The sequence below is a fragment of the Kitasatospora purpeofusca genome, from assembly GCF_036010405.1.
Taxonomy (GTDB): Bacteria; Actinomycetota; Actinomycetes; order Streptomycetales; family Streptomycetaceae; genus Kitasatospora; species Kitasatospora purpeofusca.
The window spans coordinates 4,056,178-4,110,759 of sequence record NZ_CP108561.1 but is presented as its reverse complement, the minus strand read 5'-3'; the positions used below and the strand labels follow the sequence as shown (position 1 = coordinate 4,110,759).

At 73.4% G+C, this 54,582-nt stretch carries 58 protein-coding genes and 1 pseudogene (2 of these 59 cut by a window edge); 21 read left to right on the top strand and 38 right to left on the bottom strand.

The annotated features are described in order from the left end of the window. The 3 genes from OG715_RS18065 to OG715_RS18055 all read right to left on the bottom strand — a co-directional run. Nucleotides 1-276, bottom strand: the beginning of a protein-coding gene (locus OG715_RS18065; protein ID WP_266269822.1) for an alpha/beta fold hydrolase. It extends 402 nt beyond the left edge of the window; only the first 276 of its 678 coding nucleotides appear in the window; it begins with the start codon at nt 274-276; its stop codon lies off the left edge, out of view. 182 nt (nt 277-458) lie between these two features. Next, nucleotides 459-746 (bottom strand): hypothetical protein, encoded by a 288-nt coding sequence (locus tag OG715_RS18060; RefSeq protein WP_266269821.1) that lies wholly within the window; start codon nt 744-746, stop codon nt 459-461. 9 nt (nt 747-755) lie between these two features. Further along, nucleotides 756-2,102 carry an MFS transporter gene (locus OG715_RS18055; protein ID WP_266269820.1) on the bottom strand — a complete coding sequence of 449 codons (1,347 nt, stop codon included), beginning with the start codon at nt 2,100-2,102 and terminating at the stop codon, nt 756-758. A gap of 143 nt (nt 2,103-2,245) precedes the next feature. Between OG715_RS18055 and OG715_RS18050 the strand changes: the two genes are divergently transcribed. The 3 genes from OG715_RS18050 to OG715_RS18040 all read left to right on the top strand — a co-directional run bounded on the left by OG715_RS18050 (nt 2,246) and on the right by OG715_RS18040 (nt 5,037). Then, complete coding sequence (locus tag OG715_RS18050) at nt 2,246-3,163, top strand: LysR family transcriptional regulator (protein WP_266271721.1); 918 nt, start codon at nt 2,246-2,248, stop codon at nt 3,161-3,163. Nucleotides 3,164-3,326: 163 nt separating this feature from the next. After that, on the top strand, nt 3,327-4,475 hold the full coding sequence (locus OG715_RS18045; protein ID WP_266269819.1) for an adenosine deaminase: 1,149 nt from the start codon (nt 3,327-3,329) through the stop codon (nt 4,473-4,475). A 211-nt stretch (nt 4,476-4,686) separates the two neighbouring features. After that, nucleotides 4,687-5,037: an ATP-binding protein gene (locus tag OG715_RS18040; RefSeq protein WP_266269818.1), complete on the top strand. Its 351-nt coding sequence runs from the start codon at nt 4,687-4,689 to the stop codon at nt 5,035-5,037. A gap of 141 nt (nt 5,038-5,178) precedes the next feature. On the opposite strand, the gene OG715_RS18035 is transcribed toward OG715_RS18040, so the two are convergent. The 4 genes from OG715_RS18035 to OG715_RS18020 form a co-directional block, all read right to left on the bottom strand. After that, nucleotides 5,179-5,361, bottom strand: coding sequence for a PspC domain-containing protein (locus OG715_RS18035; RefSeq protein WP_030393399.1), 183 nt, complete (start codon nt 5,359-5,361; stop codon nt 5,179-5,181). Between the two features lie 216 nt (nt 5,362-5,577). Next, nucleotides 5,578-6,402, bottom strand: coding sequence for a MerR family transcriptional regulator (locus tag OG715_RS18030; protein ID WP_266269817.1), 825 nt, complete (start codon nt 6,400-6,402; stop codon nt 5,578-5,580). 119 nt (nt 6,403-6,521) lie between these two features. Next, nucleotides 6,522-6,953, bottom strand: a complete 432-nt coding sequence (locus tag OG715_RS18025) for a nucleoside deaminase (protein WP_266269816.1) — start codon at nt 6,951-6,953, stop codon at nt 6,522-6,524. Continuing rightward, nucleotides 6,950-7,816, bottom strand: a complete 867-nt coding sequence (locus OG715_RS18020) for an LLM class flavin-dependent oxidoreductase (RefSeq protein ID WP_266269815.1) — start codon at nt 7,814-7,816, stop codon at nt 6,950-6,952. Before OG715_RS18020 ends, OG715_RS18025 begins: the two co-directional genes overlap by 4 nt. A 94-nt stretch (nt 7,817-7,910) precedes the next feature. Between OG715_RS18020 and OG715_RS18015 the strand changes: the two genes are divergently transcribed. Continuing rightward, nucleotides 7,911-8,384, top strand: a complete 474-nt coding sequence (locus OG715_RS18015; protein WP_266269814.1) for an Lrp/AsnC family transcriptional regulator — start codon at nt 7,911-7,913, stop codon at nt 8,382-8,384. Nucleotides 8,385-8,407: 23 nt separating this feature from the next. Here the strand turns inward: OG715_RS18015 and OG715_RS18010 are convergent, their stop codons facing one another. The 3 genes from OG715_RS18010 to OG715_RS18000 are packed head-to-tail and all read right to left on the bottom strand — an operon-like array spanning nt 8,408 to nt 9,128. Further along, complete coding sequence (locus tag OG715_RS18010; protein ID WP_266269813.1) at nt 8,408-8,533, bottom strand: hypothetical protein; 126 nt, start codon at nt 8,531-8,533, stop codon at nt 8,408-8,410. Further along, nucleotides 8,530-8,766 carry a hypothetical protein gene (locus OG715_RS18005; protein ID WP_266269812.1) on the bottom strand — a complete coding sequence of 79 codons (237 nt, stop codon included), beginning with the start codon at nt 8,764-8,766 and terminating at the stop codon, nt 8,530-8,532. Before OG715_RS18005 ends, OG715_RS18010 begins: the two co-directional genes overlap by 4 nt. Continuing rightward, nucleotides 8,763-9,128, bottom strand: a complete 366-nt coding sequence (locus OG715_RS18000; protein WP_266269811.1) for an ATP-binding protein — start codon at nt 9,126-9,128, stop codon at nt 8,763-8,765. Before OG715_RS18000 ends, OG715_RS18005 begins: the two co-directional genes overlap by 4 nt. A gap of 221 nt (nt 9,129-9,349) precedes the next feature. On the opposite strand from OG715_RS18000, the gene OG715_RS17995 reads away from it, so the two are divergent. Together OG715_RS17995 and OG715_RS17990 are read left to right on the top strand one after the other, a co-directional pair. Then, entirely contained in the window at nt 9,350-10,243 is an 894-nt protein-coding gene (locus OG715_RS17995; RefSeq protein WP_266269810.1) for a helix-turn-helix domain-containing protein, read from the top strand. A gap of 10 nt (nt 10,244-10,253) precedes the next feature. After that, a complete protein-coding gene (locus tag OG715_RS17990) occupies nt 10,254-10,454 on the top strand; it encodes a DUF397 domain-containing protein (protein WP_266269809.1) in 201 nt (66 codons plus the stop codon). Between the two features lie 83 nt (nt 10,455-10,537). Here OG715_RS17990 and OG715_RS17985 read toward each other — a convergent pair whose 3' ends face one another. The 6 genes from OG715_RS17985 to OG715_RS17960 all read right to left on the bottom strand — a co-directional run bounded on the left by OG715_RS17985 (nt 10,538) and on the right by OG715_RS17960 (nt 15,264). Then, nucleotides 10,538-11,680 carry a methyltransferase domain-containing protein gene (locus OG715_RS17985; RefSeq protein WP_327064150.1) on the bottom strand — a complete coding sequence of 381 codons (1,143 nt, stop codon included), beginning with the start codon at nt 11,678-11,680 and terminating at the stop codon, nt 10,538-10,540. A gap of 313 nt (nt 11,681-11,993) precedes the next feature. Continuing rightward, nucleotides 11,994-12,833 carry a helix-turn-helix domain-containing protein gene (locus tag OG715_RS17980; RefSeq protein WP_266269807.1) on the bottom strand — a complete coding sequence of 280 codons (840 nt, stop codon included), beginning with the start codon at nt 12,831-12,833 and terminating at the stop codon, nt 11,994-11,996. After that, nucleotides 12,834-13,349, bottom strand: coding sequence for a DUF6879 family protein (locus tag OG715_RS17975; protein ID WP_266269806.1), 516 nt, complete (start codon nt 13,347-13,349; stop codon nt 12,834-12,836). Continuing rightward, nucleotides 13,333-13,554 (bottom strand): hypothetical protein, encoded by a 222-nt coding sequence (locus OG715_RS17970; protein ID WP_266269805.1) that lies wholly within the window; start codon nt 13,552-13,554, stop codon nt 13,333-13,335. Before OG715_RS17970 ends, OG715_RS17975 begins: the two co-directional genes overlap by 17 nt. Before the next feature lie 169 nt (nt 13,555-13,723). Further along, on the bottom strand, nt 13,724-14,599 hold the full coding sequence (locus OG715_RS17965) for an FAD-dependent oxidoreductase (protein ID WP_266269804.1): 876 nt from the start codon (nt 14,597-14,599) through the stop codon (nt 13,724-13,726). A 164-nt stretch (nt 14,600-14,763) separates the two neighbouring features. Then, the gene (locus OG715_RS17960; protein ID WP_266269803.1) at nt 14,764-15,264 is read right to left on the bottom strand and encodes a hypothetical protein; all 501 of its coding nucleotides are present in this window, start codon (nt 15,262-15,264) and stop codon (nt 14,764-14,766) included. A gap of 326 nt (nt 15,265-15,590) precedes the next feature. On the opposite strand from OG715_RS17960, the gene OG715_RS17955 reads away from it, so the two are divergent. Beyond that, entirely contained in the window at nt 15,591-17,276 is a 1,686-nt protein-coding gene (locus OG715_RS17955) for a hypothetical protein (protein ID WP_266269802.1), read from the top strand. Nucleotides 17,277-17,392: 116 nt separating this feature from the next. Further along, entirely contained in the window at nt 17,393-18,040 is a 648-nt protein-coding gene (locus OG715_RS17950; protein WP_266269800.1) for a PhzF family phenazine biosynthesis protein, read from the top strand. A gap of 56 nt (nt 18,041-18,096) precedes the next feature. Here OG715_RS17950 and OG715_RS17945 read toward each other — a convergent pair whose 3' ends face one another. The 4 genes from OG715_RS17945 to OG715_RS17930 form a co-directional block, all read right to left on the bottom strand. Then, nucleotides 18,097-18,756 carry a VanZ family protein gene (locus tag OG715_RS17945; RefSeq protein ID WP_266269799.1) on the bottom strand — a complete coding sequence of 220 codons (660 nt, stop codon included), beginning with the start codon at nt 18,754-18,756 and terminating at the stop codon, nt 18,097-18,099. Between the two features lie 165 nt (nt 18,757-18,921). Next, nucleotides 18,922-19,374: a hypothetical protein gene (locus OG715_RS17940; RefSeq protein ID WP_266269798.1), complete on the bottom strand. Its 453-nt coding sequence runs from the start codon at nt 19,372-19,374 to the stop codon at nt 18,922-18,924. Next, entirely contained in the window at nt 19,371-20,879 is a 1,509-nt protein-coding gene (locus tag OG715_RS17935; protein ID WP_266269797.1) for a sensor histidine kinase, read from the bottom strand. Before OG715_RS17935 ends, OG715_RS17940 begins: the two co-directional genes overlap by 4 nt. A gap of 89 nt (nt 20,880-20,968) precedes the next feature. After that, entirely contained in the window at nt 20,969-21,646 is a 678-nt protein-coding gene (locus OG715_RS17930; protein WP_045938110.1) for a response regulator transcription factor, read from the bottom strand. 601 nt (nt 21,647-22,247) lie between these two features. Here OG715_RS17930 and OG715_RS17925 point away from each other — a divergent pair. Continuing rightward, nucleotides 22,248-22,940 carry a SigE family RNA polymerase sigma factor gene (locus OG715_RS17925; RefSeq protein ID WP_407661117.1) on the top strand — a complete coding sequence of 231 codons (693 nt, stop codon included), beginning with the start codon at nt 22,248-22,250 and terminating at the stop codon, nt 22,938-22,940. 256 nt (nt 22,941-23,196) lie between these two features. On the opposite strand, the gene OG715_RS17920 is transcribed toward OG715_RS17925, so the two are convergent. The 4 genes from OG715_RS17920 to deoC all read right to left on the bottom strand — a co-directional run bounded on the left by OG715_RS17920 (nt 23,197) and on the right by deoC (nt 27,532). Beyond that, nucleotides 23,197-23,835, bottom strand: coding sequence for an ATP-binding protein (locus OG715_RS17920; RefSeq protein WP_266269796.1), 639 nt, complete (start codon nt 23,833-23,835; stop codon nt 23,197-23,199). A 295-nt stretch (nt 23,836-24,130) separates the two neighbouring features. Further along, nucleotides 24,131-25,033 carry an aldehyde dehydrogenase family protein gene (locus tag OG715_RS17915; RefSeq protein WP_266269794.1) on the bottom strand — a complete coding sequence of 301 codons (903 nt, stop codon included), beginning with the start codon at nt 25,031-25,033 and terminating at the stop codon, nt 24,131-24,133. Beyond that, on the bottom strand, nt 25,026-26,540 hold the full coding sequence (locus OG715_RS17910; protein ID WP_030393420.1) for an aldehyde dehydrogenase family protein: 1,515 nt from the start codon (nt 26,538-26,540) through the stop codon (nt 25,026-25,028). Before OG715_RS17910 ends, OG715_RS17915 begins: the two co-directional genes overlap by 8 nt. A gap of 5 nt (nt 26,541-26,545) precedes the next feature. Then, nucleotides 26,546-27,532 carry a deoxyribose-phosphate aldolase gene (gene deoC, locus OG715_RS17905; protein WP_266269793.1) on the bottom strand — a complete coding sequence of 329 codons (987 nt, stop codon included), beginning with the start codon at nt 27,530-27,532 and terminating at the stop codon, nt 26,546-26,548. A 151-nt stretch (nt 27,533-27,683) separates the two neighbouring features. Between deoC and OG715_RS17900 the strand changes: the two genes are divergently transcribed. After that, nucleotides 27,684-28,367, top strand: coding sequence for a PH domain-containing protein (locus tag OG715_RS17900; protein ID WP_266269792.1), 684 nt, complete (start codon nt 27,684-27,686; stop codon nt 28,365-28,367). A gap of 67 nt (nt 28,368-28,434) precedes the next feature. On the opposite strand, the gene OG715_RS17895 is transcribed toward OG715_RS17900, so the two are convergent. The 3 genes from OG715_RS17895 to OG715_RS17885 all read right to left on the bottom strand — a co-directional run bounded on the left by OG715_RS17895 (nt 28,435) and on the right by OG715_RS17885 (nt 31,850). After that, entirely contained in the window at nt 28,435-30,135 is a 1,701-nt protein-coding gene (locus OG715_RS17895; RefSeq protein WP_266269791.1) for a phospho-sugar mutase, read from the bottom strand. A gap of 315 nt (nt 30,136-30,450) precedes the next feature. After that, nucleotides 30,451-31,272 (bottom strand): purine-nucleoside phosphorylase, encoded by an 822-nt coding sequence (locus OG715_RS17890; RefSeq protein ID WP_266269790.1) that lies wholly within the window; start codon nt 31,270-31,272, stop codon nt 30,451-30,453. 140 nt (nt 31,273-31,412) lie between these two features. Continuing rightward, nucleotides 31,413-31,850, bottom strand: a complete 438-nt coding sequence (locus tag OG715_RS17885) for a gamma-glutamylcyclotransferase (protein ID WP_030393425.1) — start codon at nt 31,848-31,850, stop codon at nt 31,413-31,415. A gap of 78 nt (nt 31,851-31,928) precedes the next feature. Between OG715_RS17885 and OG715_RS17880 the strand changes: the two genes are divergently transcribed. Further along, nucleotides 31,929-33,383: an NAD(P)H-quinone dehydrogenase gene (locus OG715_RS17880; protein WP_266269789.1), complete on the top strand. Its 1,455-nt coding sequence runs from the start codon at nt 31,929-31,931 to the stop codon at nt 33,381-33,383. Nucleotides 33,384-33,619: 236 nt separating this feature from the next. Further along, complete coding sequence (locus OG715_RS17875) at nt 33,620-34,588, top strand: DeoR/GlpR family DNA-binding transcription regulator (protein ID WP_407661116.1); 969 nt, start codon at nt 33,620-33,622, stop codon at nt 34,586-34,588. Nucleotides 34,589-34,724: 136 nt separating this feature from the next. On the opposite strand, the gene OG715_RS17870 is transcribed toward OG715_RS17875, so the two are convergent. From OG715_RS17870 to OG715_RS17845, 6 genes are all read right to left on the bottom strand, one after another. Continuing rightward, a complete protein-coding gene (locus tag OG715_RS17870) occupies nt 34,725-36,497 on the bottom strand; it encodes an acetyl/propionyl/methylcrotonyl-CoA carboxylase subunit alpha (RefSeq protein ID WP_266269786.1) in 1,773 nt (590 codons plus the stop codon). 251 nt (nt 36,498-36,748) lie between these two features. After that, nucleotides 36,749-37,600 (bottom strand): hypothetical protein, encoded by an 852-nt coding sequence (locus tag OG715_RS17865; RefSeq protein ID WP_266269785.1) that lies wholly within the window; start codon nt 37,598-37,600, stop codon nt 36,749-36,751. A 276-nt stretch (nt 37,601-37,876) separates the two neighbouring features. After that, the gene (locus tag OG715_RS17860) at nt 37,877-38,476 is read right to left on the bottom strand and encodes a nucleoside triphosphate pyrophosphatase (RefSeq protein ID WP_266269784.1); all 600 of its coding nucleotides are present in this window, start codon (nt 38,474-38,476) and stop codon (nt 37,877-37,879) included. 44 nt (nt 38,477-38,520) lie between these two features. Then, nucleotides 38,521-38,646 carry a morphogenic membrane protein MmpB gene (mmpB, locus tag OG715_RS17855; RefSeq protein WP_255360215.1) on the bottom strand — a complete coding sequence of 42 codons (126 nt, stop codon included), beginning with the start codon at nt 38,644-38,646 and terminating at the stop codon, nt 38,521-38,523. A gap of 152 nt (nt 38,647-38,798) precedes the next feature. After that, on the bottom strand, nt 38,799-39,020 hold the full coding sequence (locus OG715_RS17850; RefSeq protein ID WP_030393431.1) for an acyl-CoA carboxylase subunit epsilon: 222 nt from the start codon (nt 39,018-39,020) through the stop codon (nt 38,799-38,801). Between the two features lie 35 nt (nt 39,021-39,055). Then, on the bottom strand, nt 39,056-40,645 hold the full coding sequence (locus OG715_RS17845) for an acyl-CoA carboxylase subunit beta (protein ID WP_266269783.1): 1,590 nt from the start codon (nt 40,643-40,645) through the stop codon (nt 39,056-39,058). Between the two features lie 240 nt (nt 40,646-40,885). On the opposite strand from OG715_RS17845, the gene OG715_RS17840 reads away from it, so the two are divergent. The 4 genes and pseudogenes from OG715_RS17840 to OG715_RS17825 all read left to right on the top strand — a co-directional run bounded on the left by OG715_RS17840 (nt 40,886) and on the right by OG715_RS17825 (nt 46,136). Continuing rightward, nucleotides 40,886-41,785, top strand: coding sequence for a biotin--[acetyl-CoA-carboxylase] ligase (locus OG715_RS17840; RefSeq protein ID WP_266269782.1), 900 nt, complete (start codon nt 40,886-40,888; stop codon nt 41,783-41,785). A 277-nt stretch (nt 41,786-42,062) separates the two neighbouring features. Next, complete coding sequence (locus OG715_RS17835; protein ID WP_266269781.1) at nt 42,063-43,214, top strand: adenylate/guanylate cyclase domain-containing protein; 1,152 nt, start codon at nt 42,063-42,065, stop codon at nt 43,212-43,214. Between the two features lie 641 nt (nt 43,215-43,855). After that, nucleotides 43,856-44,992: pseudogene (locus OG715_RS17830) on the top strand (diguanylate cyclase domain-containing protein); the annotation flags it as partial. A 766-nt stretch (nt 44,993-45,758) separates the two neighbouring features. Next, the gene (locus OG715_RS17825; protein ID WP_266269780.1) at nt 45,759-46,136 is read left to right on the top strand and encodes a hypothetical protein; all 378 of its coding nucleotides are present in this window, start codon (nt 45,759-45,761) and stop codon (nt 46,134-46,136) included. A gap of 24 nt (nt 46,137-46,160) precedes the next feature. Here the strand turns inward: OG715_RS17825 and OG715_RS17820 are convergent, their stop codons facing one another. After that, on the bottom strand, nt 46,161-46,769 hold the full coding sequence (locus OG715_RS17820; RefSeq protein ID WP_266269779.1) for a TetR/AcrR family transcriptional regulator: 609 nt from the start codon (nt 46,767-46,769) through the stop codon (nt 46,161-46,163). A gap of 141 nt (nt 46,770-46,910) precedes the next feature. Between OG715_RS17820 and OG715_RS17815 the strand changes: the two genes are divergently transcribed. Continuing rightward, the gene (locus OG715_RS17815) at nt 46,911-48,110 is read left to right on the top strand and encodes a macrolide family glycosyltransferase (RefSeq protein WP_266269778.1); all 1,200 of its coding nucleotides are present in this window, start codon (nt 46,911-46,913) and stop codon (nt 48,108-48,110) included. Nucleotides 48,111-48,150: 40 nt separating this feature from the next. Here the strand turns inward: OG715_RS17815 and fdhD are convergent, their stop codons facing one another. After that, nucleotides 48,151-48,975: a formate dehydrogenase accessory sulfurtransferase FdhD gene (gene fdhD / locus OG715_RS17810; protein ID WP_266269777.1), complete on the bottom strand. Its 825-nt coding sequence runs from the start codon at nt 48,973-48,975 to the stop codon at nt 48,151-48,153. A 180-nt stretch (nt 48,976-49,155) separates the two neighbouring features. Here fdhD and hutH point away from each other — a divergent pair, with 180 nt between their 5' ends. Next, nucleotides 49,156-50,733 (top strand): histidine ammonia-lyase, encoded by a 1,578-nt coding sequence (gene hutH / locus OG715_RS17805; RefSeq protein WP_266269776.1) that lies wholly within the window; start codon nt 49,156-49,158, stop codon nt 50,731-50,733. Nucleotides 50,734-50,799: 66 nt separating this feature from the next. Here the strand turns inward: hutH and OG715_RS17800 are convergent, their stop codons facing one another. Continuing rightward, entirely contained in the window at nt 50,800-51,231 is a 432-nt protein-coding gene (locus OG715_RS17800; protein ID WP_266269775.1) for a hypothetical protein, read from the bottom strand. 253 nt (nt 51,232-51,484) lie between these two features. On the opposite strand from OG715_RS17800, the gene OG715_RS17795 reads away from it, so the two are divergent. Then, nucleotides 51,485-52,354, top strand: coding sequence for a MurR/RpiR family transcriptional regulator (locus tag OG715_RS17795; protein ID WP_266269774.1), 870 nt, complete (start codon nt 51,485-51,487; stop codon nt 52,352-52,354). A 24-nt stretch (nt 52,355-52,378) separates the two neighbouring features. Here OG715_RS17795 and OG715_RS17790 read toward each other — a convergent pair whose 3' ends face one another. Beyond that, nucleotides 52,379-52,858: an SRPBCC family protein gene (locus OG715_RS17790; RefSeq protein WP_266269773.1), complete on the bottom strand. Its 480-nt coding sequence runs from the start codon at nt 52,856-52,858 to the stop codon at nt 52,379-52,381. A 109-nt stretch (nt 52,859-52,967) separates the two neighbouring features. On the opposite strand from OG715_RS17790, the gene OG715_RS17785 reads away from it, so the two are divergent. After that, the gene (locus tag OG715_RS17785) at nt 52,968-53,324 is read left to right on the top strand and encodes a hypothetical protein (RefSeq protein ID WP_266269771.1); all 357 of its coding nucleotides are present in this window, start codon (nt 52,968-52,970) and stop codon (nt 53,322-53,324) included. A gap of 8 nt (nt 53,325-53,332) precedes the next feature. Here OG715_RS17785 and OG715_RS17780 read toward each other — a convergent pair whose 3' ends face one another. Beyond that, nucleotides 53,333-53,896, bottom strand: coding sequence for a Uma2 family endonuclease (locus tag OG715_RS17780; RefSeq protein WP_266269770.1), 564 nt, complete (start codon nt 53,894-53,896; stop codon nt 53,333-53,335). Between the two features lie 180 nt (nt 53,897-54,076). Between OG715_RS17780 and hutU the strand changes: the two genes are divergently transcribed. Then, nucleotides 54,077-54,582, top strand: the beginning of a protein-coding gene (gene hutU / locus OG715_RS17775) for a urocanate hydratase (RefSeq protein WP_266269769.1). Its footprint extends 1,180 nt past the window's final position; 506 of the gene's 1,686 nt are visible here — the first part of the coding sequence; its start codon is at nt 54,077-54,079; its stop codon lies beyond the right edge, outside the window.

Genomic DNA, 54,582 nt, shown 5'->3' with positions numbered 1-54,582 from the left:
CTCCGGGGCCCGGTCGGCGACACCGGAGGCGACCATGCCGCCGTAGCTGTGCGAGACGAGGACGGCGTCGGTGACCTGCTCGGCCTCCAGCAGGCCGAGCACGTCCTGGATGTGCGTCTCCAGGTCGACGGCCGCGGTGTTGAGGTGGCCGCGCTCGCTCACCCCGGTCAGCGTCACCGGGTGCACCTCGTGCCCGGCGGCCCGCAGCCCCTCGGTGAGCGGCCGGTACCACCAACCGCCGTGCAGGGCACCGGGGATGAGGACGAAGGTGGCCATGGTGGTTCCTTTGCTCGCGCTGTGCCGGGTGGGACGTGGACAAAGCTACGGCGGATACCTGACAACGAGTGTCAGGTATCCGCCGGTCCTGTGACGGGAGTGGCAGGTGTCAGGTCCAGTCCCGCAGGGAGTCGGCCAGGGACTCATGCGTCGGCACGGCGCTTGATCTCCCTCAAGTCCAGTCACGCCTCGTCGGCAAGGGACTGCAGAAACGCCTCGCCGCCGTGGAACACCTCGCCGCGTTCGCCCTCCGCGAGGGCCTCATCGACCTCGTTCTCCTTTGCCTGCCAGGCCGGAGTCCAGAACCAGGCCTGGTCGTCCGGGACGACGGAGGCCGGGGGCAGGAGGATGCGGTCGCCCTCCTGGAGGTCCGGCTGCGCGCTTGTCTCCTGAGGGACGGTGTCCACGCCCTTCTTCCGTACGGGCGTGGACACCAGGTGGGGGCGACGGCGGCGCGTCGGATCTGCCATGCGGAAAGGCTATTGGGCGGAGAGCCTGCCTCGCGGACCTCCGGTGCGGCTGCCGGCGTGGGCCCGGTGGGTGGCGTAGAGGGTGACGGCTGCGGCGAGGGCCATCGCGGCGAGGCCGATGGTGGCGGCGCCGGGCCAGCCGGTCGCGTGGTAGGCGTCGGCGCCGATCGTGCCGCCGAGGCTGTTCCCCAGGTAGTAGGCGATCAGGTAGAGCGCGGAGGCCTGGGCGCGGCCCTCGGTCGCGGTGCGGCCGACCGCCGAGGAGGCGGTGGCGTGGCCGGCGAAGAAGCCGGCCGTGATCAGGACCAGGCCGAGAAGCGCGAGGGCCAGCGAGTCGGCGAGGGAGAGCAGCAGCCCGAGGGCGGTGGTGCCGATCGCGACGTACAGCGCGCCGCGGCGGCCGAGCCGGCCGGCCAGGCGTCCCGCCGCGGCCGAGGTGGCGGTGCCGACCAGGTAGACCACGAAGATCGAGGCGGCGACGGACTCCGGCAGGTGGAAGGGCGCGGCGATCAGCCGGTAGCCGATGGTGTTGTAGACGGCGCCGAAGACGGCCATGAACAGCAGCCCCAGCGCGTACAGCCGCAGCAGCAGCGGGTTGCGCAGGTGGCGGCCGACGGTGCGGGCCAGGGCGCGGGCGTCCACCGGGGCCGGGGTGAAGTGCCGGGCGGCGGGGATCAGCAGCCGGAACGCCAGCACGGCCAGCAGGGCGAGGGCGGCGGAGGCGGCGAGGCCCCAGCGCCAGCCGAATCCGGCCGCGACCCAGCCGGAGAGCAGCCGTCCGCCCATGCCGCCGATGCTGTTGCCCGCCACGTACAGGCCCATCGCCGACGCCAGCGCGGAGGGGTGGACCTCCTCGGCGAGGTAGGCCATCGCGGTGGCCGGCAGTCCGGCGAGCGCGGCGCCCTGGAGGGCGCGCAGCACGACCAGGGTGGTGAGGTCCGGCGCGAACGGCAGGGCGAGGGCGAGGGCGGCGGCGGCCAGGGTGGAGGCCGTCATCACGGCGGTGCGGCCGTAGCGGTCGGCGAGCGCGCTCGCGGGGAGCAGGCCGAGGGCGAGGCCGAGGGTGGCGGCGGAGGCCGTCCAGCTGGCCTGCCCGGGGGTGAGGCCGAGGTCGTCGGAGAGGACCGGCAGCAGGCCCTGGGTGGAGTAGAGGAGGACGAAGGTCGCGATGCCGGCCGCGAACAGGGCGAGGTTGGCCCGGCGGAAGGAGCGCTGGCCGGGGCGGTGCCGGTCGTCCGCGAGCAGGGGGGCGTCCGGGAAGCGGCGGCCGTCCGCGTGGGGGCTGTCCGGGTGGAGGGTCGGCTGGGCGAGGGCGTCCGAGGTGGCCACGGACGCCCCGGTACTGGAGGGCTGCATGACGTCGAAGGTAGAACTGTCGTACTGATGCGTCCAATGCATGAGCAGGCAATAATCCATACCTGGACGCATGAGCGGAGCGTACGGACCAGGGACGGGGTGCTGTGACGACCGGTGGTAGTGAGCCGACCCTCCCGGCGGAGCTGGGGCCCGAGCTCCCGGCCGTTCAACTGGCCCCGAGACTCGCCCAGTTCGCGGCCGTCGCGCGACTGGAGCACGTGACGCAGGCGGCGGAGCTGCTGGGCATGCCGCAGCCCACGCTGTCCCGGGCGGTGGCCCGGCTGGAGGCCGAGCTGGGTGTCGACCTGCTGGCCCGTCAGGGTCGGACGGTCCGGCTGACCAGGGCGGGCCGGCTGCTGCTGGCCTCGGTGGAGCGGGCGCTGGCCGAGGTCGAGCGCGGTGCGGAGGCGGCGCGGGCGGAGGCCGACCCGCAGACCGGGCGGGTGGCCTTCGGCTTCCTGCACACCATGGGGACGGACACGGTGCCGGCCCTGCTGCGGGACTTCCGGCGGGCGTATCCGCAGGTCAGGTTCCAGCTGGTGCAGGACTACGTGGGCGCGATGCTGGACCGGCTGCGCGCGGGGGAGCTGGACCTCTGCCTGGTCTCGCCGCTGCCGGACGGCGACCCGGCGCTGGCGGCCCGCCGACTGGACGAGCAGCGGCTGTACCTGGCCGTCCCGGCGGACCACCGGCTGGCCGGGCGGCGCCGGATCCGGCTGGCGGAGGTGGCGGAGGAGCCGTTCGTCGGGCTGGAGCGCGGGTACGGGATGCGGGCGATCACCGACGGGTTCTGCGCGGAGGCCGGGTTCGTGCCGAGGCTCGCCTTCGAGGGGGAGGAGACCGAGACCCTGCGCGGGCTGGTCGCGGCCGGGCTGGGCGTGGCGCTGCTGCCGCCGGCGCTGGTGCCCCGGCCGGGGGTGGTGGAGCTGGAGGTGACGGCGCCGCGCACCCGGCGGGCGATCGGGCTGGCCTGGGCGCCGGGCCGTCCGGTGACCCCGCCGGTGGCGGCGTTCCGGGACTTCGTGCTGTCGCGGCGCGGGCGGCTGCTGGCGCACGACTGAGGGCGGCGGCACGGCGTTCGGTCGAGGGGGCGGGCCGGTCGGGGCGGGCGTCCTGCGGGCAGATGACCCGAATAGTCCGTTCGGGGGAATTCCCGGTGGACATTGGACGATTCGGCCCTGTGAACGGTGGCCTGTCTACGCGCGTAGGAGCTACACTCCCGCAATGGAGAAGCAGATCCCCGTCACCACCGCGGGCACCGGCCCCCGGATTCCCACCCCCGACCAGATCGCCCGCGCCCCGAAGGTGCTCCTGCACGACCACCTCGACGGCGGCCTGCGCCCCGAGACCGTGGTCGAGCTGGCCGCCGCCGTCGGCTACGAGGGCCTCCCCACCACCGACGCCAAGGAGCTCGGCGAGTGGTTCCGCGAGGCCGCGGACTCCGGCTCGCTGGTCCGCTACCTGGAGACCTTCGCCCACACCTGCGCCGTGATGCAGACCCGTGAGGCGCTGATCAAGGTCGCCGCCGACTGCGCCGAGGACCTCGCCGCCGACGGCGTGGTCTACGCCGAGGTGCGCTACGCCCCCGAGCAGCACCTGGAGCGCGGCCTGACCCTCGACGAGGTCGTCGAGGCCGTCCAGGAGGGCTTCCGCCTCGGCGAGGCCAACGCCCGCGCGGCCGGCCACCGGATCCGGATCGGCACCCTGATCACCGCGATGCGGCACGCCGCCCGCTCGCAGGAGATCGCCGAGCTGGCCAACCGCCACCGCGAGGGCGGCGTCGTCGGCTTCGACATCGCCGGTGCCGAGGCGGGCTACCCCCCCACCCGCCACCAGGCCGCCTTCGACTACCTCAAGGGCGAGAACAACCACTTCACCATCCACGCGGGCGAGGCCTTCGGCCTGCCGTCGATCTGGGAGGCCCTGCAGTGCTGCGGCGCCGACCGCCTCGGCCACGGCGTGCGGATCGTCGACGACATCACCGTCGAGGAGGACGGCACCGTCAAGCTGGGCCGCCTCGCCGCGTACGTGCGCGACAAGCGGATCCCGCTGGAGATGTGCCCCACCTCCAACCTCCAGACGGCCGCCGCCGCCTCGTACGCCGAGCACCCGATCGGGCTGCTCAGCCGGCTGAAGTTCCGGGTCACCGTGAACACCGACAACCGGCTGATGAGCGGCACCAGCATGAGCCGCGAGTTCGAGCACCTGGTGGAGGCCTTCGGCTACACGCTGGGCGACATGGAGTGGTTCTCCGTGAACGCGATGAAGTCGGCGTTCCTGCCGTTCGACGAGCGGCTCGCGATGATCAACGACGTGATCAAGCCGGGCTACGCCGAGCTCAAGGCGGAGTGGCTGTTCAGCAACGGCGCCTGAACCGCTTCTCGGTGGTCGGATGAATGCCCTTTTCTGTCAAGGGAATTGGCGTTCATCCGACTACTCCCTCGGGTGGGTGAACCGCCGTTGATCCTCGTGCGATCCAATCACTACGGTGTGCCAGTCATTGCTGACCGGCTGTGGTGGACGGGTCCCCGTTGCGCCAGTCGCGCGGGTCGGCCACCGACGAGGACCCAAGGGGACTAACCAGATGAAGCAGGCCACTCTCAAGGCCGCCGGCACCGCCGCGCTCGGCATCGCCATCGCCGCGGTCGGCGCCGGCGCCGCCTCCGCCGCCCCCGCGGCCGCCACCGGTGGCCTCGGGCTCCCGACCTCCCTGCTGACCAACCCGGCGGCCACCAACGCCGTCACCGACGCCGCGGGCAAGCTGCCGGTCGCCGACAAGGTCAGCGGCACGCTCGGCACCCTCGCGCCCAGCGCGGGCCAGGCCGCCGCCCCGGCCGCGGGCAACCGGGCCGGTGTGCCCAGCGTCCCGGGCCTCGACAAGACCCCGCTGGGCGGTCTCACCCAGACCCTCCCGCTCCCGGGCCTCGGCGGCTGATCCCGCCCCGGCTCCGCACGGCCGAAGGGGCCGCCCACTCCTCGACGGGAGTGGGCGGCCCCTTCCGGCCGTTCCGCGGGTGCTCCGGTGCGGTGTCCCGGGGCTTCCGGTGTGGTGTCCCGGTGCTTCCGGGCTCCGGCGTCACGCCTCCTGGGGGAGCAGCAGCCAGAGCGCCAGGTAGATCAGGAACTGCGGGCCGGGCAGCAGGCAGGACACCAGGAAGATGATCCGGACGGTCCACGGGGTGAGTCCGAAGCGCTCCGCGATCCCGGCGCAGACGCCGGCGATGACGCGGTTGTGGCGGGGGCGGGCGAGGCGGCTCATGGTGAACTCCGTTGCTCTGGTGGCGCCGGTGACCGGTCCCTCCGGCTGGCGTACCTCCATGCTCCGCCCTGGCGCCGCCCGATTCCTCCGCCCGCAAGGCGATCCTGTCCCTGACCTGCGTCGTCGGTGGGCAGTAGTCGCTCTCGGGGTTCCGCTCAGGGTCGCCCCGGAGATTGACGGGGGCGGGGAACGGGAACCGGCGGCGCGGGGCGGCCGCTACCCGCGGGGACGGAACGGGACGGTGACGTCAGAGGTGTGCTCGTGCGGCTCGGCGGTCATGAAGTTCGGGTAGTACACCTCCCGGTTGCCGGCGCTGCGCTCGTACCCCTGCTCGGCGACCCAGGCACCGACGGCGTCGTGGATGGTCGCCATCGCCGCGAAGTCCCTTTTCTCCGCAGTCAGTTCGGTGTATGCCTCACGGTGTGCGGGGTGGATCCGCACCGCGATCCGGCCGGCCGGTTCGACGGTGTTCAGCGTCGGCGCGCACACCTCGACCGGGCCGTCGGACTCCTCGCTCACATGGCCGTGGAAGACGGTGAAGATCGGCCCGGACAGGCAGGCGCCCGTCGACCCGAGGTGGGCGAGGAGTGACTCGCTGGCCCCGCCGATGAACTCGACGAGACCGGCGGCCGTCACATGGCCGCGCAGGCACAGCACCTTCTGCTCCGGCACCTCGCGCTCCGCGATCCGGTACATGGTGGAAGCCCTTCCGGTCAGTACTGCTCGGGCGTAGCCCACCGCCTCCCGGCGGGCCAGGTGCGAGGACTCCTGCTCCCGCCAGTAGGCGTCCAGGAGCTGCGGGGAGGTGTCGGCGTCCGCGTCGAGCACCGCCGCGATCCGCGCCAGCGGCATGCCGACGGCGCGCAGCAGCGCGATCCGGCGCGCCCGTTCGACCTGGGTGAGGCCGTAGCGGCGGACCCCGGTGGCCGGGTCGACCCGGGCGGGCGCCAGCAGCCCCCGGTCGCCGTACAGGCGCAGCGCCTTGGGGCTGAGCCTGGTCCGGGCCGACAGCTCCCCGATGGTGATCAAGTCCTCGTGCACGGCCCCACTCTGGGGCCTGCCCCTGGGGCAGGGGCAAGCGGTGGGGGCAGGGGGCGGGACAGGAGGCGGGCCGCGGGGGCCGAGACCGGGCAGCGGCCCCGGCCCCGCGGCCCGCCGGCTCAGCGGTAGTACGGCTCGACGGCGGCCCGGACCTCGTCGAACAGCGCCGGTCCCTCCTGCGGCACGGGCGGGAGGCCGCTCGCCGGCCGGATCCCCAGCAACTGCTCACCGGAGAGGGCGAAAACGATCCGGCCGAGGCCGGCCTGCCGGAGCGCGGCCGCGCACATCGGGCAGGGCTCGCAGCTGGTGTAGAGGGTGGTCCGGGAGGCCGTGGCGAGGTCCAACTCCCTTCCGGCCCAGCGGGCGAGCTTCAGTTCGGGGTGCGCGGTGAGGTCCCGGTCGGTGCGGGTGGTGTTGCGCTCCTCGGCCAGCACGGTGCTGTCCGGGGCGGCCAGCAGCGAGCCGAACGGCGGGTCGCCGTGGGTGCGGGCCTCGGCGGCGAGGGCGATGGCGCGGCGGAGCATGGCGCGGTCGGCGGGGGTGAGCGTCATGAGGGCTGTTCCGTTCGGGTCGGCGCGAGGTGCGGCAGCTCGGCCACGGCGGCGAGAGCCTCGAAGGCCGGTCCCGGGTCGCGGGTCTGCTCCGGGTCGCCGTGGTAGGGGTCGAGGACGACGGTGTCGGCGCCCAGCAGCCGGAGCCGGGCGAGGTCGGCGCTGATCTGCTCGATGCTGCCCTCGCCCGCGAGGCGCTGCGGTCCGGCGACCGGCTCGGGCGTGAGCCTGAGGGCGATCCGGGGCGCGAACGCCGGGACGGGGAGCGCCTGTTCCTCCGCGTACGCCCGCAACCGGGGCGCCGCCTCGCACAGCCACGGCGTGGTCGGGCGCAGCGGGTGCCAGGCGTCGCCGAGGCGGACGGCGCGGCGCAGGCCCGCGTCGCTGTTGCCGCCGATCCAGAGCGGGATGCGCCGGGTGCCGTAGTCGGCGGTGTCCGCCCAGGTGGCGCGCAGGCGGCGCAGGTGGTCGTCGGTGAGGCGGCCGCGTTGCTCGAACGGGACGTCGAGGGCGGCGAACTCCTGCTGCGCCCAGCCGATTCCGACGCCGAGGACGAGGCGGTGCCCGCTCAGCGCGTCGAGGTTGGCGGCCATCCGGGCGGTGAGGAGCGGGTGCCGGTAGGGGGCGATGAGGACGGTGGTGCCGAGCCTGACCCGCTCGGTGTGGGCGGCGAGCCAGGCGAGGGTGGTGAACGGTTCGTAGAACGGGCCGGGGTAGCGCACGGCGACGTCGGGGGTGATGGCGACGTGGTCCGAGACCATCAGCAGGTCGAAGCCCAGGCCCTCGACGGTCCCGGCCCAGGTGAGCAGGGCCGCCGGGTCGGTGCCGGGGCCGAAGTTGGGGACGTTGACTCCGATCTTCACACCCGAAAGCCTAGGGACGGAAGGTGGATTGACTGAAGGGGCATCCCCCGGTTGAGGGGTTGTTCCGCCGTGGAATCACCGGCAATCTGGGCTCATGACCGAGATTCTTGACGCGACGGACTGGGCGATCCTGGCCGAGCTCCAGGAGGACGGGCGGATCGCGTTCGCCGAGCTGGCGCGGAGGGTGAACCTCAGCGCGTCGGCCACGACGGAGCGGGTGCGACGGCTGGAGACGGCGGGGGTGATAACCGGGTACCGGGCCGAGGTGGACCTGGAGCGGACCGGGTACCCCGTGATGGCGGTCGTCCGGCTGAAGTACCCCGGGCCGGCGGCACGGCACGAGCCACTGCGGCGGCTGCTGGAGGAACGCGCGGAGATCCTGGAGTGCCTGCGCACGACCGGGGACGACTGCTACTCGCTGAAGATCGCGACCACCTCGATGGGGCATCTGGAGGAGATCGTCGACGAGCTCGCGCAGTTCGGGAGCACGACGACGAACCTGGTCCTGAGCCGCCCCCTGGCCTTCCGCGGCCCGGCGGTGCCCCGGGCGGGGGCGGCGGAGCAGTAGCAAGGATGCAATCGTCGGGGTAGTCAGTGGCCGGGCTGGTCCTCCTTGTCCTCGCTGTGCACCTTCAGAGCGGTGATGACACCCGTGACGACGGTGGCGAAGGCGAGGGCGAGGAGGACGGCGAAGGCGGCGCCGACGAGGAAGTTCACGCGGGCCGGCCCGTTTCGCGGAGGAGCGTGAGGAGGTTGAGGAGGGTGGCGACGGAGGTGTCGCCGAAGTCGACGAGGAGGCGGCCGTCGATGGTGCTGCCGTTGACCTCGGCGGAACCCCACTGGATGCCGAAGGGCTTGCCCCGCTCGTGGAGTTCGCAGAGGAGGGCGGAGACCTCGGGCCCGGTGTAGGTGCGCAGGTAGGGGTCGTGCGATTCGAGCGGCGTGTTCACGCGGCGACCTCCAGTTCGAACCAGACGACCTTGCCGTGCTTGTTGCTGGTGGCGCCGAAGCGGTCGGTGAGCGCCTCGACCAGGTGGAGGCCCCGACCGGAAACGGCGTAGGGATCGGTGGGAGTGCGGGGCTCGGGGAGCACCGGACTGTCGTCGCACACGGAGACGCGCAGAGTGCGGGGACAGAGGGACACGATGACGTGCGGCGCCGGAGTGTCAGCGTGTTTCCAGGCATTCACGAACAGCTCATGCAGGGCGAGTTCGGCGGTGTGGACGGTGTCCGGCGGCCAGTCGGCCGAGGTGAGGAGCCTGCGCAGCTCGTGGCGGACGACGGACCAGTCGGGCGGAACGAGAGCGCACATGGGGACCTCCAGAGCGTGGGGAGGGAAGGACGGAGCGCGTCTACATGCCTGAAAACATGTGACATTGACGCTCCGTCATGTGATCGGTGCAACACTGAGGCTAGGTTGCTGGGTCATATCGTTGCAACCAAAAGCGCAATGTTGACCCGTGTGGGTGACGCCTGGCCGGTAGTAGCGACGCCGGCCGATGCGGAACACTGTGGGGAGAGGGAAGGAACGTCGTGGGGCTCAGGGGAGAGATCAGTCAGCGGCAGCGCCGCTTCGGCGAGGAGTTGCAACGTCTCCGAATGGCGGCGGGCCTGTCGGCCCCGGAGGCGGGCGCGCTGGTGGGCATGAGAAGCCCGGCCGTCAGCCATACGGAGGCGGGGCGAACCGGCCTCAATCAGGAGCGGCTGGCGATCTGGCTCGATGCCTACGGCTGCGAGGATCCTGTCTACCGGGCCAAGCTCGCCGACATGGGGCGGCGTACGGGCAAGGGATGGTGGTCGGAGTTCGCCGACCGAGTGCCGTTGCTCGCGCTCGACCTGGCCGAGGCGGAGGACAGCGCGGCGCTGATCGACAACTACGAGACGTTCTACCTGCCCGGCCTCCTGCAGTTGCCCGCATATGCCGAAGCGATCTACGAAGGCGCTCATCGAGACGGGAAGTTCGATGCGGAGGCCGAGATCGACTTCCGCATGAATCGGCAGCGCATCCTGAACGATCTGCCCCGGCGGCAGTTCCGATTCGTCATTCACGAAACGGCGCTCCGCCTGCGCTTTCCCGGGGACGCGGTGATGAGGGCGCAGCTGACGCACCTGCTGGAGGCGGCCGAGCTGCCCAATGTGACCATCCAGGTCCTGCCGTTCGCGGCATTGAAGAAGCCTCCGCACACAGGCCAATTCCTGCTACTGGACCCCGGGTCGGAGGACCTCTCCACCGTTGTTGTGGATCACCCGAGCCGGGCCGAGTATCTTGGCGACCGGTACTCGATCGCGACGTACCGCAGGACGTTCGATCAGCTGAGCGACCTTGCGTTGCCTCCGGTGGACACCGGCCGTTCGCCCCTCGCGCTCTCGTCCTCGCGTGACTCGTGCGGGCTCATTCGACATCTTCTCTACCTGCTCCAGACGTGAAGGGCGCCCGATGGCAGAAATCCGTTGGCAGAAGTCATCGTTCAGCGGCTCCAACGAGGGCGGCAGCTGCGTTGAACTCGCCACCGGCGCGACGGGTCTCCGCCACCTGAGGGAGTCCGACGACCCGGGCGTTGTCCTGGCCGTCGATGCAGAAAACCTCCGTTCCTTCCTGCTCGCCGTCAAGGAAGGTGAGTTCGACCACCTCGCGTGATCGGTCCGGCTTCGGAGTTCTTCCTGGTCGCACCATGAAGCGGGCGGTCGCGGACAATCGTCCGCGACCGCCCGTCTCTCGTGTCAGTGCGCGATGTCGCCGACCGGATGTGCGGGGCTGTCCAGCCACGTCTGCTGTCGGCCGTCCGGTCGTACGGTGAGTCCGAACCTCGTCAGCTCGGGCCGCCCCCGCTCCACCCACCACGTGCGGGCCTCGCAGACCTCGTCCCAGAGCTGCCTTGGCCCCGTCTGCTTCATCGCCCCTTCGTCTCCCCAGTTCCGGTAGCGGACGGAGGCCCACGAGCCGTGGCTGTCGGAGAGTTCGATCCGGTACGTGGTGGCCGGGTCAGTGCGATCCCAGCGGTGGATGGATCGCACCCCCGGTACGCGAAGGCCGATGGCGAAGGCGGCGTGGACGTCCTCCTCCGCCAGCTCCGGGTCGATCGGAGAGGCTCCGGTCCTTGTCGTACCCAAGGCCGGCGCCGCTACTACGTGCGGTCGCTGTGCACGCATCCACATGAAGGACGCGTTCTCGACGAACCGCCCATGCGCCTCCTGACCCGGTCCTTCGACAACGAGGCGCAGCAATCCCGCATTGGCGTACGGCGTTCCCCAGGGCGTCACGACAATCCCATCGGGCACTGTCTGTTCGATCCATTCCGGAGGGATCCACCGGACGGCCGCCGTCGAGTGGATGCGGTCGTAAGGCGCTCCAGGGCTCCAGCCGGCGAGCCCGTCCCCGACCACCCGACAGGGCGCGAGGTGTGCGGCCTCGAGCTTTCTTCCGGCGTCGGCCGCCAGCACGGGATCGATCTCGATCGTGGTGACCTGCTCGCCGCCGAGACGGGCGGCGAGCAGGGCGCTCGTCCACCCGGTCCCGGTGCCCACGTCGAGCACCCTGTGTCCGTCCTGGACGGCCAACTCCCGCAGCATGGTTGCCACCAGGGACGGCATGGAGCCCGATGAGGTCGACGTGCCCGGCCCGCCGCTCATACCGTCGTCGAGTTGTGTGACCACTGCTTCGTCGGCGCTCACCGCGTCCCACCAGGCATCCGGCTCCCGGCTCCGCTCGACCTGCCGGTAGCCGGACAGGCTGTGCTCGTCGGGAAGCCAGACGGTGTCCGGGACGAAGGCGTGGCGCGGGGCGCGTTCGAATGCGCCCCGCCACGCTGCCTCCAATGTGCCGGACATCGTCAGTCCGGCAATCACTTCCGTGTACCTGTGCACGGGTGCCTACTTCTTCTCGTCCGGTCCCGGGGGAGGGACCGGACGAGTCCACCTGCCGTCCGACTCCTTCGGGGACTGCTGCTGATCTCCGGTCTTCCCGTCCTGGCCGTCGCCGTGCTCGCCCATGTTGTTGTCCTCCGTCCGATCGGGTCAGGCTTTGCCGGGCTTGGGTGCGGGGTTGGTGCCGGGCTCGGGCGGCGTCGGGCCGGGGCCGGGGAAGGGGGTGCTCATGCCGGGATCCTCTCGTTGGAAAGTCCTTCGGATCACGCTAGGAGCGCCTCCTCGGAGATTTCAAGAGAATTCCCGTTACCGACTAAACCTTGCTCCTGAAGTCGGCGGCGACAGCGGACAGGAAAGTCTCGGAAGAAGTGTCGAACATTGCCATTCCCTCGTACAGGGCGAAGATGGCGAGATGCTCGGAGATGTCCCGGGAGTCGCGGAAGACTATTCTTCCGGTGAACGTCTCCACGGTTGCCAGATGCTCACCGTAGACGGTGAAGGTGTTCATGGGTCCCCGACCTGCCACCACGCCGTTCGGGACGATTCCGATCCGCACGTTCGGCAGCCGGGAGAGCGCGACCAGACGTTCGACCTGTACCGACATTGCGATGGGCGGCACTACTGCCCACCGGACGGCCTGCTCTGTGAGCAGGAAGGTGAACGACTTGGCCGTGTCGTACAGCACCGCCTGTCGTTCCAGCTTCCGCGCGACGACCGACGCGGTGTCTCCGGGAGAATGTGCAAGTCCGGCCCGCACGTACTCGGGTGTCGCGAGCAGGCCCGTGACCATCGCGGGCAGGAAGTAGCGGAAAACGGTCGCCGAGGCCTCCAGTGCGGCCAGTTCCGTCTGCCGCTTTTCCAGTCCGCGACGCAAGGATGCGCGGACGCCCTGCCATTCGGTGTTCGCGACCCTCGCGAGGGACATGATTTCCTCGGCTGCTCCCGGCGCTACTCCGAGTGCGCGAAGAATTGATTCCACCTCGGTGAGGCGTGGGATTTTCCGCCCGGTTTCGATCTTGCTGATCGTGCTCTGGGACAGACCGCAACGCCGAGCGAGCCGGTCTCCACTGAGACCGGCTCGCTTACGGAGATCGCGGAGCAACCGGGCCAGCTCGGCCTTCGACCGGTCCAGTTGCTCAGGGGCGAAGGTCACTCACCCATGATCCTTCAGGTACTCCAGGAAAGGAACGGACTCGGCGATCGCCAGCTGTTTCCAGGCGGAGTAGGGGGCGGCGTCGCCGTCGTGGATCCGGCGGCCGATCTGGGTGCCGTCCGGGCGGTAGTCCATCAGCACCGTACGGTGGTCGTCGAAGAGCCAGAAGTCCTGGTTGGGCAGGCCGGGGTTCGGGCGGTCGGTGAGGTCGAGGATCCGGACGTCCTCCCCGGCCTCGACGTTGTGACGGTAGTGCGCGAACTCGTAGCGCAGGTAGTCCGTCAGGGGGCGCGTCAGCACATGGACCCGGCCGATACGCCGACCCGTGTCCCGGTATCCCCGGACACGTGCCGTCCAGGCTGCGGTTGCCTCGGCCGTCAGGGGCTCGCCGGCCAGGAAGCGACGGAGTCCTTCCTCCTCCTGCGGCATCGTGTAGACGGCGAAGGTCTCCAGGCGCCAGGCGTCGTACTCCATGGCGTCGAAGTACGTCCGCCAGGCGTCACCATCCAAGAACACGGAACGCCTCCCGCAGGATCTCCTCGGGGATTTCGACAAGTGACTCCCCGTCGGGTGCGCGGAAACCTGTGAACGTGCTGCCCTGGACCACGAACGAACCGTGGCCGGTCGCGTAGACGTTGGGGCAGTCGTCCGATCCGCACTCGCCCGATCCCTCGCCGCTGTCGCCACGTGTGAGGCGGATCAACCCCGGCTTGGCGGTCATGGTGAACCCCCTTGTAGGTGTGCCTGGTTGAACAGATCGAGAGCGACGTTACGCGCCGTGGCCGGGTGGTGACCATCCGATGAGGCGGCTATTCCCGTTCTTGCCTAAAGATCTTGGCCGGAGCAGGAAGTCGACCCCATCGACTTCCTGCTCCACGGCGACTGCACGCTCAACCGGTCAAACGCAGCGCGTAGTAGGCCTTCAGTGCAGCGTCGGCGCCGGAGCCGGTGGCGGTCATGATGCGCTGGCCTCGGGCCGATCGCAGGTCGCCGGCCGTGAGAATCCTGGGGTGCTGGCGGTCGGGTGGGCAGTAGCCGTCCTCGCCCCGGACCAGGGTGCCGGGCAGAGCGGCGGGGCGGACGCCCAGGTTCACGAAGACCATGCTGGGCGCGAAGGTGCCCAACTCACCCGCCGTGACATGGCCTTCGGGGGAGCGGTGGAGATCCAGGGTCTCGGTCTCCAGCAGGGTGACCCGCGGATCGTCGCGGACCTCTTCGGCCTTGTAGGCGTCGCCGGGCGGGTGCGGGACCACCAAGTCGAGCGCGACATCGGGGTGGGCGCGCAGCAGGGTGCCGAGGGGGCGGTCGGCGCCGAGGACGAGGGTGCGGCGGCCGGCCAGGAGCACAGCGTCCGCCTCCCAGAGCGGCGGCGGCGCCTCGACGGCGGAGGTGAGCCAGGCGGCCTCGTCCGGCCTGGCCGCGCGGACGCCGGTGGCGACGATCGCGTACCGGCCGCGCACGGTGGCCCCCGAAGCGGCGAGGTGGACGGTCACGCCCTCGTCGTCGGCGTGCAGTTCGGTCGCCGGGGTGCCGAGCAGGAGGTCGCAGGAGTCGGCGACCCGCCGGACGTCCGCCGCGACCGCGTCCGCGAAGGCGGTGCCGGTCGCGAAGCCGAGCACATTGTTCACGGCCGGGACGCGCCGCAGGGTGGCGCCGGGTTCGCGTCGCTCGACCAGGGCCGACCGCAGTCCGACGCTCGCCGCCATCACCGCCGCCGCACAGCCCGCAGGCCCGCCGCCCACGATCACCAGGTCGTACGTCACCACGGTCCGAACACCCCTCTGTCGTCGGCGACCGACGCGCGGTCGCGCCCGTATCGCGCAGCGTAGTGCGGACCGCGAAGGGGAAAGGGACCGGCCGGCGCCCTGGTGAGGGGCGCCGGCCGGTACGGGGATCAGCCCTGCGGCGGGGCCGGCGGCTGGTACGGGGATCAGCCCTGCGGCGGGGCCGGCGGCTGGTACGGGGCGGCGGGAGCGGCCGGGGCAGTCGGGGCGGCGGCCTGGTACGGCGAGGGCTGCTGGTACGGCGCACCCTGCGGCGGGTACTGGCCACCCTGCGGCGGGTACTGCGCGTTCGGCTGGGGGTACTGGCCGCCCTGCGGCGGGTACTGCGCGTTCGGCTGGAACGGCGGGGCGGCGGGCGCGGCCGGGGCCTGGGAGCGCGTGACCGCGGCCTTCACCGCGTTGATGATCAGCAGCACCGGCAGGATGAACGCCTTGAAGAAGATCGCGTAGGTGCCGCCCTCGAAGACGAAGGCCAGGTAGTACGCATAGCCGGTGAAGCCGAGGCCGACGAGCACGTTGAGGGCGCGCCAGCCGACCTTCAGGCCGCCGACGTTGATGGCGCCGATGACCAGCAGGGCGATGCCGCTGAAGGCCAGCAGGACGACGTACCAGGAGAAGAGCGGGTCGACGTCGAAGTCGAGGTTCACGAGTGGTTCCTGTTGTTGCCGGGCTCGGGCGGACGCGAACGGGCGGCCGCCGGGGGACGAGTGGGGACAGTACTGGAGTGCGATGACATCCGTCCTCACGATTTCATCACGGTGTCATCGCCGAATCCGCCCGGCGAACCTCCCTTCCACCCCTTGAAAAACGCTCAGGAAGCGTCCGTGCGTTCGGATATGATGCGCCCGTCGCTGGTGGTTGGGGGGCGAAGCAGCGACCCGGGTGAGAGTCCCGGTGCGGCCTCCCACCTCGGCGGAACCGCCCTGCTGCCGGGTTCGTCGGGTTCGCCCGCCTTTCTTCCAAGAGGTCCCCCGTGCGTATTCAGCACCGCAGATCCCTGGCCCTCGCCGCCGCTGCCACCCTGGTCTCGGGCGTGGCCCTGACCGCCGCCCCCGGTGCGGCCGCGCTGTCGCGCTCCGGGGGCAGCGGTGCGCTCCTCGGCGCCCCCGCCGGGGCGGGCACCCCGGGGCCGATCGGGACCCCTGCGCGGCGCAGCCCGGTGACGGTCACCGTCGCGGGTTTCCCCGGCACCCTGACCGCTGGTGGTCCGGCCGCGGAGTTCACCGCCACGCTGAGCAACTCCGCCGACCACGCGGTCGACGTCACCACCGGCTTCGTCGTCGCGAACGTCGATGCCGGGATCCGCGAGAACCAGCTCACGCTCGGCCACCAGTCCCCCGGCGGGGCTTCGTGGAAGCCCGCCACCCTCATCCCCGGCGCCAGCACCGGTGCCACCTGGAACCTCGACACCTTCGCCACCCGGCTGAGCCTGCCCGCCGGTGCCTCCGCGACGTACCGGCTGCGGCTGGCCGTCACCGCCGACGCGCCCACCGGCCGGGCCACCGCCGGGTTCAGGGCGGTGGTCGCCGACCCGACCCTGCCGCCGGAGAGCCGGATCACCGAAGCGGCGAGCCCGCAGCGGGAGTTCACGGTCACCGCAGACGGCCCCACCGGGACGCCGACGACCGCCCCCGCGCCCGGCGTGCCCTACCTCGGCCTGGACGCGGTGCCCGGCTCCTTCACCGCGGGCGGCGAGCCGAAGCCGTTCCGGCTGACGCTCACCAACCGCAGCGGCAAGGACGTCGTCTTCCTGCCCGAACTGACCTTCCGGGGAAAGAACCTGCCCGCCGCCGAGGCGGTCAGGCTGGAGTTCCGGGCGCCCGACGGCGAATGGCTGCCGGCCGTGGACGGTGGTCAGGGCGGGTCCGGCGGCCAGGGCGGGTCCGGGCGGCTGACGCTGACGCTGCGCACGGGCGACAAGGAAGCCTCGCTGGTACGGCTGCGCGACGGCGAGTCCCGGACGCTGAACGTGCGGCTGGCCTTCGCCCAGGACGCCCCGGCCGGAGTGCTGTCGCTGCTGCCGACCGGGAACAGCCTCCCGACGGCCGGGACCGGCACGGGGGTGCCCGCCGCCGGCTCGGCGGTCGACATCACCGTGGCCGCCCCCGCCCCGTCCGCCGTGCCGAGCGCCCCGCCCGCCGAGGCCGGCGGCTCGCCGTCGGCCCCGGCCGCGCCCCCGGCTGCCGAACCGCCCGCGCCCGCCCCCACCGCGCCCGGGGTCGGACTGGCGGCGGTCACGCCGTCGGCGGACCCGAGCGGCACACCGGCGGCCGTCCCGGTCTCGGAAGTCACCCAGACGCCGCCGGGCACGGCGGCCGTCCCCGCTCCGGCGGTCACGGTGACCGTGGCGGCGCCCCCGGTGCCCTCCGTGGACCTCGCCTCGACCGGCGGCTCGTCCACCAACACCCCGATGGCGATCACCGGCGCCACCTCGATCGCGATGGGCATCGGCACCCTGGTGGTGGCCCACCGGCGCCAGCGGACCCGTCCGGCCGGTGTCCGGACGCCGCTCCCCGCCGGGGGTCCGGCGGCGGGACCGGGCCCGCGCCCGGCCGCGGGCGGTACGGCGCCGAGGTCGGGGGCGGCTCCGGCCGTCCGGCCCGCGCCGGGTCCGGCGGCCGGTCCGGCCACCGGTCCCACCGGCCCTGCCGCACGCTGAGCCGGACAGCCCGGACAGCCCGGACAGCCCGGACAGCCCGGACAGCCCGGACGGGCGCGTGACCCATGGCCCGCGCGAGTGCCGCGCGGGCCCGACCCGACAGGAGCGACCGAGGCATGGCCGACCACGAGGTGCTGTACGTGTTCTGCGGCCCGGACGGTATGCACGGGAACGCGCTGGGCGTCGTCCGGGACGGCGCGGCCGTGCCCGCCGAGGCGGACCGGCAGGCGATCGCCCGGCGGCTCGGCTTCAGCGAGACGGTGTTCGTCGACGACCCGGAGAGCGGCGCGATCGACATCTGGACCCCGACCCTGCGCCTCCCCTTCGCCGGCCACCCGTGCGTCGGCGCCGCCTGGCTGCTGGGGGTGGACCGGCTGGTCACCGCTGCGGGCGTGGTCGGGGTGCGGCACGACGGCGAGTTCACCCGGGTCGCGGCTCCGGCCGCCTGGGCGCCGCCGCGCACGCTCCGCCGGTACGCGACGGCGGCCGAGGTCGACGGACTGGCGGTGCCGCCGCCCGGTGAGTGGATCTATGCCTGGGCCTGGCAGGACGAGGCGGCGGGCACGGTCCGCGCCCGGGCCTTCCCCGGCCGGGGCGACGGCATCGACGAGGACGAGGCGACCGGCGCGGCCGCGCTCCTGCTGACGGCCGAGCTGGGCCGGGGGCTGACGATCACCCAGGGGCTCGGCTCGCAGCTCGTCACAGGGATCCCCGGGGAGGGACTGGTCGAGGTCGGCGGCCGGGTCCGCCACGCGGACGGATGACGCGGACCGACAGCGCGGACCGGTAGCCCGGACCGACAACACCGTCCGGGCGGGGGTCAGCCCCGTCGGGCGGGGCCCGGCGAGCCGAGGCTGAGCAGCGGTTCGGCCTTCCGCCCGGCGTTCGCGGCCGGGACGGCGGCGGCCCTGGGCCGGTTCGCCGCAGCGGTGGGCACGCTGTCCGGAGCCGGAACAGGAGCCGGAACCGGTTCCGGTTCGGGCTGCGACGCGTGGTCGAGCGGGCCGAGCGGGCCGAGGGAGTCCGCCTCGCGCCGCAGGAGCAGCACCCGGCCGACGGGGACCAGGGCGAGGTGGGTGGCCGCGACGCCGACGACGGCGAGCAGTATGTGGTCGACGTTGAGCACGTGCCCGGGCGCCCACGAGGAGAGGAACTCCAGTGCGGTGGCCAGCAGGGCCGAGGCGCCGGTGGTGCGCAGGAAGGACGGGAGCCAGGGGGTCCCGAGCCGGCCCCCGGCGAGCGGGAGCAGGACACCGAGTGGGGCGGGCAGCAGCAGCTCGCCGAGCAGCTGACCTGCGGAGGAGAAGCGGAGCGAGGCCAGTGGCGTCAGGTTGGCGTCGTAGACCCAGGCCACCGGCAGTGGTCTCAGCACCAGCCAGCCCAGCAGCAGCAGGTGGAGGGCGAGGCCGAACCGTCCCACCGCCCGTAGTCGACTCCGGTAGTGCTGGACGGCCGTCGCCCGTCCGGTCTCGGTCCGCACGTCGGCACGCTCCCCGCGTGTCGTGGTGCCATCTCGCTGCACGGGAGGAAGGACGTGTTCCGGCGGCGCGACGGTTCCACCCCCGGTGCGAAGTTTGCGTCGCACGCCGGGGGCTGGTGCTCGCCCCCGGCGTGACCGCCGGGTGAACCCGCCCGGCGACCGCTCCTACCGGCAGGGCGGCGCCGTGGTCGGGGCGGAGGGCGACGGCAGCGCGCCGAACACGTTGTCGGCCGGACCCGTCGGCGCGGCCGAGGCCGTCGGCGACACCACCGAGGGCGAGGGCGAGGGCGACGCGGCCGGTGAGCCGCTCGTCGGGGCCGGGCGCACCGGGGTGGTGGGCACCTGGGTGGGCACCGGCGCGGCGGCGGCCGCGGGCGCGGTGGGCGTCGGCGTGCCGTGCGCCGCCGCAGCCTGCGGCGGCCCGCCGACCGCCCCGGAAGGTGTGCCCGGGGCCGTCGGTATCCGCGCCACTGTCGGACAGGCGGTCCGGCTGGCCGGCGCGCCCGCGTCGACCGGGACGGCCGTCGGACGGATGCCGCAGCCGGCGGCCAGCACGGCCAGCCCCACCAGCGCGGCGGCGGCGAGCGGGCGCCGCAGCGGGCTCGTTCCTCGGGTCACCGGGCACTCTCCTCGGCGGTGTCGTCGGCCGGCGGCGGCTGGGTCAGCGGCAGGGTCAGCGTGAACACCGCCCCCACCTCGCCGTTCGCGGCCGTGATGGACCCCCCGTGGATCTGCGCGTTGGCCATCGCGATGGACAGGCCCAGACCGCTGCCCTCCGAGCGCGCCCGCCCCTTGTCGGCCTTGTAGAAGCGGTCGAAGACGTGCGGCAGCACGTCCTCCGGGATGCCGGGACCGCTGTCCGACACCGCGACGACCACCGTGTCCCCCTCCTCGCGCACCCGCACCCGCACCGGCGAACCGCCGTGCTTGAGCGCGTTGCCGATCAGGTTGGCGAAGACGACGTCCAGCCGGCGCGGGTCGACCACCGCCAGGATGCCGCGCGGGGCGTCCAGCTCGACGGCGTCGTACCAGGCCCGGCCGTCGATGCAGGACATGATCAGGTCGGCTATGTCCACCTCGTCGGCGACGAGCTTGGCGGTGCCGGCGTCGAAGCGGGTCACCTCCATGAGGTTCTCCACCAGGTCGGAGAGCCGCCGGGTCTCGCTGACCACCAGGCGCACGGCCGGTTCGATCATCGGGTCCAGCGACTCCGCCTCGTCCTCCAGGATGTCCGTCACGGCGGTCATCGCGGTCAGCGGGGTGCGCAGCTCGTGCGACATGTCGGCGACGAACCGCCGGCTCTGCGCCTCGCGCGCGCTCAGCTCCTCGACCTGCCCGTGCAGCGACTCCGCGGTCCGGTTGAAGGTCCGCGCCAGGTCGGCGAGTTCGTCCGAGCCCTCGACCTCCAGCCGAGTGTCCAGATGGCCCTCGCCGAGCCGCCGGGCCGCGTCGCCCAGCCGCTTGACCGGCCGCAGCACCGTCGCCGACGCGGCCTGCGCCAGCAGCGCCGAGCCGATCAGCGCCAGCAGGGTGGCGATCGCCAGCGACCAGCCGAGCGTGTTCAGGTCCGCCCGCTCGTTCTCCAGCGACTTGAACATGTACGCGGTCGGGCCGGTCGTCACCACCTTGGTGCCGCCGATGACGAACGGCCGCCCGTCGAGGTTCTGCCGCTGCCAGTACAGGTGGTAGGTGTACGGGTTGGACTCGGTGAGCTCGCGCGGCTTGCCGACCGCGGTCCGCAGCGCGGTCGGCACACTGGCGATCGTGTACTGCGCCGAGCTGGACGAGGCGACGCAGTTCGGCAGCGCCGGATCGGCCACCACGACGTCGTAACTGAGGCCGGAGCTGGCGACGGTGCTCGCGAGCGCGTTCAGGTCCTCGCAGGTGGCGTTCAGCGGCAGGTTCGACACGTTGCGGCTGAGCGAGACCCGGAAGTCGTTGAGCGCGGTGTCCTGGGCCCGCTTGAGCACCGCGTCGCGGTTGAGCCAGTACGCGATGCCGGACGCCGAGACGGCGGTGGTCAGCGCGACCGCGGCGAACACCGCGATCAGCCGCACGCGCAGCGAGCGCAGCCGGCGCCACGGGCCGGAGGAGAACCGGGCCGTCGTCTGTTGGTCAGTCACAGGAGCCTGTCGTTGCGGAGGCGGTCAGTGCGCGCGGCGGGATATCGCCGGCGCCGGACGGAGGTGGGCGGTCACGTGGGCCGGGCCGGTCACGCCGGGGGGTCCAGCCGGTAGCCGACCCCGCGCACCGTGCGGATCAGCGTCGGCGCCGAGGGCACGTCCTCGACCTTGGCCCGCAACCGCTGCACACAGGCGTCCACCAGCCGGGAGTCGCCCAGGTAGTCGTGCTCCCAGACCAGGCGCAGCAGTTGCTGCCGGGACAGCGCCTGCCCGGGCCGCCGGCTGAGCTCCAGCAGCAGCCGCAGCTCGGTCGGGGTGAGCTGGAGGTCCGCGCCGTCCTTGGTGACCGTCATCGCCGCCCGGTCGATCACCACGGTCCCGTACACGGACGAGTCCGAGCTCTCCCGTTCGCCGCGCCGCAGCACGGCCCGGATCCGGGCGTCCAGGACGCGGGGCTGGACGGGCTTCACGACGTAGTCGTCCGCGCCCGACTCCAGGCCGACCACGACGTCGATGTCGTCGGACCTGGCCGTCAGCAGGACGATCGGCAATTGGTCGGTGCGGCGGATCCGGCGGCACACTTCGAAGCCGTCGATTCCGGGCAGCATGACGTCCAGCACGATGAGGTCCGGCCGCTGCTCCTTGAAGAGCCTCAGGCCGTCCTCGCCGGACGCGGCGGTGGCCACGCGGTGGCCCTGGCGGGTGAGGGCGAGTTCGAGGCCGGTGCGGATGGCGTCGTCGTCCTCGATCAGAAGGAGGAATGGCACGGCCTCATTCTGGCCCACCCAGAGCGGCGAATCACCCCCCACTGTCCGCCCGGGGGCCGCACCCGCCCCGTCCGCCGCGCGGCCGGGAACCGGAACGCCCGCTACCGGCGTCCGTCAACGGCGGGACGGCGCACGGGACGAAAGCCCCGGCCCTGTGACAGCCCTGTGACAGTCGACGGACAGCGCCATCACAACCGGCGGGCAGGATTTTCCATGTCGCCGCAGGACAGCGGGCCAATCGGCCCACTGGACGGCGGCAACGGAACCGCTCGAACCGATCCAGAGGGGGCGCACGATGAACGCCACGCTTCAGACCCGGACCAACCCGGCCGTCCTGACCGCGCGTTCGTCAGCGACCGCCCACCGGAGCCGGTTCGAGAGCGGGGCGGAGGAGACCTCCGGTGCCGTGATCGCACGGGGATGCGCCCACAGCACCGGTGGAAGCACTGTCGCCCGCCGGGTGAGCGGCGGCGGCAGGACGGGGGAGTTGCACGGGATCGGCCACCGGGGGAACACGGCCGATTCCGCCGCGACCTTGACGCTGCGGGGGATCCTCCCCGTCCGCGTCGAGGGCACGGAAACCCCGGCGGGGAACCGGGGTATCGGGGGAACGGGCCTGCGGAAGGCCGACTCGGGGGAGTCGGCCGGCCGCGAGGCCGCCGGTGCGACGCTGCTGCGGCTGAACCCCGCAGCGGCCCGCACCACCGGGCAGACGGCGGGCGGGGCGGCGTTCACCGCGGCGCAGGGGGAGCGCCCGGCGGTCGCGGAGGACCACATCACGGAGTTCACCGTGTACGTGCGTGAGCGCCGCGCCTCCCTCTACGCCACCGCCTACCACCTCACCGGCGACCGCTACGAGGCCGAGGACCTGCTGCAGAGCGCGCTCTTCAGCACCTACCGGGCCTGGGGCCGGATCACCGACAAGGCCGCGGTGGGGGGCTACCTCCGCCGCACCATGACCAACCTGCACATCTCCGCCTGGCGGCGCCGCAAGGTCAACGAGTACCCGACCGAGGAGCTGCCGGAGACGGTCGGCGACACCGACGCGATGGGCGGCACCGAGCTGCGCGCCGTGCTCTGGCAGGCGCTGGCCAAGCTGCCGGAGAACCAGCGGACCATGCTGGTGCTCCGCTACTACGAGGGCAAGACCGACCCGGAGATCGCCGACGTGCTCGGCATCAGCGTCGGCACCGTCAAGAGCAGCATCTGGCGCGCGCTGCGCCGGCTGCGCGACGACGAGCACCTGAACACCTCGGGCGACACGATCCGGGCGTTCGGCGAGCTGGTCGCGTAACGCGACCAGGACAGGGACTCCCGTCGGGGGACGGGTAGCAGGACGGATGCGGACCAGGCGGCGCCGACTCGGGGGAGCGGCGGCGCAGGGGGGGAGCCGTGACCGTCCGGGGAAGGCGGCGGGCCCGGTGCGGGGGAGACGCACCGGGCCCGCCGTTCCGCGTTGCCCGGAGCACCCGCCCGGCGCACCCGCCCGGGGCGACCGTGAGGGCCGGTGCTCCGTACCGCCGTTCCGGGCCGGTGCTCCGTACCGCCGTTCAGACCGCCGAGAGCTCCCCGGCCCGGGCCGCCGCGCGGATCCGCCGCTCGGCCTCGGGCCCGGCGCACGGACGCGCCCCCAGGGCCACCTGGCGGCCGACGATGCCCCGTTCGGCCCGCATCAGCCGCCAGCCGCGCCGCAGCAGCACGGGCAGCGACTTGCGGCCCTCGCGGACGTCCCGGCGCAGCCGCCACCAGGCGGTCGTGAGCGCGCCGTTGCGCAGGCACAGCGCGTCGCCCAGCACCTCCGCGGCGGCGCAGTCGGAGGTGATCTCGGCCGCGAAGATGCCCTCGGCGACGAACGCGGTGGCTCCGTCGAGCTCCAGCACCCTGGTGTCGACCCGGCCGTTGGCCGGGATCGAGTACACCGGCACCTCGGCCCTGCCCGTGCCGCACAGGGCGCGGATGGCCGCCACGGCCTGGTCGCGGTGCCAGGACAGCGGGGAGTCCCAGTCCACCGCCCCGTCGGGCAGCAGGGGCAGGCTGGGGTCGTCGCCGTCCTTGTAGAAGTCGTCGAGCTGGAGCACGGGCAGGCCGCTGCGCTCGGCGAGCGAAGACTTCCCGGAGCCGGAGGGCCCGGAGAGCAGGACCACCCGGGCAGGGGCTATCGACACAGGGTTCAGCGGGGAGTCACTCACGGGACACCAGTCTGACGCATCGGGGCCCGATGCCGAAACCCTGTCGACGGGCCCCGGGAAGGACGGCCCGGGAAAGCCGGTCCGGCAAGCAGGACCCGGGAAGGACGGGGAAGGACGGGCCCGGGGAAAGGGGCGGCCCCGGGAAGTACGACGGACCCGCGCCAGGGGGGGAGAGGCGCGGGTCCGTCCTGTGACCGTCCGGGCCCTGGGGGGGTGAGGGCACGGGGGACGGCCAGTCTGTGGAGTTGTCACCGACTCGCGGTCACGGAGCGTAGCAGCTCCGAGGGGCCGTAGGTCAGATACCCATCGGGTGCCAGACCGTTTTCGTCTCCAGGAACGAGAGTAGCCGGTCCGTTCCGGGAGCACCGGTCCAGTCCTGGGCGAACGGGTCCGGTACCGGCCGGATCACTCGCTTCAGGGTATCCGCGGCCAGGGCCTCCAGGCCGCCCGCCGCGCCGGGACCGTCGGCGGCGATCGCGCCGGTCAGGTCCAGCGCGTTGACGTCCTGGTGCGAGGCCAGGGTCGGCGCGATGTCGGCGGTCCGGCCGGACAGGATGTTGACCACGCCGCCCGGGACGTCCGAGGTGGCGAGCACCTCGCCCAGGGACAGGGCGGGCAGCGGCGCGTCGGCCGCGGCCGCCACCACCACGGTGTTGCCCGTGGCGACGGCCGGGGCGATCACCGAGACCAGACCGAGCAGCGAGTGACCGTAGCCGGCCTGCGGCGCGACGATCCCGACCACGCCGGTCGGCTCCGGGGTGGAGAGGTTGAAGTACGGACCGGCGACCGGGTTGGCGCCGCCCGCGATCTGCGCCACCTTGTCGGTCCAGCCCGCGTACCAGACCCAGCGGTCGATCGCGGCGTCCACCAGGGCGGCGGCCTTCTTCGCGCCGACGCCCTCGGAGAGCGCCACCTCGGCGGCGAACTGCTCCCGCCGGCCCTGCAGCATCTCGGCGACCCGGTACAGCACCTGGCCGCGGTTGTACGCGGTGGTGCCGGACCAGCCCTTGACCGCCGCGCGGGCGGCGACGACCGCGTCGCGGGCGTCCTTGCGGGTGCCGAGCGGCGCGTTGGCCAGCCACTCGCCCTTGGCGTCCGTCACCTCGTACACCCGTCCGCTCTCGGAGCGCGGGAACTTCCCGCCGACGTACAGCTTGTAGGTCTTGAGGACATCAAGACGGCTCACGACATCAGACATCGAGGTAGGCCTCCAGACCGTGCCGGCCACCCTCGCGGCCGTAGCCCGACTCCTTGTAGCCGCCGAACGGCGAGGTCGGGTCGAACTTGTTGAAGGTGTTGGCCCAGACGACGCCGGCCCGGAGCCTGCTGGCCGTCCAGAGGATGCGCGAGCCCTTCTCCGTCCAGATGCCGGCGGAGAGGCCGTACGGGGTGTTGTTGGCCTTCGCGACCGCCTCGTCGGGGGTGCGGAAGGTCAGCACCGACAGCACCGGGCCGAAGATCTCCTCCTGGGCGATCCGGTGGGCCTGGCTGACGCCGGTGAACAGCGTCGGCCGGAACCAGAAGCCGGTGCCCGGCAGCTCGCACGCGGGCGACCAGCGCTCGGCGCCCTCGGCCTCGCCGGCGTCGGTCAGCGCGGTGATCCGGGCCAGCTGCTCGGCGGAGTTGATCGCGCCGATGTCGGTGTTCTTGTCCAGCGGGTCGCCGACCCGCAGGGTGCCCATCCGGCGCTTCAGCGCGTCCAGCAGCTCGTCCTGGACCGACTCCTGGACCAGCAGGCGCGAACCCGCGCAGCAGACGTGGCCCTGGTTGAAGAAGATGCCGTTGACGATGCCCTCGACGGCCTGGTCGATCGGCGCGTCGTCGAAGACGATGTTGGCGGCCTTGCCGCCGAGCTCCAGCGAGAGCTTCTTGCGGGTCCCGGCGACCTGCTTGGCGATCGCCCGGCCGACCGGGGTGGAGCCGGTGAACGCGACCTTGTTGACGTCCGGGTGCGCGGTGAGCGCCGCACCCGTGCTGCCGTCGCCGGTGACGATGTTGACGACGCCCTTCGGCAGGCCCGCCTGGCGGCAGATCTCGGCGAAGCGCAGCGCGGTCAGCGGGGTGGTCTCGGCCGGCTTCAGCACGACCGTGTTGCCGGTGGCCAGCGCCGGGGCGATCTTCCACGCCAGCATCAGCAGCGGGAAGTTCCACGGGATGACCTGGCCGGCCACGCCCAGCGGCTTCGGGTTCGGACCGTAGCCGGCGAAGTCCAGCTTGTCGGCCCAGCCCGCGTAGTAGAAGAAGTGGGCGGCGACCAGCGGCAGGTCGACGTCGCGGGTCTCGCGGATCGGCTTGCCGTTGTCGATCGACTCCAGCACGGCCAGCTCGCGGCTGCGCTCCTGGATGATCCGGGCGATCCGGAACAGGTACTTGGCGCGCTCGCTGCCCGGCAGCGCCGACCAGTCGGTGAAGGCGGCCCGGGCGGCGGCGACCGCGCGGTCCACGTCCTCGGCGGTGCCCCGGGCGAACTCGGCGAGCACCTGCTCGGTGGCCGGGTTGACCGTCTTCAGCGCCTCGCTGCCGGAGGAGTCGACGAACTGGCCGCCGATGAAGTGGCCGTAGGAGCTGGCGATGTCGCCGGCCGCGGCGGGCGACTCGGGGGCCGGGGCGTAGCCGAAGAGGCCGCCCGCCGGCTTGCCGGCCGGCTCGGCCGGGGCCTGCGGCGCGGCCGCGGGCGCTTCGGTCTTCTTGGTGTTCTTGGCCATGATTCTCAGTCCACCGTCACGTAGTCGGGACCGGAGTACCGTCCGGTGGTCAGCTTCTGGCGCTGCATCAGCAGGTCGTTGAGCAGGCTGGAGGCGCCGAAGCGGAACCAGTGCGGGCTCAGCCAGTCGTCGCCGAGGGTCTCGTTGACCATCACCAGGTACTTCATCGCGTCCTTGGTGGTCTTGATCCCGCCGGCGGGCTTCACGCCGACCTGGACGCCGGTGGCCGCGCGGAAGTCGCGGACCGCCTCCAGCATCAGCAGGGTGACCGGCGGGGTCGCGTTGACGGCGACCTTGCCGGTCGAGGTCTTGATGAAGTCGGCGCCGGCCAGCATCGCCAGCCAGGAGACGCGGCGCACGTTGTCGTACGTCTGCAGCTCGCCGGTCTCGAAGATCACCTTGAGGTGGGCGGAGCTGCCGTCGGGGCGGCGGCAGGCCTCCTTGACGGCGACGATCTCGTTGTAGACGTCCAGGTAGCGGCCGGAGAGGAACGCGCCCCGGTCGATCACCATGTCGATCTCGTCGGCGCCGGCGGCGACCGCGTCGGCGGTGTCGGCGAGCTTGACCGGGAGCGCGGCGCGCCCGGCGGGGAAGGCGGTGGCGACGGAGGCGACCTGGATGTCGGTGCCCCGGAGCGCCGCCTTCGCGGTGGCGACCATGTCCGGGTAGACACAGATCGCCGCGACGCGGGGGGTGGTCGGGTCGGTGGGATCGGGGGTCCTGCCCTTGGTGCACAGAGCGCGCACCTTGCCGACCGTGTCCGCGCCTTCCAGCGTGGTCAGGTCGATCATCGAGATGGCCAGGTCGATGGCGTACGCCTTGGCCGTGGTCTTGATCGAGCGAGTACCGAGCGTGGCGGCACGCGCCTCCAGGCCGACCTGGTCGACACCGGGCAGGCCGTGCAGGAAGCGACGGAGCGAGGCCTCGGACGCCGCGACGTCCTCGAGACCGCTGCCCGCGACGCCGGGGGCATTGGCTGCAAGAGTGGACATAGTCACCACACCAGCATATCTACGCGCGTAGTCAACCGCCAGGGGCGCCACGCATCGATGCCGGACCGAGATCTCCGCGCCGTCTCCGCGCCCCGGGAACCCCAACCGTCACCCCTGTGGATCGCGCGGGCCATGGGGCAGAATCGTCGACATGACCGAATCCCACGGCGGGCCCCGACCGGGCCCGGCCGGTTCCGATGGGGAGCCCGTGTACGCCGAACGCGTGTACCGCTCCGTTCCCGGCGTGATCTCCGGGGTGCTGTTGCTGGCCGTCGCGGCCTGGCTGATCGGGGACGCGGCCCTCAACGGCAGCGGCAAGACGCCGTGGGTGTCGCTGGCCGCCGTCCCGGTGTTCGTCCTCCCGGTGATCGCCTACACCCTGCGCCCGGCCGTCCGGGCCGACGAGCGCCGCCTGGTCGTCCGCAACCCGCTGCGCACGATCATCGCGCCCTGGGCCGCCGTGGACGCGCTGCGCGCCGGGTACTCGGTCGAACTGCTCGCCGAGGGCAAGAAGTACCAGGTGTGGGCGGTGCCGGTGTCGCTGCGCCAGCGCAAGCGCGCCGCCCGGGCCCGCGAGCGCGGCGGGCAGACGCACAGCTCCCGTCTCGGCATGGTCTTCGGTGCGGGCGGGACGCCGTCCGGGGTCGGGGTCCAGGGCTCCACGGACCCGAACCGGGCCTGGTCCGACCAGGTGGTCGGCGTTCTCCAGGACATGGCCGAGCGCAACGCCTCCCGCCCCGACGCGGCCGGGCCGATCGAGGTCCGCTGGTGCTGGTGGATCATCGCCCCCACCGTGGCCGGCCTGATCGCCCTGATCACCGTGATCGCGGTCTGACCGACCCCTGGCGCACGAGGAGGGCCCGCCGGCACTGCCGGCGGGCCCTCCGTCGTTCCCGGGGGCGTCAGCCGTCGATGCCGGCGGCGGCCGCGAGGTCCCGCTTGACGGTGGCGAGCAGCTCGGCGGCCCGGGCGCGGGTGTCCGCGAGGTCGGCGGCCGAGGCGACCGGGAGGACGACCTCCAGGTAGCACTTCAGCTTGGGCTCGGTGCCCGAGGGGCGGACCACGATCCGCGCCGAGCGGACGGCGTCGCCCGCCAGGTAGTAGCGCAGGCCGTCGGTCGGCGGCAGCTCGGCGGACCCGGCGGCGAGGTCGTCGGCGCGGGCCACGGTGAGCCCGGCCAGGGTCGTCGGCGGCCGCTCGCGCAGGGTGCGCATGGCGTCGGCGATGACCGAGAGGTCCTCGACCCGGACGGACAGCTGGTCGGTGGCGTGCAGGCCGTGCTCCAGCGCCAGGTCGTCCAGCAGGTCGGTCAGGGTGCGGCCGGAGCGCTTGAGGGTGGCGGCGAGCTCGGCGACCAGCAGGGCGGCCGTGATGCCGTCCTTGTCGCGCACGCCCTCCGGGTCGACGCAGTAGCCGAGCGCCTCCTCGTAGCCGTAGCGCAGGCCCCCGGCGCGGGAGATCCACTTGAAGCCGGTGAGGGTCTCGGCGTAGCCGAGCCCGGCGGCCTCGGCGATCCGGCCGAGCAGGGTGGAGGAGACGATGGTGGTGGCGAAGGTGCCGACGGCCCGCTTGGAGACCAGCGCGGCGCCCAGCAGCGCGCCGACCTCGTCGCCGCGCAGCATCCGCCAGCCGTCCCCGCCGTCGGCCGGGACGGCCACCGCGCAGCGGTCGGCGTCCGGGTCGTTGGCGATGACGATGTCCGGGCGGGCCTCGGCGGCGGTGCGGAAGGCGAGGTCCATCGCCCCCGGCTCCTCCGGGTTGGGGAAGGCGACGGTCGGGAAGTCCGGGTCCGGCTCGGCCTGCTCGGCGACCACGGTGGGGGCGGGGAAGCCGGCCCGGTCCACGGCGGCGAGGAAGGTGTCGCGCCCGACGCCGTGCATCGGGGTGTAGACGATGTCGAGCTCCCGCGCGCTGTGCGGGTCGACGATCGACGCGGCGCGGTCGAGGTAGGCCTCGACGACGGACTCGTCCACCGTCTCCCAGCCGTCCGCGGCGAGCGGGACCTCGGTCAGCGAGCCGATCGCGTCGATCTCGGCGGCGATGCCGGCGTCCGCCGGGGGCACGATCTGCGAGCCGTCGCCCAGGTAGACCTTGTAGCCGTTGTCCTGCGGCGGGTTGTGGCTGGCGGTGACGGTCACACCGGCGGCGGCGCCGAGGTGGCGGACCGCGAAGGCGAGCACCGGGGTGGGCAGCGGGCGCGGGAACAGCAGCGCGCGCAGGCCGGCGCCGACCACCACGGCGGCGGTGTCGCGGGCGAAGTCGTAGGACTTGTGGCGGGCGTCGTAGCCGATCACGACGAGGTCGCCGAGGCCCTGCCGCTTGACGTACGCGACCAGGCCGGCGGCGGCCCGGATCACCACGGCGCGGTTCATCCGCATCGGGCCGGCGCCGAGCTCGCCGCGCAGGCCGGCGGTGCCGAACTGGAGGCGGTCGGCGAAGCGGTCGGCCAGCTCGGACCAGGCGAGCTTGGCGTTGGCGTCGGCGTCCGGGGTCTCGGCGTCGGCGAGCAGCGCGGCGAGCTCCTCGCGGGTCTGCGGGTCCGGGTCCTCGGCGAGCCAGGTACGGGCCCGGGCGAGGAGGTCGGTGGTGGTTGCCTGCGTCATGGCTGCAGCTCCATCGGGAAGTGCGTCGGTGGTCGGCCGGGAGGTGGCTCCGGACCGGGCCGGACCGGGCCCGGCGGGTCGGGCGGTGCCGGTCGTACGGGGCGGTGCCGGTCGTACGGGCGGTGCGGGAGGCACGGGGCGGGGCAGGGAGGTGCGGGACGAAACGTACGGCGTGCCGGCGGCGGGAGGCGGTGTCCGGCGCCCCCGGGCGGCGGCGTGTCGGGCCCGGGCACGCGGACGGGGCCCGCGGGCGGCTGTGATCACCGGATCACGCCCGTCCGCGGGCCCCGTCGCTCATGCCGCTGTCGCCCGGCGTCAGATCCGCTCGAGGACCTTGGCCAGCAGCGCGCCCATCCGCTCGGCGGAGGCCTTGCCGGCCTCCAGCACCTCGGCGTGGTTGAGCGGCTCGCCGGTCATGCCGGCCGCCAGGTTGGTGACCAGGGAGATGCCCAGCACCTCGGCGCCGGCCTCGCGGGCCGCGATGGCCTCCAGCGTGGTCGACATGCCGACCAGCTCGCCGCCGATCACCCGGGCCATGTTGACCTCGGCCGGGGTCTCGTAGTGCGGGCCGCGGAACTGGACGTAGACGGCCTCGTCGAGGGTCGGGTCCACCTCGCGGCAGAGCTCGCGCAGCCGCTTGGAGTAGAGGTCGGTGAGGTCGACGAAGTTCGCGCCGACGATCGGGGAGTCCGCCGTCAGGTTGATGTGGTCGCTGATCAGGACCGGCTGGCCGGGGACCCAGGTCGGGCGCAGACCGCCGCAGCCGTTGGTCAGCACGATGGTCCCGCAGCCGGCCGCGGCGGCGGTGCGCACGCCGTGGACGACGGTGGCGACCCCGTGGCCCTCGTAGTAGTGGTTGCGGCCCAGAAAGATCAGGGCCCGCTTCTCGCCGATCCGCACCGAGCGGATCGTGCCGGCGTGACCGGCCACGGCGGCGGCGGGGAAGCCCGGGAGGTCGGTGACCGGGAACTCAGCCACGGTCTCGCCGAGGGCGTCGGCGGCCGGCACCCAGCCGGAGCCCATCACCAGGGCGACGTCGTGGCGCTCGGCACCGGTCAGCTCGCGCAGGCGCTCGGCGGCGGCCTGGGCGGCGGCGTAGGGGTCGGCGGAGACGACCGACTGAGGAGATGCGTTCACACGTCCGAGGATAGACGGGAAATGGCTACGCGCGTAGAAAATCCTGGTACGACGTGCCGGATCGTTACCCGGATGGCGTGAACGTACAGCTCCGGGGCGGCGGAAACGCGCCGCGACCCGGAGCAATCTCCAAAGAGGTCTCAGCAGGGACGGCGGCGCAGGTCCAGCACGTAGTCGTCGGGGGCGCCGGCGCTCTCCGCCGCGTCCGCGATCAGGCCCAGGTAGCGGGCCGCCGGCAGGCCGCCCTCGTAGTCGTTCAGCACGTACGTCCAGACCGGCACGTCGCCGTCCAGGGTCTGCGCCCGGAGCCGGGTCTTGCGGTAGATCCCGAGCTGGACGCCCTCCCAGCGGTCCAGCCCCTCCTCGTCCATCGGCGACACGTCGTACAGCGAGACGAAGACCTGGTCCTTCTCGTCCTCCACCACGGTGGCCAGCGAACCCTCCCAGCCGAGGTGCTCGCCGCCGAAGGTCAGCCGCCAGCCGGACAGCCAGCCCGTGCCGCGCAGTGGCGAGTGCGGGGCGCGGCGGGTCATCTGCCGGGCATCGAGGTTGGTGGCATACGCGGCGTAAAGGGGCATGGGGCGAAGCCTACGTTCACCGGCCGATCCGACAGAAGCCCCGACCCCGGCGTGGCAGTGCTCCCGGCGTGCGGGACAATGGGTGACGTGACTCGGATCGTGATCATCGGTGGCGGACCAGGCGGCTACGAGGCGGCGCTCGTCGCGGCCCAGCTCGGCGCGGAGGTGACCGTCGTCGACCGCGACGGCCTGGGCGGATCGGCGGTGCTCACGGACTGCGTGCCGTCGAAGACGCTGATCGCGACGGCGGAGGTGATGACGACCTTCGACAGCTCGTACGAGGAGCTCGGCATCATCGTCGCCGACGACACCCCGCACATCGACAGCCCGGCCCGGGTGGTCGGTGTCGACCTCGGCAAGGTCAACCGCCGGGTGAAGCGGCTGGCGATCGCGCAGTCCCACGACATCACCCAGTCCGTCACCCGGGCGGGCGTCACCGTGCTGCGCGGCCGGGGCCGGCTGGGCACCGGCGGGCAGGCCGCGGACGGCTCCCGCGAGGTGCTGGTCGACGCCCCCGACGGCAGCGTGCAGTCCGTGCGCGCCGACGCGGTGCTGATCGCCACCGGCGCCCACCCGCGCGAGCTCCCGGACGCCCAGCCGGACGGCGAGCGGATCCTGACCTGGACCCAGGTGTACGACCTGGAGGAGCTGCCGCGCGAGCTGATCGTGGTCGGCTCCGGCGTCACCGGCGCCGAGTTCGCCGGTGCCTACCAGGCGCTGGGCTCCCGGGTCACCCTGGTCTCCTCGCGCGACCGGGTGCTGCCGGGCGAGGACCCGGACGCCGCCGAGGTGCTGGAAGAGGTCTTCCGCCGCCGCGGCATGAACGTCATGAGCCGCTCCCGCGCCGAAACGGTCAAGCGGATCGGCGACACGGTCGAGGTCACCCTCTCCGACGGCACGGTGATCGAGGGCACCCACTGCCTGATGGCGGTCGGCTCGATCCCGAACACCGCGGAGATGGGCCTGGAGGAGGCCGGGGTCAAGCTCAACGACTGGGGCCAGATCCAGGTCGACCGGGTGTCGCGCACCTCCGCCCCCGGCGTGTACGCGGCCGGCGACTGCACCGGCGTCTTCATGCTCGCCTCGGTCGCCGCCATGCAGGGCCGGATCGCGATGTACCACGCGCTCGGCGACGCGGTGCAGCCGCTGAACCTCAAGACCGTGGCCTCCAACGTCTTCACCGACCCCGAGATCGCCACCGTCGGCTACACCGCGGCCGACGTGAAGTGCGGCAAGATGGACGCGGTCGAGGTCAAGCTCCCGCTGCGCGGCAACCCGCGCGCCAAGATGCAGGGCATCCGGGACGGCTTCGTGAAGCTCTTCTGCCGCCCCGGCACCGGCATCGTGGTCGGCGGCGTGGTCGTCGCCCCGCGGGCCAGCGAACTGATCCACCCGATCGCGCTCGCGGTGGACGCCAATCTGACGGTCGAACAGGTGGCCAGCGCCTTCACCGTCTACCCGTCGGTCTCCGGCTCCACCGCCGAGGCCGCCCGCCAGCTCCACATCCGCAAGCGCGACGCCGGCGAATCCTGAGCCTCCGGCGCCCAGTTGAGGGCGGTCGCCGTTCGGCGGCCGCCCTTCGCGCGTCCGGGGGCGTCACCCGGACGGCGGGCGCAGCCCCGGCGTACCGGCGGCGCGAATTGTACGGTCACGCGCCGCTCGGGCGTGAGCAATTCCCGCTACTAGCAGCAAACGCCTGAAAGCAGACGGTCACGCAGGTTACCGTCGGTTCTGTGTTTGCAGCAGAACGTCGCCAGTTGATCCTCGAAATGGTGCGCGCCAACGGAGCCGTCTCGCTCCGGGAGTTGGCCCGCGTCGTCCAGACCTCCGAAGTGACCGTGCGCCGCGACGTACGGGCACTGGAGGCAGAAGGGCTCCTCGACCGCCGGCACGGCGGCGCGGTGCTCCCCGGCGGCTTCAGCCGCGAACCCGGCTATCCGCAGAAGACCCACCTCTCCGCCGCCGAGAAGAGCGCCATCGCCGATCTCGCCGCCGGACTGGTGGAGGAAGGCGACGCCGTGGTGGTCGGCGCAGGCACCACCACCCAGGAACTCGCCCGCCGACTCGCCCGGGTGCCCGGGCTGACGGTGGTCACCAACTCCCTCCTCGTCGCCCAGGCGTTGGCGCACGCCAACCGGGTCGAGGTGGTGATGACCGGCGGCACCCTGCGCGGTTCCAACTACGCCCTGGTCGGCAGCGGTGCCGAGCAGTCGCTGCACGGGCTGCGGGTCACCAAGGCCTTCGTCTCGGGCAGCGGGCTCACCGCCGAACGCGGGCTCTCGACGACGAACATGCTCTCCGCGAGCGTGGACCGGGCACTGGTGCAGTCGGCCGCCGAGGTGATCATCCTCGCCGACCACACCAAGCTCGGCGCGGACACCATGTTCCAGACCGTCCCCACCGAGACCATCACCCGGCTGGTCACCGACGAGCACGCCACCGCGGACGACGCCACCGCCCGTGAACTGGACGCGCTCGCCGACTGCGGGGTGCAGATCGACCTCGCCCCGCTCGGTGCCCCGCCGTCCGGGGACGCCCCGGTCCACGGCACCGGCAGCGGCCCCGTCCACCAGACCCAGCCCGGCCCGCTGGTCCGCCGCAGCGCGGCGCCGCCCGGCGGGGCCCCGCTGCCCGGCCAGCGGCGGCCCGGCACCCACGGCGGTCCCGGCGGTCCGGGCGGTCCCGGTGGACCGCTGCCGGTCAGACTCGCCGAACTGGGCCTGCCGCGCGGGCGTTGAGGCCCGCGGGGCGGGGCCGCCGGCCCGGCTCACCGCACCGCGCACCACCGCACGGCCGCCGAAAACGTGACCGGTCCGCACACCCGAGGGTGTACGGACCGGCGGCGGACCTGTCAGTGCCCGATCGGGCCCGGAATCAGTCCTTGATCTCGCAGAGCGCCGCGCCGCTGGAGACGCTCGCACCCACCTCGGCCTTGAGGCCGACGACCGTGCCCGCCTTGTGCGCGTTCAGCGGCTGCTCCATCTTCATCGCCTCCAGGACGACGATCAGCTCGCCCTCGGCGACGACCTGACCCTCCTCCACCGCGACCTTCACGATGGTGCCCTGCATCGGCGAGGCCAGCGTGTCACCGCTGACCGCCGAACCGGCCTTCTTGGCACCGACCCGGCGCTTGGCCTTCGCGGCCCCCGCACCGGCCGCCGGAGCGGCGGCGACGCCCAGCGAGGACGGCAGCGAGACCTCGATCCGCTTGCCGCCGACCTCGACGACCACGGTCTCCCGGCCCTCCGCCTCCTCGCCCTCGCCGGCCGCACCGGCGAACGCGGGGATCGTGTTGTCGAAGTCCGTCTCGATCCACCGGGTGTAGACCGTGAACGGCCCCTCGCTGCCGTGCACCTCCGGCGCGAACGCCGGGTCGGTCACGACCGCCTGGTGGAACGGGATGGCCGTCGCCATGCCCTCGACCTTGAACTCGGCCAGCGCACGCCGCGCCCGCTCCAGCGCCTGCTTGCGGTCCCGGCCGGACACGATCAGCTTGGCCAGCAGCGAGTCCCAGGCGGGGCCGATGACCGAACCGGTCTCCACGCCCGAGTCCAGCCGGACGCCCGGGCCCGACGGCGGCGCGAACAGCGTCACCGTGCCCGGCGCGGGCAGGAAGTTGCGGCCCGGGTCCTCGCCGTTGATACGGAACTCGAAGGAGTGACCCCGCACCTCCGGGTCGCCGTAACCGAGCTCCTCGCCGTCCGCGATCCGGAACATCTCCCGGACCAGGTCGATCCCGGTGACCTCCTCGGTGACCGGGTGCTCCACCTGCAGACGGGTGTTGACCTCCAGGAAGGAGATCGTGCCGTCCACCGCCACGAGGAACTCGCAGGTCCCGGCGCCCTCGTAGCCGGCCTCCTTGAGGATGGCCTTCGACGCCCGGTACAGCTCGGCGTTCTGCTCGGGGGTCAGGAACGGCGCGGGCGCCTCCTCGACCAGCTTCTGGTGCCGGCGCTGCAGCGAGCAGTCACGGGTGGACACGACCACCACGTTGCCGTGCTTGTCCGCGAGGCACTGGGTCTCGACGTGCCGCGGGTTGTCCAGGTAGCGCTCGACGAAGCACTCGCCGCGACCGAAGGCGGCGACCGCCTCCCGGACCGCCGAGTCGTACAGCTCCGGGATCTCCTCCAGGTTGCGGGCGACCTTGAGGCCGCGACCGCCGCCGCCGAAGGCCGCCTTGATGGCGACCGGCAGGCCGTGCTCCTGGGCGAAGGCGACGATCTCCTCGGCCCCCGAGACCGGGTCCGGCGTACCGGCGACCAGCGGGGCACCGGCGCGCTGCGCCACGTGCCGGGCGGTCACCTTGTCACCCAGGTCGCGGATGGCCTGCGGCGGCGGGCCGATCCAGGTGAGGCCCGCGTCGAGGACGGCCTGGGCGAACTCGGCATTCTCCGACAGGAAGCCGTAGCCGGGGTGGACGGCGTCCGCACCCGAGTCGGCGGCGGCCTGGAGGACCTTGGCGATGTCCAGGTAGCTGGTGCCGGGGGTGTCGCCGCCCAGCGCATAAGCCTCGTCGGCCGCGCGGACGTGCAGCGCATCCCGGTCCGGCTCGGCGTAGACGGCGACGCTGGCGATACCGGCGTCCGAGCAGGCCCGGGCGACGCGGACAGCGATTTCCCCGCGGTTGGCGATGAGCACCTTGCGCACTGTGGCTCCCTTCTTGAACCTCGTTGAGTTTATGGATTCCTGGGCAGTACCGGCGAGTAGCCCCAGGTTGTGAACTATCCCACACAGAGGGTGATGCGCCCGGACGGGTGGTGGGCGGCCCGACGGGAGTATGTGCAGGTGATGGCGCATACGGCCTGGGTGGTGCGGCGACTGCGCTCGGTGACGGGGCGGCGTGGCGGCGCGGAGGGTCCGGCGGGCCGGGTGGCACCTGCCGGCGGCGCGCGTGCCGTTCAAGGAGTGGGGGCGGATGCGGGGGCCGGGCCGGGAGCCGGCGCGGGTGCTGTTGCGGGTGCCGTTGCGGGTGCGACCGCCGGCGTGCTTCCGGGAGCGGTTCCGGCGATGCTGTCCGGACCGCCCGGGGGCGTCGGTGCGCGCTCCAGGGCCAGGGTGGTGACGTCGGCGACCTGCTCGACCACGTCCGGGCCGTAGGCGCCCGGGTTGACCACCTTGAGCAGCAGGGCGAAGGTGCCGTCCGTGCCGTACCGGCGGACCAGCCGGCGGTGGTGGGCGACCAGGTGGCGGACGCCGGCGTGGTTGGCGATGCCGGTCTGGCCGGAGATCAGGAAGACCGGGCGGCCGTGCCCGGGCGTGGCCAGCCGGGCGAGCAGGACGTACTCCCCGGCTTGGAGGTCGGCGGCGTACGACCGGCCGCCGATGGTGATGGTGTTGTCCCGCACCACCTGGTCGTTCGAGATCACGACCCCCGGCAGGCCCCAGGCGAGGTGGGCGGCCATCCGCTCGTTGGAGACGGGGCCGCCGAAGCAGAACTCGGTCTTGGCGCCGAGGCCGCGCGGGGCGGCGTCGTGCGCGACCAGGTCCGTGTGCGCGCCGCACTCCTTCACCAGGGCGGCCAGTTCCATCAGCGCGTAGGCGTCGCGCCGGGTGACCGTCCGGGGGTGCGCGCCGGTGCCGATGCTGCGGTTGACCACGATCAGGCACTCGCTGCCGGCGGGCAGGCCGAGGAACTCCCTGGTCCGTTCCAGCCGGCGTCTTCGGCGCAGGCTCTGGCCGAGCCAGCCGAGGACGGCACTGATCGCGCTGGCCACCAGGCCCAGCAGGACGTTGAGCAGACTGTCGGTCATCCGCTCGCCATCTCCCCCGTCGGTTTGGAGCGTCGGCGCCGTCCGGGCGCTCCTCTAGCGTGCATCACATCGGATTGTCGGCGGGGCAGATGGCGACAATTGTGCCGCTCTTTGGCGCGTGGGCGACGCCCCGGCGGCGCTCCGGTGGCCGACTCCCGGCGCGCGGGAGACACCCCGGCGCGACCCGGTCCGCGGCGTGCGCGGGCCCGTCGTACCCGCAGGGTCCGGTGCGGACAGGGGTGCGGGGCCCGGCACGGGTGCCGGGCCGGTCACCCGTCAGACCCAGAGGTCGGTGATCCGCACGCCGAGTTCGGTGAGCAGTCCGCGCAGCAGCGGCAGCGAGAGCCCGATGACATTGCCCGGGTCGCCGTCGATGCCCTCGACGAACGGGGCCGAACGGCCGTCCAGGGTGAACGCCCCGGCCACGTGCAGCGGCTCGCCGGTCGCGATGTACGCGGCGACCTCGGCGTCGTCCGGGGTGCCGAACCGGACGGTGGTGGAGGCGGTGGCGGAGGCCTGCCGGCCGGTGGTGGTGTCGATCACGCAGTGGCCGGTGCGCAGCACGCCGGCCCGGCCGCGCATGGCCTGCCAGCGGGCCAGTGCCTCGGCCTCGTCGGCGGGCTTGCCGAGGGCCTGGCCGTCCAGCTCCAGCACCGAGTCGCAGCCGATCACCAGCTCGCCCCCGGTGAGGGTGACGGCGACAGCCTCGGCCTTGGCCTCGGCGAGCACGAGGGCGAGTTCGGCGGGGGTGGCGGCGGTGAGGGCGTCCTCGTCGACGCCGCTGACCACCACGCGCGGGTCGAGGCCCGCCTGACGCAGCAGCCCGAGCCGGGCGGGGGAGGCGGAGGCGAGCACGAGGGAGCGGCGGTCGGTCATGCCACCAGGGTAGAGGGCTGCTCCGGGCGGTCGTTCCGCGGTCGTCAGACCATCAGCAGGACGGCGATCACCAGCGCGAGGACGGCGAGCACATGACCGGCCCGGTGCAGCCGTCGCTGCATGCGCCGGGCTTCCGGGGAGGGCTCGTCGCGGGGGTCTGACCAGAGCATCGTTCCAGGGTGCGCCCCCGGTCGGCGGGGCGCCTGAGTACGCGTACTCAGCTTTCGGGGCAATCCGGGCCCGCAGCGGGAGCGGGAAGCAGGTGCGCGAACGGCCGCCCGGCACTGCGGCGGGCAGTGCCGGGCGGCCGTGGCGAGCGTCGCTAACCGGCCCAGCCGGAGGTGCGCCAGGCGTTGACGCCGGGGCGCGGGGTCGCGCGCAGTCGGCGCGCGCGGTCGTTCCAGGCGGAGTCCGGGCCGTCGCCCGCGCGGCGGGCCGCCTCGGCGGCGGCCTGCGCGGCGGCGGCCCGGGACTGGACCACCGCCAGGACGGTGGCCAGCTCCTCGGGGGTCGGCTGCCCGTGCAGCACGTGGATCGGGGCCATGCTCAATCCTCTCGCGTTCCTCCTGGGAGGAGCCACTACAGCGGAATGTTGCCGTGCTTCTTCGGGGGCAGCACCTCGCGCTTGCCGCGCAGCGCGCGCAGGCCGCGGACGATGTGCCGGCGGGTCTCGCTGGGTGCGATCACCGCGTCCACGTAGCCGCGCTCGGCCGCCAGGTACGGGTTGAGCAGGGTGTCCTCGTAGGAGGCGATCAGCTCGGCCCGCTTCTCGTCGGCGAGGCCGGCCGCGTCGGCCTCGGCGATCTCCCGCCGGTGCAGGATGTTGACCGCGCCCTGGGCGCCCATCACGGCGATCTGCGCGGTCGGCCAGGCCAGGTTGAGGTCGGCGCCGAGGTGCTTGGAGCCCATGACGTCGTACGCGCCGCCGAATGCCTTGCGGGTGATCACGGTGATCAGCGGGACGGTCGCCTCGGCGTAGGCGTAGATCAGCTTGGCGCCGCGGCGGATGATGCCGTCCCACTCCTGCTCGGTGCCGGGCAGGAAGCCGGGCACGTCGACGAAGGTGATGACGGGGATGTTGAAGGAGTCGCAGGTGCGGATGAACCGCGCGGCCTTCTCACTGGCGGCGATGTCCAGGCAGCCCGCCAGGTCCATCGGCTGGTTGCCCACGATGCCGACCGGGTGGCCCTCGACCCGGCCGAAGCCGGTGATGATGTTGCCGGCGTAGAGCGGCTGGGTCTCCAGGAACTCGCCGTCGTCGAGCACGTGCTCGATCACGTGGTGCATGTCGTACGGCTGGTTCGCCGAGTCCGGCACCAGGGTGTCGAGTTCGAGGTCCTCGTCGGTGACGGACAGGTCCGCCTCCTCCGGGAAGGCCGGCGGGTCGGAGAGGTTGTTGGAGGGCAGGTACGAGAGCAGGCTCTTGACGTACTCGATCGCCTCCTTCTCGTCCGCCGCCAGGTAGTGCGCGTTGCCGGACTTGGTGTTGTGGGTGCGCGCGCCGCCCAGCTCCTCCATGCCGACGTCCTCGCCGGTGACGGTCTTGATCACGTCGGGGCCGGTGATGAACATGTGCGAGGTCCGGTCGGCCATCACCACGAAGTCGGTGATCGCGGGGGAGTAGACCGCGCCGCCCGCGCAGGGGCCCATGATCAGCGAGATCTGCGGGACCACCCCGGAGGCGTGCACATTGCGGCGGAAGATCTCGCCGTACAGGCCGAGCGAGACGACGCCCTCCTGGATCCGGGCGCCACCGGAGTCGTTGATGCCGATGACCGGGCAGCCGGTCTTCAGCGCGAAGTCCATGACCTTGACGATCTTCTCGCCGAAGACCTCGCCGAGCGAGCCGCCGAAGACGGTGAAGTCCTGAGCGAACACGGCGACCTGACGGCCGTCCACGGTGCCGTAGCCGGTCACCACGCCGTCGCCGTACGGCCGGTTCTTCTCCTGGCCGAAGTTGATCGAGCGGTGCCGGGCGAACTCGTCGAACTCGACGAAGGAGTCCTCGTCCAGCAGCTCCACGACACGCTCGCGGGCCGTCAGTTTGCCCTTGGCGTGCTGCTTCTCGACCGCCTTGGCGGAGCCGGAGTGCACCGCCTCGTCGATCCTGCGCCGGAGGTCGGCGAGCTTGCCGGCGGTGGTGTGCGGGTCGTGCGACGCCTCGGTCATTCCGGTGGCTCTCCCTGATCCTGGGCCGCTACCTGTTTTCGGTGGCGCGGGCCGGGTGGGGGCGGCGCGGACGAGGGGTGCAGGGCGGCACAACGAACTACCGTTGGGTAGCGTAGCCAGCGCGGAGGGCCCGGCGTAATGTCCGGCGGTTATGGCCAGCGCCACAGTGTCGTCGGTGCCCGTTCCGGGAGACGATGGGACGGCGTACGGCCTCCCGGCCACAGCCCTAAGGTGAGCCGCATGACCTCCGACACCCCCCGCCGCAGTGGACTGCGCGGCCTCGGCCACGCCGGACCGTCGCCGTGGACCGACCTGGACCGCCCGCCGCTGGACGCCGCCACGCTCCGCCGGGACCTGGTGCGCCCCGGTGGGCTCTGGACCTCGCTGGACGTCGTCGAGGAGACCGGTTCCACCAACACCGACCTCGCCGCCCGGGCCCGCGCGGGCGCCCCGCAGGGCGCGGTGCTGATCGCCGAGTCGCAGAACTCCGGCCGCGGCCGGCTGGAACGGCAGTGGACCGCGCCCGCCCGTTCCGGCCTCTTCCTCTCCCTCCTGCTTCGCCCGGACGAGGTACCCGTCGAACGGTACGGCTGGTTGCCGATCCTGGTCGGCGTCGCCGCCGCGAGCACCCTGAGCCGGGTCGCCGAGGTCGAGGTCGGCCTGAAGTGGCCCAACGACCTGCAGGTGGAGGTCGACGGCGCGGAGCGCAAGGTCGGCGGCATCCTGACCGAGCTGGGCGGCGGGGCGGTGGTCGCCGGTCTGGGTCTCAACGTGTCGCTGCGGGCCGCCGAACTGCCCGTCCCCACCGCCGCCTCGCTGGCCCTGGCCGGCGCCGCCGTCACCGACCGGCCCACCCTGCTGCGCGCGCTGCTGCGCGAGTTCGCCGAGCTGTACGGGGAGTGGACGGCCGCCGGCGGGGACCCGCACACCAGCGGCCTGCTGCGCGCGTACGCGCAGCGCTGCACCACGCTGGGCCGGCCGGTGAAGGTGCTGCTGCCCGGCGACCGTGAACTGATCGGCGAGGCGGTCGCGGTGGACGGGGCCGGGCAGCTGGTGGTCCGTACCCCGGACGGCGGGCGGCGGGCGGTCGGCGCGGGGGACGTCGTCCATGTGCGCCCGGAGCCGCGCGACGGGCGGTAGCGGGGCTGTCCGGGCGGCGCGGTGCGGGGCGGCGACGGCGGTGCGGGGCGGAGCCCTGTTCCGGACCCCGCGCCGGGCGGGTCGCGCGTCGTGCGCCGGGCGGGTCACCGTGCCTCTCCTTACCTCCCCTTGACTCGGGCGGATGCCCCGGATCGCGCGATTCCGTGCGAACATTCCACCTGGCAGCAGTGTGAGGCGCGCCACTGCCCGAACGGGGGCGGCCGGCCCGCACTGGCACGACACGAGGCGAGTGCGGCGACCGCACGGGGACGGACCGGTGGCAGAGGACGGCAGCAACGGCGGCGGCGACGGCGCCGACGGCAACGGCGGCCCGGCGGGCTCCGACGACCAGACCGTCGCCCTCGACCTCGAACGCCTGATCCTGGACGCGCCACGCCGCTACACCCCCTACCAGGCCGCGCGGGCCGCCGACGTCCCGATGGAACTGGCCACCCGCTTCTGGCGGGCGATGGGCTTCCCGGACATCGGCCAGTCCCGGGCGCTGACCGACGGCGATGTGATCGCGCTGCGCCGGCTGGCGGGCCTGGTCGAGTCGGGCCTGCTGAGCGAGTCGATGGCGATCCAGGTGGCCCGGTCCACCGGGCAGACCACGGCCCGGCTCGCGGGCTGGCAGATGGACACCTTCCTGGAGAACCTCACCCAGTCCGTCGAGCCCGGTCTCACCCGGGCCGATGTCGCCTACCCGCTGGTCGAGCTGCTGCTGCCGGAGCTGGAGCAGTTCCTGGTGTACGTCTGGCGGCGGCAGCTGGCCGCCGTCACCGGCCGGGTGGTGCAGGCCGCCGAGGACAACGAGATCACCAGCGGCCGGCTCGCGGTGTGCTTCGCCGACCTGGTCGGTTTCACCCGGCTGTCCCGGCGGCTGGAGGAGGAGGAGCTCGGCGAGCTGGTCGAGACCTTCGAGAACACCTGTTCCGACCTGATCGTCGGCCGGGGCGGCCGGGTGATCAAGACGCTCGGCGACGAGATCCTCTTCGTCTCCGAGGACCCGGTGGTCGCGGCCGGGATCGCGCTCAGCCTGATCGAGGCGCTGGCCGAGGACGACACCATCCCCGCCCTGCGGGTCGGCATGGCCTTCGGCACGGTCACCTCGCGGATGGGCGACGTGTTCGGCACCACGGTGAACCTGGCCAGCCGGCTCACCTCGATCGCGCCCAAGGACGCGGTGCTGATCGACGGCGAGTTCGCGGCCGCGCTGGAGCAGTACGGCAGTGTCGCGCCGGCCGGGGAGGACGGGTCCGGGCTGGCCGACGCCCTGTCGGTGGCCGCGGGGATGCCGCCCACCGGGCAGCACGGGCCGCTGCCGGAGGCGGGGCACCGGTTCAATCTGCAGCCGATGTGGCGCCGCCCGGTGCGGGGCCTCGGACTGGTCGAGCCGTGGCTGCTCTCCCGGCGGCCGCACGGCGAGTAGTACGCGGCGAGCAGCGCGGCCGGGGCGGGCCCGACGGCCGTCCGGAAGTCGGCCGGAAGCCGTCCGGAAGCCGTCCGGAAGCCGTTCGGCGGTGGTTCGGCGCCGCCCTGTCGCGGGCCCGTCGCCCTCCGGGCCCGGCTCCCGTCACAGCCCGCCACCGGTCCTGTCGCTGATCCCGTCACCGCCCCCGTTGCCTCGTCACCGTCCTACGGGCGGCCCGTCGCGCCACGCCGAACGGTTGAAGGCCGCCCGGTCCGGTGAATCCCGACTCCCAAACGGGGCATAACCGAACGAAACCGCCATAGTCTTGGTGCAGGCGCTCCGGTCGGGCGGTCGGAGTGGCGAACCGTCGGGCGGGTATCCGATGTCGGACGGGTAGGACCTTCGGGAGCCTTCGGTGGCCGCGCCGGTACGGACGGTGCGGGCACGGCGGTCGTCCGCCGGCCACCAGGAGGACCGGGCACAGGGAGCGAGGCGAGCCGGTGAGCAGTGAGGCGATCATGACGGACCGCGACTGCGACCGGACGCGGCAGTCGGCGGAGGCCGCGCCGGCGCCCCCCGCCCCCGGGGTGCCCCGCACCCCCGTCGGCGGTGCGGCCACCGACGCGCGACTGGCGGCCGTGGTCGAGCTCGCCCAGGACATGGCGGGGGCGCTCACCCCGCTGGAGGCCGTCCGGGCCGCCGCCGCCCGTGCCACCGGGGCGCTCGATGCCGCGATGGCCGCCGTCTCGGTCTGGGACCGCGAGTCCGGCCGGCTGCGGGTCCTGGTGAACCACGGCGAGCTCTCCCCCGGGGAGGAGGAGCTGCCCGAGGACGAGTCCTACCCGGTCGCCGACTTCCCCGAGATCGTCACGTACCTGGAGGAGCGCTGGACCACCGGCCGGCTGCCGCGCGCCTGGGTGCAGACCGCCGACAACTCCCAGCCGCACGCCGGGCACGCCCACCCGACCGCCGGCGCGTACTGCCAGGAACGCGCCGCCGCGCTGCGCCGACGCGGCCGGGCCTGCTGCGTGGTCGCGCCGATCGTGCTGCACGGGCAGGCCTGGGGCGAGCTCTACCTGGCCCGGACCGCCGGGTCGGCGGAGTTCACCGAGGCCGACGCCGACTACGCGACCCTGCTCGCCGCCCAGATCTCGGCCGGTCTCGCCCAGACCGAGCGCCTCGCCGACCTGCGCAGGCTCGCCTTCTCCGACCCGCTCACCGGCCTCGCCAACCGGCGTGCGGTGGACGCCCGGCTGGAGAGCGCGCTGGCCGCACACAACCGGGACAACACCGTGGTGTCCCTGGTGGTCTGCGACGTCAACGGCCTCAAGAGGGTCAACGACCAGCTCGGGCACGAGGTGGGCGACCGGCTGCTGGAACGCTTCGCCCACCAGCTGTCCCTGGCCGCCGCGAAACTCCCCGGGAGCCTCGCGGCCCGGCTCGGCGGCGACGAGTTCTGCCTGCTCGTCGAGGGCCGCAAGGCGGACGAGGTGGTCGCCGTCGCCGAGGAGCTGTGCGCGCGGGCGCTGGCCCTGGCCGACGGCGAGGGCGTCGCCTGCGGGGTCGCCTCCACCGGGGACTCCATCGGCCCCGTCACCACCCCCGACCGGCTCTTCCGGCTCGCCGACGCCGCCCAGTACCGGGCCAAGGCCGCCCGCGCCGCGCACCCGGTGGTCGCCGGCCGCAGCCACGGGCCCGGCTTCGCCCCCGACCCGACGGTGCTGCTCGCGGACGCCGCCGACCCGCAGTACCGCACCGACGGGCGCCCCCGGGCCGGCGGCCGGGCCGGTACCGGCGACCGCCGGCGGTTCCGCGGCGCCGCGCACAGCGCCGACCCCGGGCAGCTGCTCACCGCGGTGCTCGCCGCGCTCGACCGGCAGGGCACCGCCCGCGCCGTCCACCCGGCCGACACCATGGGCAAGCTCGCCGTCGTCGCCGAGACCACGGCCCGGCTGCTGGACGCGGTCGGCTGGTGGATCTCCTACGTGCCGCCCGGTTCGCAGCTCATGCACACCGCGCGGCACGCCGTCTACCGGATGACCAGCGGGCCGAGCAGCACCCGGGCGGAGACCCAGCGCGCCCAGATCGAGGCCCCGGACGCCGTCTTCGACCTCCGCCACTACCCGCTGACCCGGACCGCCGTGCGCGGCGGCGCCTTCGCGCTGCGCGCCGGGGCGGCGGGCAACGACCCGGCGGAGGAGGCCATGCTGGTGGTCTCCGGCTACCGGGGCATGGTCGCGGCCGGCGGCCAGAACCCGGCGGGCGGCTGGCTCCTCGAACTCTTCGCCGACGACGCGACCCTCCCGCTCGGCCAGGTCGCCGCCGCCCTCCGCGCCCTGGTCGCCGTCGCCCTCGCCGGCCCCGCCTCCCCGCCCGGCGGCTGACCCGGGGACCGGCGCGGGGCCCGGGGGACCGGGGGAGTGTGGTGCTTCGGTGACCGGTTGGTTCCGAGCGGGTCGCGGTCCGGTCGTGGGGGTGGGCGGGGCCGGGTGCGCGTGGGATGGTGTCGGCGGTCGGCGGGCCGTCGGGGTCGTGCCGGATCGATGACGGGGGTTGGTTCCTGTGCGTGCTCGGGTGACGGGCCTGGTGCTCTCCGCGGTGCTCGCGTTCGGCGGGACGGCGTTGGCGGCCGCGCCGGCGGCCTCGGCGGCTCCGGCGGTTTCGACGGTTTCGGCAGCCTCGGTGTCCTCGGTGTCCTCGGCGGCCGGTGCCGGGGCGCGGACGGCGTCGGCGGGGCAGGGTGCCGCCGTGCAGGTCGGGGCGACGGCGGAGCGCCACGGCGCCGCGCAGCTGGCCGCGTCCAAGGACAAGTCCAAGAAAAAGAAGAAGAAGGGCCTGGGCAAGATCATCGGGCTGGTGATCGGCATCGCGGTGGTGCTGGTGGTGATCGTGGTGATCGTCGTCGTGGTGCTGATGCTGCGCCGCCGCAACCGGTCCTGAGCCCCGGACCGGTCCCGGGCGCGCTCAGTCCCGGGCGGGGCCGAGCGCGCCCAGGACGGCCGCGACGACCTGGTCGGCGTAGCCGGGGTCGAGCGGGCCGAGGCCGTGCAGCCAGCGGTAGTACAGCGGGCCGTAGAGGAGTTCGACCGCGAGGTCGAGGTCCGCGTCGGGGCGCAGCTGTCCGGCCTCGCGGGCGGTCCGCAGACGTTCGCGGGTGACGGCCAGCAGCGGGTCGAGGAGGCGTTCGCGGTAGTCGCGCAGCAGGGCGGGGTCGGTGAGCACCTCGGCGGTGAGGGCGCGGCCGGTCCGGTCGAAGGCGGGGTCGGCGAGTTCGAGGGCGGTGAGCCGCAGGACGGTCCGCAGGTCCTCGCCGAGGTCGCCGGTGTCGGGGAGGGCGAGGCTGCCGGAGGGGTTCTCGCTGGCGGCGAGGAAGGCGTCGAAGACGACGGCGCCCTTGGAGGGCCACCAGCGGTAGATGGTCTGCTTGCCGACGCCGGCGCGGGCGGCGATCTTCTCGATGGTGAGCTTGCCGATGCCGAGTTCGGCGACGAGCTCGGCGGCGGCGGTGAGGATGGCCGCGCGGCTCTGCTCGTTGCGGCGGCTCGGGTCGGGGGCGGTCTGCGGTCCGGTCATGGGCGCCATTCTACCGAGACAACGAGACGGTCCGTATCGTCTTGACAGTTCGGGTCCGCCGGTGCATTCTGGTGGCACGTCAGCGAGACGAACCGTCTCGTCTCGACGGATCGAACGGCAGTCTTCGAGAGGACCACCGAGATGACCTGCTCCGCCCATGTCGCCATGGTTTCCATCCCGGCCCACGGCCACGTCAACCCCAGCCTCGCCCTGATCGCCGAGCTCGTCGCCCGGGGCCACCGGGTGAGCTACGTCAACGCGCCGTCCTTCGCCGACACGGTCGCGTCCACCGGCGCCACGCACGTCCCGTACGACACCGCGCTGCCGCTCGACGGCGACCCCGCGGGGTGGCCGGAGGACCCGGTCGCGGTCCAGGACGTCTTCCTCGACGACGCCCTCGCGATGACCCCGGTGCTGCGGAAGCTCTTCGCCGAGGACCGGCCCGACCTCGTGCTGTACGACATCGGCGCCTTCGCCGCCCGGGCGGTGGCCGAGGGGCACGGCGTGCCGGCGGTGCAGCTGTCGCCCACGATGGTCGGCTGGGAGGGCTTCGAGGAGGACATGGCGCCGATGTTCGAGGCGCTCCGCACCGGGCCCGGCGGCCCCGAGCACTACCGGCGGTTCGGCGACTGGCTGGCCGACAACGGCGTCGCCGTCCAGGACGCCGAGCGGGACGTCGAGCGGTTCAAGAACCGGCCGGACCGCGCGCTGGCGCTGATCCCGCGGGCCCTGCAGCCCTGCGCGGACCGGGTCGACACCGACCGGATCACCTTCGTCGGCCAGTGCTTCGGCGACCGCTCGCAGCAGGGCGGCTGGCAGCGGCCCGCCGGGGCGGACAAGGTGCTGCTGGTCTCGCTCGGCTCGGCCTTCACCGACCGGCCGGCCTTCTACCGGGCCTGTGTGGAGGCCTTCGGCGACCTGCCCGGCTGGCACGTCGTGCTGCAGATCGGCCGCCACACCGACACGGCCGCGCTGGGCGAGGTGCCGGCCAATGTCGAGGTGCACCGCTGGGTGCCGCAGTTCGACGTGCTGGCGCAGGCGGACGCCTTCGTCACCCACGCCGGCACCGGCGGCGCCAGCGAGGGACTCTTCCACGGGGTGCCGATGATCGCGGTGCCGCAGGCCGTCGACCAGTTCGCCAACGCGGACTCGCTGGTGGCGCTCGGGGTGGCCCGGCGGCTGGACACCGAGGACGCGACCGCCGGGGCGCTGCGCTCCGCGCTGCTGGAGCTGACCGGGGACCCGGCGGTGGCCGGGCGGCTCGCGGCGGAGCGCGCCGCGGCCCGGGCCGAGGGCGGTACGGCGCGGGCGGCGGACCTGGTCGAGGCCGAGTTGAGGTGAGGCGAGGGGCGGGGCGGGGGTGGGGCCCCGGGCCGTGGGCTCAGGCGATCCGGTCGGGGCGGGTGTAGACGTTGGCGCCCTCGCCGCGCAGGAAGCCGACCAGGGTCAGGCCCAGCTCCTCGGCGAGGTCCGCGGCCAGCGAGGACGGCGCCGAGACCGCGGCCAGCAGCGGCACCCCGGCCAGCGCCGCCTTCTGGGTCAGTTCGAACGAGGCCCGGCCGCTGACCAGGAGCACATGGCCGGTCAGCGGCAGCAGGCCCTCCCGCAGTGCCCAGCCGACCACCTTGTCCACCGCGTTGTGCCGCCCGACGTCCTCGCGGGCGCACAGCAGCTCGCCGGTCCGGCCGTCGAACAGGCCCGCCGCGTGCAGGCCGCCGGTGGACTCGAAGGTGCGCTGGACGGCGCGCAGCCGGTCCGGCAGCGCGTAGAGCAGCGCGGGCGGGACGCGCAGCGGGTCCTCGCCGACCGGGTGCCGGACGTGGGTGCGCACGGCGTCCACGGTGTCGCGGCCGCACAGTCCGCAGGCACTGGTGGTGAGCAGGTTGCGGTGGGCGGAGAGCGGCAGCGGGCGGCCGCTGTCGCGCAGCGTCGCGTCCACCACGTTGTAGGTGTTGGCGCCGTCCGCGTCGGTGCCGGCGCAGTAGCGCAGCGCCGCCAGCTCCTCGCCGGCGGCGACCAGGCCCTCGCCGACCAGGAAACCCGCCACCAGGTCGAAGTCCTGGCCGGGGGTGCGCATGGTGACGGTGAGCGGTTCGCCGCCGAGCCGGATCTCCAGCGGCTCCTCGGCGGCCAGCGCGTCCGGCCGGAAGTCGCGCCCGTCCCCGCGCAGCCGGAGCACCCGCCGCCGTGCCGTCGCCCGCGTCATCGTCCCGCCCGCCTTCGTGTCCGCCGCGCCCGGCGTTGCGCCGTCCGCCTCCCCACAGCGTGCGGCACCGGCCCGGGTATTCGAAAATCCTGGTGACCGGCCGGTCCGGTCCCGGGTGTTCCGACTGGGCCGAGATGGTTGTCATATCTCCATTCACCTGCTGAGATGATGCATATGGATATGCACAGTGCTGCGGCCGCCCACGCGCCGCTCGTCCGGGTCGGCAAGGCCGACGTCGGCGCCGAGGACGTGCTGGCCGTCGCCCGGGGCAACGCCCGGGTCGAGATCGGCCCCGACGCGATCGCCGAGATGGCGACCGCGCGCGCCCGGATCGACGCCCTCGCCGCCGAACCGCGCCCCGTCTACGGCGTCTCGACCGGCTTCGGCGCCCTCGCCGTCCGGCACATCAGCCCCGAGCTGCGCGCCCAGCTGCAGCGCTCGCTGGTGCGCTCGCACGCCGCCGGGATGGGTCCCGCGGTCGAGCGCGAGGTCGTCCGCGCGCTGATCTTCCTGCGCATGAAGACCCTCGCCAGCGGCCGCACCGGCGTCCGCCCGCTGGTCGCGCAGACCATGGCCGCGCTCCTCAACGCGGGCATCACCCCGGTGGTCCGCGAGTTCGGCTCGCTCGGCTGCTCCGGCGACCTCGCGCCGCTGTCGCACTGCGCGCTCGTCCTCATGGGCGAGGGCGTGGCCACCGGCCCCGACGGCGTCGAGAAGCCCGCCGGCGAGCTGCTGGCCGCCGCCGGCATCGAGCCGGTCGAGCTGCTGGAGAAGGAGGGCCTCGCCCTCATCAACGGCACCGACGGCATGCTCGGCATGCTGGTCATGGCCATCGCGGACCTGCAGCGGCTGTTCACCACCGCCGACATCACCGCCGCCATGACGCTGGAAGCCCTGCTCGGCAGCGACAAGGTGCTCGCCCCCGAGCTGCACGCCCCGATCCGCCCGCACCCCGGCCAGGCCGCCGCCGCCGCCAACATGCTGGCCGTGCTCCAGGGCTCCGGCCTCACCGGCCACCACCAGGACGACGCGCCGCGGGTCCAGGACGCCTACTCGATCCGCTGCGCCCCGCAGGTCGCCGGCGCCGGGCGCGACACCCTCGCCCACGCCCAGCTGGTCGCCTCCCGCGAGCTGGCCGCCTCGGTCGACAACCCGGTGGTGCTGCCCGACGGCCGGGTCGAGTCCAACGGCAACTTCCACGGCGCCCCGGTCGCCTACGTGCTGGACTTCCTCGCCATCGCCGCCGCCGACCTCGGCTCGATCTCCGAGCGCCGCACCGACCGGCTGCTCGACAAGGCCCGTTCGCACGGCCTGCCGGCCTTCCTGGCCGACGACCCGGGCGTCGACTCCGGCCTGATGATCGCCCAGTACACCCAGGCCGCGCTGGTCAGCGAGAACAAGCGGCTCGCGGTGCCGGCCTCGGTCGACTCGATCCCCTCCTCGGCCATGCAGGAGGACCACGTCTCGATGGGCTGGTCCGCCGCGCGCAAGCTGCGCCAGTCCGTGGAGAACCTCGGCCGCGTCCTGGCCGTCGAGCTCACCGCCGCCGCCCGGGCGCTGGAGATCCGCCAGCAGGCCGGAACGGGCGCCGCCCCGGCGCCGGCCACGGCCGCGGCGATGGCCGCCGCCCGGGCCGCCGGGGTCGGCGGCGCCGGCCGCGACCGCTTCCTCTCGCCGGACCTGGAGGCCGCCGCCGCGCTGGTCGCCTCGGGCGAGCTGGTGCGGGCCGTCGAGCAGGTCACCGGCCCGCTGGCCTGACCTCCGCGCCGCGTCGAACGGGTCGAACGGGTGGTACGGGTGACCGGTGGCCGGAAAGGCCGCCGGTCACCGGTCCCAGTCGCTCTTCGGGGCCGCCGCGCCGCGCTGCTCCTGGATCCGCTCGGCGAGCGCGGACGAGACGTTGACGCCGACGATGCCGCCCCAGCAGACCAGCAGGCCCCAGAAACCGCCGCTCTCGGCGGCGATCGCCGACAGCGGGATGCCGAGCACCAGCGAGACGATCGGGAGCCTGGTCGCCGAACGGCGGCCGAAGCGGCGCGGCCCGTACCCCGGACGGCCGTACCCCTCGGTCGGGCCGTACCCCTCGGCCGGGCCGAGCCGCTCGGCCACCCGGCGCTCCACCCGGGCGTCGAGGCGGGCGTCGATCCGGGCGAGGAAGGAGTCGACGAGTTCCGACTCGTACTCCGGGCCGAGCTCCTTGCGGGCCTGCAGCGTGGCGTCCAGATCGCGCCGCAGATCGTCCTGACGTGTGTCCATGGGCATCAGCTTCCTCCCCCCGGGGGCCGCCGGTCCATCGGTCCGACGGGGATTCAGGGCGGTCTCAGGGGGATATCAGGGTCACCCCGAGACGGCCCGCACCCCCCTCGGCGCCCGCCCGGGGACCGCCCGGCGCCCGCCCGGGGACCGCTCCGGGAGGTCTCGCCCGATGTCCCGTCGGGCGAGACGTCTTTGCCAGCGGCGGCCCGCTGCTGCACAGTCGTCCGAACAGCTCGCATCCGGAGGTACCGCCATGACCGCCACCGACGACGCCGGCCCGGTCGGTCCCTCCGCCCGGCTGCTCCAGCTCTTCGAGGGGCACCGGCTCACCCCCACCCAGCGGCGGATCGCGCACTCGCTGGTCCGGCACGCCACCGAGGCGCCGTTCCTCTCCAGCGTCGAGGTCGCCGAACTCGCCGGCGTCAGCCAGCCCTCGGTGACCCGCTTCGCCGTGGCCCTCGGCTACGACGGCTACCCGGCGCTGCGCAAGCAGCTGCGCGAACTCGGCGCCGGGGAGGCCGCCGCCCCCGAGACCCCGGCCGACGCCGTCCGCAACGAGCACCAGCAGGCCGTGCTCGCCGAGATCGAGCACCTGCGCCACCTGGCCGAGCTGCTCGCCGACCCCGAGCCGATCGCCCGCGCCGCCCGGCTGCTCGCCGCCTCCCGCCCGCTGCCGGTGCTCGGCCTGCGGGCCGCCTCCGCGCAGGCGCGCGGCTTCGCGTACTTCGCCGCCAAGGTGCACCCCGACATCCGGCTGCTGGACGAGGGCGGCAGCATGCTCGCCGACCGGCTGGAGCAGGCCGCCGCCGCGGGCGCGAGCGTGCTGCTCTGCTTCGCCCTGCCGCGCTACCCGCGCGAGCTGATGGACGCACTGGCGGTGGCCCGGGAGTGCGGGCTGACCGTGGTCACCGTGGCCGACAGCGTCTTCGCTCCGGTCGCCAAGCTCTCCGACCTGATGCTGCCGGCCGCCGTCGGCACCGGGCTGGTCTTCGACACCGCGTGCGCACCGATGATGCTCGGCCGGGTGCTGCTGCAGACCATGTGCGACGAACTCCCGGGCGCCGAGGCGCGGCTGGAGGCCATCGAGCAGTCGGCGGCGGCCCGGGGGCTGTTCCTGGAGTAGCCCGCCCGGACGGTCCGCCGCGCGTCATGCCTCCAGGGTCTGCCGGATCCGCCGCAGCGTCGCCCGCATGCCGGCCCGGTTGTGCGCGGCCCGCCGCTCCGGGGCGACGCCGCTGAAGACCTTGCCGAGCAGTTCGGCGGCCGGCGCGCTCCGGCCGGTCCGCAGGTCCCGCCAGTACTCGGTGAGGTTCGTGCCGCCCTCGCCGTCCGGCGCGAAGCGGTAGCCCCACTCGGCGATCGGCAGCCCGAGGGCGTCCACCCGGAACGCGAACTCGCTGCCGGGGCGGGCCGTCGTCACCCGGCAGGTGGTGAACCAGACGAACAGGCCGCGCCGGTTGAAGCCGACGAACCGGTCACCGGTCCGCAGCGGTCCCCGCCGGGCCCACACCGCCCGGCACTCGGGGCTCCACTCGCCGGTCCGCCGGACGGTGCTGACGGCGCGGTAGACCTCCGTCGGCGTGGCGGCCACGCCGATGCTCTCCTCGATGCCCCACTCGCGGTCCATGCCCGCCCTCCCCGTTCGTCCCCGCGGCCCGGAACGCCGCCCCGGCGACCGTACCCGCAGGTTGGCGATCCGCCCAGGGCGGGCATCATTCCGGTCAGGGGGTGCCGCCATGCGTGTGATCCACGAGATGAAGTTCGTCGGCCGGCTCGCCTCCGGAGCCGACGAGTGGTCCTGCCCGACCTGCGGACGCCGCGTCACCCTGCGCCGTCTGCCCGATCCCGAACTCACCGTCCTCGACCCGGGCGACGAATCCGTCGTCCACGTCGGCGTCATCGAACCCGACGCCCGAGCCGCCGCGGCCGCCGAGCAGTACGGCCTCGGCCCCGTCCAGGAGATCCCCCGCCCACCCCGGACCCCCGCGCCGCCCACGCCGTCCGGCGCCCGGGCCGCCGACGTCCCCGACGACGCCGACCGCCGCTGGCTCGCCGAGATCGGCATCGACTGGGACGGCGACGCGGCGGCCTGACGGGCCGGTCAACGCCGGGGCGCGTACAACGGCAGGTCCACGGTCGGCAGTTCACCCGTGAACGGCGCGGTGAGCGGAACCGGCTCGCCGTACCTGCCGTGCAGCACGCCCCGGTATGCCCCGTCACGAGGGTGGGTGAAGTACGTCCAGACGCCCTTCCGGGGGTCGACGGTCAGCAGTGCGGCGACGCCCGCGGCGCCGTACCAGTCGGCCCCGGGAGTGGTGCCGCCCGCCCGTTCGGTCCTGGAGGCCACCTCCACCGCGAGTGCCGCGTCGAGGGGGTCGGCGAGCCACTCGTCGCTCCTCCCCCAGTCGGTGGGGAGGACGACGAGGTCCGGGGTCGCGTAGTCCTCGTCGTCCTCCGGTGTGCCCACGGACGAGACCTGGTAGCCGGCGAGCCCGGCCGGCAGCCGCCGGTCGAGTCGGCGCCGCAGTCGGCGGACGGTCTCCGCGTGCTTTCCGCAGGGGGGCAGGGCCGCGATCAGGGTCCCGCCGATGATCTGCACGCGCAGACCGGTGCTTCGCGCGATCTCCTCGGCGGTGTCCCGGAGCCGGCCGGGGGCTGCCTTCATCGGGCCTCCGTGGGGCGGGGCTGGGCCGAGTGGCTGGTGTTCGCCGGGTTCAGCGTAGTGCGGGGGGTGTCCCTGCCGCGGGCGCTGATCGGATGTGCGCAGGTCTGGCCGAAGGCTGAATGTTTGGATATATTCAGTGAAGTCGAGCCTGAATGAATTCATCCGCAAGGAGACCGTGACATGGTGCAGCAGGCGAGTGGGCCGCGTGAGGTGCGGGCGGCGCGGGGGACCGGGCTGACCACGCAGGGGTGGCAGCAGGAGGCCGCCCTGCGGATGCTCATGAACAACCTCGACCCCGAGGTGGCCGAGCACCCCTCGAAGCTGGTCGTCTACGGCGGCACCGGCAAGGCCGCGCGCGACTGGCGCTCCTTCGACGCCATGGTGCGCACGCTGGAGGGCCTCAAGCAGGACGAGACCATGCTGGTCCAGTCCGGCCGGCCGGTCGGCGTCATGCAGACCCACGAGTGGGCGCCGCGGGTGCTGATCGCCAACTCCAACCTGGTCGGCGACTGGGCCAACTGGGAGGAGTTCCGCCGCCTGGAGAGCCTCGGGCTCACCATGTACGGGCAGATGACCGCCGGGTCCTGGATCTACATCGGCACCCAGGGCATCCTCCAGGGCACCTACGAGACCTTCGCCGCCGTCGCCAACAAGCGCTTCAACGGCACTCTCGAAGGCACCATCAC

Excerpts from the sequence above, each read along its gene's own strand:
- OG715_RS18060 (WP_266269821.1), bottom strand. The coding sequence starts at position 746 with ATGGCAGATCCGACGCGCCGCCGTCGCCCCCACCTGGTGTCCACGCCC.
- OG715_RS18055 (WP_266269820.1), bottom strand. The coding sequence starts at position 2,102 with ATGCAGCCCTCCAGTACCGGGGCGTCCGTGGCCACCTCGGACGCCCTC.
- OG715_RS18045 (WP_266269819.1), top strand. The coding sequence starts at position 3,327 with ATGGAGAAGCAGATCCCCGTCACCACCGCGGGCACCGGCCCCCGGATT.
- OG715_RS18040 (WP_266269818.1), top strand. The coding sequence starts at position 4,687 with ATGAAGCAGGCCACTCTCAAGGCCGCCGGCACCGCCGCGCTCGGCATC.
- OG715_RS18035 (WP_030393399.1), bottom strand. The coding sequence starts at position 5,361 with ATGAGCCGCCTCGCCCGCCCCCGCCACAACCGCGTCATCGCCGGCGTC.
- OG715_RS18025 (WP_266269816.1), bottom strand. The coding sequence starts at position 6,953 with ATGACGCTCACCCCCGCCGACCGCGCCATGCTCCGCCGCGCCATCGCC.
- OG715_RS18015 (WP_266269814.1), top strand. The coding sequence starts at position 7,911 with ATGACCGAGATTCTTGACGCGACGGACTGGGCGATCCTGGCCGAGCTC.
- OG715_RS18000 (WP_266269811.1), bottom strand. The coding sequence starts at position 9,128 with ATGTGCGCTCTCGTTCCGCCCGACTGGTCCGTCGTCCGCCACGAGCTG.
- OG715_RS17990 (WP_266269809.1), top strand. The coding sequence starts at position 10,254 with ATGGCAGAAATCCGTTGGCAGAAGTCATCGTTCAGCGGCTCCAACGAG.
- OG715_RS17970 (WP_266269805.1), bottom strand. The coding sequence starts at position 13,554 with ATGACCGCCAAGCCGGGGTTGATCCGCCTCACACGTGGCGACAGCGGC.
- OG715_RS17950 (WP_266269800.1), top strand. The coding sequence starts at position 17,393 with ATGGCCGACCACGAGGTGCTGTACGTGTTCTGCGGCCCGGACGGTATG.
- OG715_RS17915 (WP_266269794.1), bottom strand. The coding sequence starts at position 25,033 with ATGTCTGATGTCGTGAGCCGTCTTGATGTCCTCAAGACCTACAAGCTG.
- OG715_RS17910 (WP_030393420.1), bottom strand. The coding sequence starts at position 26,540 with ATGGCCAAGAACACCAAGAAGACCGAAGCGCCCGCGGCCGCGCCGCAG.
- deoC (WP_266269793.1), bottom strand. The coding sequence starts at position 27,532 with ATGTCCACTCTTGCAGCCAATGCCCCCGGCGTCGCGGGCAGCGGTCTC.
- OG715_RS17900 (WP_266269792.1), top strand. The coding sequence starts at position 27,684 with ATGACCGAATCCCACGGCGGGCCCCGACCGGGCCCGGCCGGTTCCGAT.
- OG715_RS17895 (WP_266269791.1), bottom strand. The coding sequence starts at position 30,135 with ATGACGCAGGCAACCACCACCGACCTCCTCGCCCGGGCCCGTACCTGG.
- OG715_RS17885 (WP_030393425.1), bottom strand. The coding sequence starts at position 31,850 with ATGCCCCTTTACGCCGCGTATGCCACCAACCTCGATGCCCGGCAGATG.
- OG715_RS17880 (WP_266269789.1), top strand. The coding sequence starts at position 31,929 with ATGGGTGACGTGACTCGGATCGTGATCATCGGTGGCGGACCAGGCGGC.
- OG715_RS17875 (WP_407661116.1), top strand. The coding sequence starts at position 33,620 with ATGGTGCGCGCCAACGGAGCCGTCTCGCTCCGGGAGTTGGCCCGCGTC.
- OG715_RS17865 (WP_266269785.1), bottom strand. The coding sequence starts at position 37,600 with ATGACCGACAGTCTGCTCAACGTCCTGCTGGGCCTGGTGGCCAGCGCG.
- OG715_RS17860 (WP_266269784.1), bottom strand. The coding sequence starts at position 38,476 with ATGACCGACCGCCGCTCCCTCGTGCTCGCCTCCGCCTCCCCCGCCCGG.
- mmpB (WP_255360215.1), bottom strand. The coding sequence starts at position 38,646 with ATGCTCTGGTCAGACCCCCGCGACGAGCCCTCCCCGGAAGCCCGGCGC.
- OG715_RS17850 (WP_030393431.1), bottom strand. The coding sequence starts at position 39,020 with ATGGCCCCGATCCACGTGCTGCACGGGCAGCCGACCCCCGAGGAGCTG.
- OG715_RS17845 (WP_266269783.1), bottom strand. The coding sequence starts at position 40,645 with ATGACCGAGGCGTCGCACGACCCGCACACCACCGCCGGCAAGCTCGCC.
- OG715_RS17840 (WP_266269782.1), top strand. The coding sequence starts at position 40,886 with ATGACCTCCGACACCCCCCGCCGCAGTGGACTGCGCGGCCTCGGCCAC.
- OG715_RS17820 (WP_266269779.1), bottom strand. The coding sequence starts at position 46,769 with ATGACCGGACCGCAGACCGCCCCCGACCCGAGCCGCCGCAACGAGCAG.
- OG715_RS17815 (WP_266269778.1), top strand. The coding sequence starts at position 46,911 with ATGACCTGCTCCGCCCATGTCGCCATGGTTTCCATCCCGGCCCACGGC.
- fdhD (WP_266269777.1), bottom strand. The coding sequence starts at position 48,975 with ATGACGCGGGCGACGGCACGGCGGCGGGTGCTCCGGCTGCGCGGGGAC.
- hutH (WP_266269776.1), top strand. The coding sequence starts at position 49,156 with ATGCACAGTGCTGCGGCCGCCCACGCGCCGCTCGTCCGGGTCGGCAAG.
- OG715_RS17800 (WP_266269775.1), bottom strand. The coding sequence starts at position 51,231 with ATGGACACACGTCAGGACGATCTGCGGCGCGATCTGGACGCCACGCTG.
- OG715_RS17795 (WP_266269774.1), top strand. The coding sequence starts at position 51,485 with ATGACCGCCACCGACGACGCCGGCCCGGTCGGTCCCTCCGCCCGGCTG.
- OG715_RS17790 (WP_266269773.1), bottom strand. The coding sequence starts at position 52,858 with ATGGACCGCGAGTGGGGCATCGAGGAGAGCATCGGCGTGGCCGCCACG.
- OG715_RS17785 (WP_266269771.1), top strand. The coding sequence starts at position 52,968 with ATGCGTGTGATCCACGAGATGAAGTTCGTCGGCCGGCTCGCCTCCGGA.
- OG715_RS17780 (WP_266269770.1), bottom strand. The coding sequence starts at position 53,896 with ATGAAGGCAGCCCCCGGCCGGCTCCGGGACACCGCCGAGGAGATCGCG.